The sequence below is a fragment of the Labilibaculum manganireducens genome (genome assembly GCF_002843385.1).
Lineage (GTDB): Bacteria > Bacteroidota > Bacteroidia > Bacteroidales > Marinifilaceae > Labilibaculum > Labilibaculum manganireducens.
In genome coordinates, this window is the sequence record NZ_MVDE01000001.1 from 1 (window position 1) to 57,671 (window position 57,671).

General features: G+C 39.2%; 64 protein-coding genes (1 of these 64 running past the window's edge). 44 read left to right on the forward strand and 20 right to left on the reverse strand.

Annotated elements, in window-relative coordinates:
* Positions 1-1,744: 1,744 nt before the first annotated feature.
* Together BZG01_RS00010 and BZG01_RS00015 are read right to left on the reverse strand one after the other, a co-directional pair.
* The gene (locus BZG01_RS00010; protein WP_101307766.1) at positions 1,745-2,299 is read right to left on the reverse strand and encodes an RNA polymerase sigma-70 factor; all 555 of its coding nucleotides are present in this window, start codon (positions 2,297-2,299) and stop codon (positions 1,745-1,747) included.
* Between the two features lie 763 nt (positions 2,300-3,062).
* Positions 3,063-3,866, reverse strand: coding sequence for a LexA family transcriptional regulator (locus BZG01_RS00015; RefSeq protein ID WP_101307767.1), 804 nt, complete (start codon positions 3,864-3,866; stop codon positions 3,063-3,065).
* A gap of 58 nt (positions 3,867-3,924) precedes the next feature.
* On the opposite strand from BZG01_RS00015, the gene BZG01_RS00020 reads away from it, so the two are divergent.
* The 25 genes from BZG01_RS00020 (at position 3,925) to BZG01_RS00130 (ending at position 16,266) form a co-directional block, all read left to right on the forward strand.
* Positions 3,925-4,137, forward strand: a complete 213-nt coding sequence (locus BZG01_RS00020; protein WP_101307768.1) for a hypothetical protein — start codon at positions 3,925-3,927, stop codon at positions 4,135-4,137.
* 20 nt (positions 4,138-4,157) lie between these two features.
* Entirely contained in the window at positions 4,158-6,176 is a 2,019-nt protein-coding gene (locus BZG01_RS00025) for a hypothetical protein (RefSeq protein ID WP_143470793.1), read from the forward strand.
* Positions 6,177-6,193: 17 nt separating this feature from the next.
* The gene (locus tag BZG01_RS00030; protein ID WP_101307770.1) at positions 6,194-7,096 is read left to right on the forward strand and encodes an AAA family ATPase; all 903 of its coding nucleotides are present in this window, start codon (positions 6,194-6,196) and stop codon (positions 7,094-7,096) included.
* The gene (locus BZG01_RS00035) at positions 7,093-7,341 is read left to right on the forward strand and encodes a hypothetical protein (RefSeq protein ID WP_101307771.1); all 249 of its coding nucleotides are present in this window, start codon (positions 7,093-7,095) and stop codon (positions 7,339-7,341) included. The genes BZG01_RS00030 and BZG01_RS00035 overlap by 4 nt, the downstream gene beginning before the upstream one ends.
* 3 nt (positions 7,342-7,344) lie before the next feature.
* A complete protein-coding gene (locus BZG01_RS00040) occupies positions 7,345-7,980 on the forward strand; it encodes a P-loop NTPase family protein (RefSeq protein ID WP_101307772.1) in 636 nt (211 codons plus the stop codon).
* Positions 7,981-7,991: 11 nt separating this feature from the next.
* Positions 7,992-8,417 (forward strand): hypothetical protein, encoded by a 426-nt coding sequence (locus tag BZG01_RS00045; protein ID WP_143470794.1) that lies wholly within the window; start codon positions 7,992-7,994, stop codon positions 8,415-8,417.
* Positions 8,417-8,878 (forward strand): hypothetical protein, encoded by a 462-nt coding sequence (locus BZG01_RS00050; protein ID WP_101307774.1) that lies wholly within the window; start codon positions 8,417-8,419, stop codon positions 8,876-8,878. The genes BZG01_RS00045 and BZG01_RS00050 overlap by 1 nt, the downstream gene beginning before the upstream one ends.
* A 1-nt stretch (position 8,879) precedes the next feature.
* Positions 8,880-9,119: a hypothetical protein gene (locus BZG01_RS00055; protein WP_101307775.1), complete on the forward strand. Its 240-nt coding sequence runs from the start codon at positions 8,880-8,882 to the stop codon at positions 9,117-9,119.
* Positions 9,120-9,168: 49 nt separating this feature from the next.
* Positions 9,169-9,846, forward strand: a complete 678-nt coding sequence (locus tag BZG01_RS00060; protein ID WP_180327148.1) for a DUF3164 family protein — start codon at positions 9,169-9,171, stop codon at positions 9,844-9,846.
* A complete protein-coding gene (locus BZG01_RS00065) occupies positions 9,815-10,036 on the forward strand; it encodes a helix-turn-helix domain-containing protein (RefSeq protein ID WP_218972967.1) in 222 nt (73 codons plus the stop codon). The genes BZG01_RS00060 and BZG01_RS00065 overlap by 32 nt, the downstream gene beginning before the upstream one ends.
* Positions 10,037-10,447, forward strand: a complete 411-nt coding sequence (locus BZG01_RS00070) for a DUF4406 domain-containing protein (RefSeq protein ID WP_101307778.1) — start codon at positions 10,037-10,039, stop codon at positions 10,445-10,447.
* Positions 10,444-10,920, forward strand: a complete 477-nt coding sequence (locus BZG01_RS00075) for a hypothetical protein (RefSeq protein WP_101307779.1) — start codon at positions 10,444-10,446, stop codon at positions 10,918-10,920. Before BZG01_RS00070 ends, BZG01_RS00075 begins: the two co-directional genes overlap by 4 nt.
* 1 nt (position 10,921) lies before the next feature.
* A complete protein-coding gene (locus BZG01_RS00080) occupies positions 10,922-11,341 on the forward strand; it encodes a hypothetical protein (RefSeq protein ID WP_101307780.1) in 420 nt (139 codons plus the stop codon).
* A gap of 43 nt (positions 11,342-11,384) precedes the next feature.
* The gene (locus tag BZG01_RS00085; RefSeq protein ID WP_143470795.1) at positions 11,385-11,879 is read left to right on the forward strand and encodes a hypothetical protein; all 495 of its coding nucleotides are present in this window, start codon (positions 11,385-11,387) and stop codon (positions 11,877-11,879) included.
* A 19-nt stretch (positions 11,880-11,898) separates the two neighbouring features.
* Positions 11,899-12,555, forward strand: coding sequence for a DNA cytosine methyltransferase (locus BZG01_RS00090; RefSeq protein WP_101307782.1), 657 nt, complete (start codon positions 11,899-11,901; stop codon positions 12,553-12,555).
* Complete coding sequence (locus tag BZG01_RS00095) at positions 12,552-13,433, forward strand: HNH endonuclease (protein WP_101307783.1); 882 nt, start codon at positions 12,552-12,554, stop codon at positions 13,431-13,433. Before BZG01_RS00090 ends, BZG01_RS00095 begins: the two co-directional genes overlap by 4 nt.
* Before the next feature lie 24 nt (positions 13,434-13,457).
* Positions 13,458-13,820: a hypothetical protein gene (locus BZG01_RS00100; RefSeq protein WP_101307784.1), complete on the forward strand. Its 363-nt coding sequence runs from the start codon at positions 13,458-13,460 to the stop codon at positions 13,818-13,820.
* Positions 13,821-13,839: 19 nt separating this feature from the next.
* Entirely contained in the window at positions 13,840-14,142 is a 303-nt protein-coding gene (locus BZG01_RS00105) for a hypothetical protein (protein WP_101307785.1), read from the forward strand.
* Positions 14,143-14,211: 69 nt separating this feature from the next.
* Complete coding sequence (locus BZG01_RS00110) at positions 14,212-14,466, forward strand: hypothetical protein (protein WP_101307786.1); 255 nt, start codon at positions 14,212-14,214, stop codon at positions 14,464-14,466.
* A 168-nt stretch (positions 14,467-14,634) separates the two neighbouring features.
* Positions 14,635-14,814 (forward strand): hypothetical protein, encoded by a 180-nt coding sequence (locus BZG01_RS21360; protein WP_143470796.1) that lies wholly within the window; start codon positions 14,635-14,637, stop codon positions 14,812-14,814.
* Between the two features lie 61 nt (positions 14,815-14,875).
* A complete protein-coding gene (locus tag BZG01_RS00115) occupies positions 14,876-15,085 on the forward strand; it encodes a hypothetical protein (RefSeq protein ID WP_101307787.1) in 210 nt (69 codons plus the stop codon).
* A gap of 12 nt (positions 15,086-15,097) precedes the next feature.
* Complete coding sequence (locus tag BZG01_RS00120; protein ID WP_101307788.1) at positions 15,098-15,667, forward strand: hypothetical protein; 570 nt, start codon at positions 15,098-15,100, stop codon at positions 15,665-15,667.
* Between the two features lies 1 nt (position 15,668).
* Positions 15,669-15,902, forward strand: coding sequence for a hypothetical protein (locus tag BZG01_RS00125; protein WP_101307789.1), 234 nt, complete (start codon positions 15,669-15,671; stop codon positions 15,900-15,902).
* 9 nt (positions 15,903-15,911) lie between these two features.
* Positions 15,912-16,043, forward strand: a complete 132-nt coding sequence (locus tag BZG01_RS21930) for a hypothetical protein (RefSeq protein ID WP_281256405.1) — start codon at positions 15,912-15,914, stop codon at positions 16,041-16,043.
* Positions 16,044-16,056: 13 nt separating this feature from the next.
* Positions 16,057-16,266, forward strand: coding sequence for a hypothetical protein (locus BZG01_RS00130; RefSeq protein WP_101307790.1), 210 nt, complete (start codon positions 16,057-16,059; stop codon positions 16,264-16,266).
* 108 nt (positions 16,267-16,374) lie between these two features.
* Here the strand turns inward: BZG01_RS00130 and BZG01_RS00135 are convergent, their stop codons facing one another.
* From BZG01_RS00135 to BZG01_RS00170, 8 genes are all read right to left on the reverse strand, one after another.
* Positions 16,375-16,800, reverse strand: a complete 426-nt coding sequence (locus BZG01_RS00135; protein WP_101307791.1) for a hypothetical protein — start codon at positions 16,798-16,800, stop codon at positions 16,375-16,377.
* 52 nt (positions 16,801-16,852) lie between these two features.
* A complete protein-coding gene (locus BZG01_RS00140; RefSeq protein ID WP_101307792.1) occupies positions 16,853-17,314 on the reverse strand; it encodes a phage virion morphogenesis family protein in 462 nt (153 codons plus the stop codon).
* 117 nt (positions 17,315-17,431) lie between these two features.
* Complete coding sequence (locus BZG01_RS00145) at positions 17,432-18,184, reverse strand: phage head morphogenesis protein (RefSeq protein WP_101307793.1); 753 nt, start codon at positions 18,182-18,184, stop codon at positions 17,432-17,434.
* Complete coding sequence (locus BZG01_RS00150) at positions 18,172-19,332, reverse strand: phage portal protein family protein (protein ID WP_101307794.1); 1,161 nt, start codon at positions 19,330-19,332, stop codon at positions 18,172-18,174. The genes BZG01_RS00145 and BZG01_RS00150 overlap by 13 nt, the downstream gene beginning before the upstream one ends.
* A 43-nt stretch (positions 19,333-19,375) precedes the next feature.
* Complete coding sequence (locus tag BZG01_RS00155) at positions 19,376-19,747, reverse strand: phage protein Gp36 family protein (protein WP_180327149.1); 372 nt, start codon at positions 19,745-19,747, stop codon at positions 19,376-19,378.
* A 47-nt stretch (positions 19,748-19,794) separates the two neighbouring features.
* Entirely contained in the window at positions 19,795-20,001 is a 207-nt protein-coding gene (locus BZG01_RS00160; protein WP_101307796.1) for a hypothetical protein, read from the reverse strand.
* A gap of 31 nt (positions 20,002-20,032) precedes the next feature.
* Positions 20,033-21,604, reverse strand: coding sequence for a hypothetical protein (locus BZG01_RS00165; protein ID WP_101307797.1), 1,572 nt, complete (start codon positions 21,602-21,604; stop codon positions 20,033-20,035).
* Positions 21,605-21,607: 3 nt separating this feature from the next.
* The gene (locus tag BZG01_RS00170) at positions 21,608-22,084 is read right to left on the reverse strand and encodes a terminase gpP N-terminus-related DNA-binding protein (protein WP_101307798.1); all 477 of its coding nucleotides are present in this window, start codon (positions 22,082-22,084) and stop codon (positions 21,608-21,610) included.
* A 173-nt stretch (positions 22,085-22,257) separates the two neighbouring features.
* Here BZG01_RS00170 and BZG01_RS00175 point away from each other — a divergent pair, with 173 nt between their 5' ends.
* The 15 genes from BZG01_RS00175 to BZG01_RS00245 all read left to right on the forward strand — a co-directional run bounded on the left by BZG01_RS00175 (position 22,258) and on the right by BZG01_RS00245 (position 37,088).
* Positions 22,258-23,331: an ATP-dependent Clp protease proteolytic subunit gene (locus BZG01_RS00175; RefSeq protein ID WP_101307799.1), complete on the forward strand. Its 1,074-nt coding sequence runs from the start codon at positions 22,258-22,260 to the stop codon at positions 23,329-23,331.
* Positions 23,332-23,391: 60 nt separating this feature from the next.
* Entirely contained in the window at positions 23,392-23,736 is a 345-nt protein-coding gene (locus tag BZG01_RS00180; RefSeq protein WP_101307800.1) for a hypothetical protein, read from the forward strand.
* An 18-nt stretch (positions 23,737-23,754) separates the two neighbouring features.
* Positions 23,755-24,696 carry a hypothetical protein gene (locus tag BZG01_RS00185; protein WP_101307801.1) on the forward strand — a complete coding sequence of 314 codons (942 nt, stop codon included), beginning with the start codon at positions 23,755-23,757 and terminating at the stop codon, positions 24,694-24,696.
* Positions 24,697-24,850: 154 nt separating this feature from the next.
* The gene (locus tag BZG01_RS00190) at positions 24,851-25,381 is read left to right on the forward strand and encodes a M15 family metallopeptidase (protein WP_101307802.1); all 531 of its coding nucleotides are present in this window, start codon (positions 24,851-24,853) and stop codon (positions 25,379-25,381) included.
* Complete coding sequence (locus BZG01_RS00195; protein ID WP_101307803.1) at positions 25,378-25,626, forward strand: hypothetical protein; 249 nt, start codon at positions 25,378-25,380, stop codon at positions 25,624-25,626. Before BZG01_RS00190 ends, BZG01_RS00195 begins: the two co-directional genes overlap by 4 nt.
* A gap of 14 nt (positions 25,627-25,640) precedes the next feature.
* On the forward strand, positions 25,641-26,147 hold the full coding sequence (locus tag BZG01_RS00200) for a hypothetical protein (protein ID WP_101307804.1): 507 nt from the start codon (positions 25,641-25,643) through the stop codon (positions 26,145-26,147).
* A gap of 11 nt (positions 26,148-26,158) precedes the next feature.
* Entirely contained in the window at positions 26,159-26,566 is a 408-nt protein-coding gene (locus BZG01_RS00205; RefSeq protein WP_101307805.1) for a hypothetical protein, read from the forward strand.
* A 2-nt stretch (positions 26,567-26,568) separates the two neighbouring features.
* Positions 26,569-26,997, forward strand: a complete 429-nt coding sequence (locus BZG01_RS00210; protein WP_101307806.1) for a phage tail tube protein — start codon at positions 26,569-26,571, stop codon at positions 26,995-26,997.
* A 68-nt stretch (positions 26,998-27,065) separates the two neighbouring features.
* Positions 27,066-27,395, forward strand: coding sequence for a hypothetical protein (locus tag BZG01_RS00215; RefSeq protein WP_101307807.1), 330 nt, complete (start codon positions 27,066-27,068; stop codon positions 27,393-27,395).
* 32 nt (positions 27,396-27,427) lie between these two features.
* Positions 27,428-27,751 carry a hypothetical protein gene (locus tag BZG01_RS00220; RefSeq protein WP_101307808.1) on the forward strand — a complete coding sequence of 108 codons (324 nt, stop codon included), beginning with the start codon at positions 27,428-27,430 and terminating at the stop codon, positions 27,749-27,751.
* Entirely contained in the window at positions 27,741-30,224 is a 2,484-nt protein-coding gene (locus BZG01_RS00225) for a phage tail tape measure protein (RefSeq protein WP_101307809.1), read from the forward strand. Before BZG01_RS00220 ends, BZG01_RS00225 begins: the two co-directional genes overlap by 11 nt.
* Entirely contained in the window at positions 30,224-32,266 is a 2,043-nt protein-coding gene (locus BZG01_RS00230; protein ID WP_101307810.1) for a hypothetical protein, read from the forward strand. The genes BZG01_RS00225 and BZG01_RS00230 overlap by 1 nt, the downstream gene beginning before the upstream one ends.
* Position 32,267: 1 nt before the next feature.
* Complete coding sequence (locus tag BZG01_RS00235; protein WP_101307811.1) at positions 32,268-35,582, forward strand: hypothetical protein; 3,315 nt, start codon at positions 32,268-32,270, stop codon at positions 35,580-35,582.
* A 47-nt stretch (positions 35,583-35,629) separates the two neighbouring features.
* A complete protein-coding gene (locus tag BZG01_RS00240) occupies positions 35,630-36,097 on the forward strand; it encodes a hypothetical protein (protein WP_143470797.1) in 468 nt (155 codons plus the stop codon).
* 169 nt (positions 36,098-36,266) lie between these two features.
* Positions 36,267-37,088: a DNA adenine methylase gene (locus BZG01_RS00245; RefSeq protein WP_101307813.1), complete on the forward strand. Its 822-nt coding sequence runs from the start codon at positions 36,267-36,269 to the stop codon at positions 37,086-37,088.
* 227 nt (positions 37,089-37,315) lie between these two features.
* On the opposite strand, the gene BZG01_RS00250 is transcribed toward BZG01_RS00245, so the two are convergent.
* The 6 genes from BZG01_RS00250 to BZG01_RS00280 form a co-directional block, all read right to left on the reverse strand.
* On the reverse strand, positions 37,316-38,482 hold the full coding sequence (locus BZG01_RS00250) for a TlpA disulfide reductase family protein (protein WP_101307814.1): 1,167 nt from the start codon (positions 38,480-38,482) through the stop codon (positions 37,316-37,318).
* A 326-nt stretch (positions 38,483-38,808) separates the two neighbouring features.
* Complete coding sequence (locus BZG01_RS00255) at positions 38,809-40,239, reverse strand: RagB/SusD family nutrient uptake outer membrane protein (protein ID WP_101307815.1); 1,431 nt, start codon at positions 40,237-40,239, stop codon at positions 38,809-38,811.
* A 19-nt stretch (positions 40,240-40,258) separates the two neighbouring features.
* Entirely contained in the window at positions 40,259-43,804 is a 3,546-nt protein-coding gene (locus BZG01_RS00260) for a SusC/RagA family TonB-linked outer membrane protein (protein ID WP_101307816.1), read from the reverse strand.
* A gap of 114 nt (positions 43,805-43,918) precedes the next feature.
* Positions 43,919-45,118: a FecR family protein gene (locus tag BZG01_RS00265; RefSeq protein ID WP_101307817.1), complete on the reverse strand. Its 1,200-nt coding sequence runs from the start codon at positions 45,116-45,118 to the stop codon at positions 43,919-43,921.
* A gap of 76 nt (positions 45,119-45,194) precedes the next feature.
* Positions 45,195-45,755: an RNA polymerase sigma-70 factor gene (locus BZG01_RS00270; RefSeq protein ID WP_101307818.1), complete on the reverse strand. Its 561-nt coding sequence runs from the start codon at positions 45,753-45,755 to the stop codon at positions 45,195-45,197.
* 338 nt (positions 45,756-46,093) lie between these two features.
* Complete coding sequence (locus tag BZG01_RS00280) at positions 46,094-48,439, reverse strand: TonB-dependent receptor (protein ID WP_101308023.1); 2,346 nt, start codon at positions 48,437-48,439, stop codon at positions 46,094-46,096.
* A gap of 201 nt (positions 48,440-48,640) precedes the next feature.
* On the opposite strand from BZG01_RS00280, the gene BZG01_RS00285 reads away from it, so the two are divergent.
* Positions 48,641-49,393 carry an NYN domain-containing protein gene (locus BZG01_RS00285; protein WP_101307820.1) on the forward strand — a complete coding sequence of 251 codons (753 nt, stop codon included), beginning with the start codon at positions 48,641-48,643 and terminating at the stop codon, positions 49,391-49,393.
* Between the two features lie 129 nt (positions 49,394-49,522).
* On the opposite strand, the gene BZG01_RS00290 is transcribed toward BZG01_RS00285, so the two are convergent.
* Together BZG01_RS00290 and BZG01_RS00295 are read right to left on the reverse strand one after the other, a co-directional pair.
* Positions 49,523-50,809 (reverse strand): alpha/beta hydrolase-fold protein, encoded by a 1,287-nt coding sequence (locus BZG01_RS00290; protein WP_218972968.1) that lies wholly within the window; start codon positions 50,807-50,809, stop codon positions 49,523-49,525.
* Between the two features lie 21 nt (positions 50,810-50,830).
* On the reverse strand, positions 50,831-51,622 hold the full coding sequence (locus BZG01_RS00295; protein WP_101307821.1) for a VOC family protein: 792 nt from the start codon (positions 51,620-51,622) through the stop codon (positions 50,831-50,833).
* Positions 51,623-52,183: 561 nt separating this feature from the next.
* Between BZG01_RS00295 and BZG01_RS00300 the strand changes: the two genes are divergently transcribed.
* The 3 genes from BZG01_RS00300 (at position 52,184) to BZG01_RS00310 (ending at position 55,982) form a co-directional block, all read left to right on the forward strand.
* The gene (locus tag BZG01_RS00300; RefSeq protein ID WP_245870227.1) at positions 52,184-53,719 is read left to right on the forward strand and encodes a bifunctional GNAT family N-acetyltransferase/carbon-nitrogen hydrolase family protein; all 1,536 of its coding nucleotides are present in this window, start codon (positions 52,184-52,186) and stop codon (positions 53,717-53,719) included.
* Between the two features lie 406 nt (positions 53,720-54,125).
* A complete protein-coding gene (nhaA, locus tag BZG01_RS00305; protein ID WP_101307823.1) occupies positions 54,126-55,433 on the forward strand; it encodes a Na+/H+ antiporter NhaA in 1,308 nt (435 codons plus the stop codon).
* A gap of 126 nt (positions 55,434-55,559) precedes the next feature.
* The gene (locus BZG01_RS00310) at positions 55,560-55,982 is read left to right on the forward strand and encodes a hypothetical protein (protein ID WP_101307824.1); all 423 of its coding nucleotides are present in this window, start codon (positions 55,560-55,562) and stop codon (positions 55,980-55,982) included.
* A gap of 173 nt (positions 55,983-56,155) precedes the next feature.
* Here BZG01_RS00310 and BZG01_RS00315 read toward each other — a convergent pair whose 3' ends face one another.
* Positions 56,156-56,740, reverse strand: a complete 585-nt coding sequence (locus tag BZG01_RS00315; protein WP_101307825.1) for an indolepyruvate oxidoreductase subunit beta — start codon at positions 56,738-56,740, stop codon at positions 56,156-56,158.
* 29 nt (positions 56,741-56,769) lie between these two features.
* Positions 56,770-57,671: the 3' portion of a thiamine pyrophosphate-dependent enzyme gene (locus BZG01_RS00320; RefSeq protein ID WP_101307826.1), read on the reverse strand. The gene runs 721 nt beyond the window's last position; the window shows 902 of its 1,623 coding nt (coding positions 722-1,623); its start codon lies beyond the right edge, outside the window; it ends in the stop codon at positions 56,770-56,772.

Below are 57,671 nucleotides of genomic sequence, written 5' to 3' on the forward strand. Positions count from 1 at the left end.
AATCTGCATCTCCGCAATCATCCGTTCTCTAAGACTTTTTTTTCATGACTAAATTTTTAATGAATAAATATTCAATCAAGTTACGAGCTTATTTCTTAACTACCGCCATAGGCGGTTTTTGTTCAACTCCTAAATAAAGCAATGGGCTTTATTTCGTTTATATTTTAAAAAAAAGTGTATTTACCGACCCATATTGGGCAGTAATGTACACATATTATGTTTTTAATCTTAATTTGCCGGTTTTATTCATCTTATCCATCTTTCCGAAAACACAGGCAGTAAGGCCTATTTTAATTGAACTCATTTTTCAATAGTTTGAATAGATGTTTAGGCCTAAGATACATCCTAAATTAGTTTCCAGTAAGAATATGGTTCTTACACCTCCAAACAGCAACACAAGTTTGTAATTATTTATAATTACTAGAAACCGAATGTAGCCATCTTTTTTTAATTGTAACAGACAATCATAAAAAAAAGGTTTACACTATTTTGTATTTTGATGTTTCAGGGAAAAAAATAGTCCATCAGAACCTTCGCAGAAGAGATTCGTTTTGCCGATCAGAAACGATCCATTGCATTTTAATCTGGCTCTCAGGAAACTTTCAAATGACATGTTGGGAGTTTCAAATGACATGTTGGGAGTTTCAAAATGCATGTTGGGATTTTTCTGAGACGAAAACGGGCACAATTTGGCTCATTTGAAACACCAAAAATGCCAAAATTAACTTCTAAAACGTCTTTTGCAAATTGCAACGGGTCATTTGAAACTCCCAACGGGTCATTTGCAAATTGCTGCATGATACAATTTGTTCGGAAAATCACTTACACACCATAATTTTCACAAAAACAAAATTTACAGCAAACAGGCAATAAACACAGGCATTTCAAATCAAACACTACACGCATAATAACTAACAAAACAAATTAAATACAGCAAAACGTCATTTTTTTAGTCTTTTGCTGAAAGCACAGATAACAACCTGTTTATTAAATGGTAACAATTCAAAATAAAAGCGGTTATTTTTGCACTTCGCCCTGTTTAGGCTTTTTTAAAACTTAACCATATATTATTTTGCTTTTTGATTTATAAAAAAACATTCAAAATTCAGTAGCAAACACTCTGTCAATACAATAAATTTTCATCCTGCAAGTCCAGTATTTTGGGGATGTTAAGTAGTCTGCACAAAAAAAATCATAAAAAATATATTTATACAAAAAAATCTTTCCTAGCTTTAGTTCAGGATCCTGAAGAATATGTTTAATCATAAAAAATTAGCAGCATGATACAGATAATCATTTAAAAAAATATAGAATACAATGAGACTGGTTTTGCCAGAAAAAAGAGACAATTTTTTGGCCAAAGTGCCTCAGTTGAGATGAAAAAAACTGTGTTTTAGCAATAAAAACGGGCTTTGCAATTTCAATTCACCTTAAGCCTCTCGCAGCAAGCATTTCACCATTTTTCGCCTCCTCATTTGTTTTTTGTTTCGCGTTCGAATCTTATTTAACTTTAGTTGATCATATTATCAATCAAAAGCAACAGAACCCACACCGAAAGATTTACGGGAGCAATTGGCTTCGCTTTATCCTTAATATGGGAACAGATTGCCGAAAGTGTTTGGGGAGCCGTTAGGCAGATAGGTGCTCTTTTTTAAGCTTACTATTCTAAAAGTTAAAAAACTCAACAATCAAAAAAATAAAATTCGTAATAAATTCAATTTCGATTTGGAATAGCTTATTGAACTTAGGATAATAAAAGCAATAAAAGCCAATGAATACCCTTTAACCGGCCTCGTAAGAATTTATAGCCTCTTTGCTTCAGGGTTTTTACTGTATTCACAGAAACACCTAAATCTGCAGCAATTTCTGGATTGGTCAAGCCATTCATGGTCATAACAATCACTTTTCTTGATTGTGGTGATAAATCTTTAATGGCCTCGTAAATTTGAGAATGAACTTCCTCCTCAATAATAGAATCTTCCAAATACCATTGGGAAGATAAAGCAATAATATCTGCTTCACTTTTATCTTTTACAGATTGGTGGCGCAAATAATTTAAACAAGCATTTCGAACAGAAGAATACAAATAACTTTTTATCGCATTAATGTTGGAAATTTCAGCTCTTTTTTTCCATAGGCAAAAAAAAGATTCCTGCACAATATCATCACAAACATCACTGTCTGTAATAAATTTTCCGGCAAATCCACACAATGGATGATAGTGATTCTCGAATATGCTCTTGAATACCGATCGATTTCCTTCCGCAAATTGCTTTATCAACAGACTGTTATTTCCCATTGAGAATCAAAATTAGAAATAGAAATGGGATTTCCAAAAAAGAAAGAGGATTCACAAAAAACAAGTCTGCCCTTTTCTATTGCGCAGCAAGAATCATAAAAACATAAAAAACAACACCCTTGTTTATTACCTGATATTGTTTCAATAAATACCTATACTAAATATTGGCCATTACACTTTTCTTCATCTCTCATGCTTTTTTACTTGGATTGCTTATATGGGGCTTAAAACGAATTGTGCATAAAGGTTTTTGAATTTTATTTGATTTTCAGAGAGTTACGTGTTTGTGATTTAAAACGAATTGTACGGATTTCTTTAATTGCATTGAATTGAGCTTTAATTATTAAACGACATTTAAGTGAGGTTTAAAGGGCATTACAAGTGCCGTGAACAAATATACTAAGATTTGATTAAACCCCTGTAATATTAGGGTGTTAGAGTGAAAGCAAATACATGATATCACTATGCGACAGCCTTGAATTTGGTTGCCGCATTTTTTGTGCTCTAAAATTGAGACAATTCGATTAAAAAATGATTGGGCATACTAATGGGCATACAAATGGGCATACAAAACACAGTGAAAAACAGACGTTGAAAGCAGTGTAACTTACCGTTTAAACATGTTGAATGCGCTAAATTGACATTTAAAGCCATAGTTAAAACCACAATAATCGACAATTAAAAACATGCAAAAATACCCACACATACCGAAAACAAAAGGGTGTGTGGTATTTACATCTACAACCACATGTGAGCGTGTGTGTTATTTGTCTTTTTTGAATTGATTTGTGATATCGTCGAGGCGATCTTCGAGGCGTTGGAGTCTGGAATAATATTGATCGTGAATGTTTGGCATTTTTGCAGAAAAGTACCATTCGGCATGCCAGATGGTATTCACTTCCTCTACTTGTAAATTAAAGTTTGGGTAAGTTGATTTGTCGGGATTATCCGACATTAATGTGATGAAACCACGCTTAATGCGGTTTTTTACCCGCTTTAAATATGCTTTGCCCTCCTTATCGGAAACTACATAAATGTGTTCATCCCGCATGTGCTCCCACTCGTCGGGTTCCAATAATCGAATTACAATAAAACCACTATCCTGCAATGTTGGTGACATGGAATCACCTTTTACGCGGACGCAAATATGATGCCCGTGAGTGAGCATTTGATCGGGCAACTGGATTGTATCCTCAGTAGTAATGTAGTCGCTGTTGTTGAAACCGTTGTTTCCGGCAGTTACATTGATATCTGTAATTGGAACCAGCTTGCCACTCACACCGTGATATGATTCTTCGGGTTCGTTAACTGCCGGTGTTAACGAGTTGTTTTGATACTCTTTTCGGAGTTGAGACCCCTTGCCTGTTAGTAACCAATCCAAATTTAAATTATTGCATTTTGCAAATATTAATTTGTAGTTAATTGTATCTCTTGATATCCATGATGACACTGTGCTCTGAGCCACGCCCAGAAAGGAAGACAGCTGTAAGTCAGTATCTAAAGAGTAGGCTGATTTGATACGATCAAGAATTGACGGTATCGCAATTTGTAATTTTTCTCCTTGCATTATTGCAAAATGTAATATATATTTGTCTAAGTGTTAGGACAAAAATACGACAAAAAAGATGAACAAAACAGAAATATTATCAAAAAAACGCTACGGGGATGTTGCAATAGTTGCAACAAAACTTGGTGTTAGTGTCGGAAACGCACACAAGATATTGTCAAGAACAAACGCAAAAAAACATGACGAGGCAATGGGGTTACTCGTTAGGATTATCGCAAGTCGCGAAGAAATAATAAATGAGACTTCTGAAGTTTCAGAAATAGAAAAGTAACAATTCAACAATCACAACTCTTGGAATATTACAATAACATATTGTGTGTAGAAGGTGGATGGCTTTATGGCGCTGGCGATGTTATGTCGAAATATAGCTATGATGCAAACATCAGAAGAGGCTGGATAAAGGTTGAGCGACGTGCCTGTAAGGGCACTCCGGCGCTTATTGCCTACGACAGTATTCCTGAGCGGTTTAAGAAAGTGATTGTTGACAAGTTTGGCGATCCTCACAAAACAACGAAACACAATCAGTTTAAAAGTTATATAGTTCCTGATGCGGAGGCTTTGGAATTTTACAGCGCTTACCGCCTGCCTGACGGCAGAGCCTTACCGGAAAAAGCAATACAGGAGTATTGCACCAATGCAAGTTTTTTGAACGCTCTTTTAAAGGTTGAGAGCAATAAAGGTTCCCAGCGCAGAGCACTGGGTGGAAGTGCGAGAGGTATTTGGGAAAAACTGGCGAGCGTGGTTGATCGCCTTAAGGACGAATACCCTCACACACTTCCTGCTAACAGCCGCCGACTAAAGGACAGATTGAAAGCTTACAAAAAAGACGGTTACATGTCGCTGGTGCATAAGAACTACTGCAACGATAACAGCCGTAAGGTTTCTGCAGATTTGGAACATCTTATATTATCTCTTTACACCTTACCTAACAAACCGTTTTCGAGCAGTGTTCACGATATGTATCTGCAATTTTTAGGCGGTGCCATTGATGTAGCCGATAGTGTTACAGGTGAGTTGTTTGACCGCGAGGCATTTATTGACAAGAACGGAATGCCGATTTTGGTTTCTGACTCTACGATTTGGAATTATATCAACAATCCGAAAAACAGAGCGATTGTTGACAACGTAAGAAATGACGGTCATTACTACAATGATATGCACCGACCACACCACCACCGACATGCTCCGGCTTATTCGTTGAGTAAAATATCGATGGATGACAGGGATCTGCCTCGCAAAATGAAAGATGGTAATCGCGCGAAAGCCTACTATGCTTACGATGTTGCAAGCGGTTGTGTTATTGGTGCTAGCTACAGCCGACTGAAAGATAAATCACTGTTTATTGACTGCATACGCGACATGTTCCGAAATATCTACAACTGGGGTTACGGCATGCCAATGGAGGTTGAGGTTGAGCACCATTTGGTGAACAATTATAAAGATGATTTGATGAAAGCAGGTACCATTTTCCCATTTGTGCGCTGGTGTAACCCCGGCAACTCGCAAGAGAAAAGGGCAGAGCACTTTAACCGTGCCAAAAAGTACGGTTACGAAAAGAAATATCAAGATGGTATTGGACGCTTTTACTCGAAACTGGAAGCCAACCGGCCCAAACAGGAAAAGATATTTGATGAGCACAATGACAACTATAAGGAAAAGACCTTCACGTTTGATGAGTTGGTTGCTGACGACCTTTTTATTATTGAAAAATTTAACAACAGATTGCACCCCAAGCAAAAATTATACAAGGGGTTGACCCGCATGGAGGTAATGCAAAGAAATCTGAACCCGAACCTAGCGAACATTGACAAGCCCGTGCTCGCAAAATGTATTGGTGAAAAGGTGAAAACCACTATTCGCAGATCGCAATATGTACGGGTTCAGTATGCCGATTACCAATTGCCATCGCCACAGGTGCTTGAGATGTTAGAGCCAAACAACTACAGTGTTGTTGCTTACTACATCCCCGAAAAGGATCAGACTATTGGTGATGTGTACTTGTACCAAGATGGTGACTTTATCGCAAAATGCGAAAAGATTGAAACCTACAACGAAGCAAAAGCCGAGCAAACTGAAAAGGATGATATCGCTTATCAGAATCAGGCCAAATATGTGGCCGAGTTTGACAAGATGACAAAAACAGGTAAGAAAAAGCTTTCAAAAATACATGTGATTGATAATGCAGAGCGCTTTGAAAGTGTAAAGGCTGAAATGGTGAAGATACCCACACTACCTAATAATAAGGAAGATTTTGAGGAATGTTTTGACGAGGATTTCTATTCGTCGGGCAACGCAATTAATGACTTATAAACCAATACCCATATATAATGATTACAAAAGAAGTTAAAAACAGAATTGTAGAGGCCATGAATGCCTCCCGAAAGAATTACTCATCGAATGCGAGGTTTGCTACTGCAATTGGCATAAATGCCGCACAGTTGAGTCGTGTACTTAACGGTGATTTGGAAAATGTGGTGGCCGACAACAAATGGATTTCAATTGCCAGGCGATTGGATGTTCATATTGGCAACGCAACTGAAATGGTAACCGCCAACACACCCGTTTTCAAGTACATTAACGCACAGTTGGCAACCTGTCAGCAGTTTTCACTTAGTGGTATGCTTTGCGATGATGCTGACATAGGCAAAACCTATGCCGCCAAGCATTTTGTTAAGACTGCTAAAAATGCGGTTTATGTAGATTGCAGTCAGGTGAAAACCAAACAAAAGCTGGTTCGCTTTATTGCTAAGGAACTTGGATTGAACGGTGCCGGAAGGTATCAGGACATATACGAAGATGTTGCTTACTACCTGCGATCTATTTCTTACCCGATCATCATATTGGACGAGGCAGGTGATTTGGATTACGGCGCTTGGTTGGAGCTGAAGGCCCTTTGGAATGCTACCGAACGCGCCTGCGCCTGGTACATGATGGGAGCCGACGGCCTTAAGGATAAGATTGAGCGAAACATGGGGCGCAAAAAGGTGGGTTATGTTGAGATTTTTAGCCGTTACGGTGGCAAGTACGAAAAGGACGGCAGGATTAAGCTGCAAAAGGTGACTCCTGAAGGTGGAGAGGAAAAGAAAGCCTTTACCCGTCAACAAGTTGCTCTTATTGCAAAAGTGAACGGTATTAGTGATGTTCAGAAACTATACGCCCAAACGGGTGGCTCTCTTCGAAGAATTTATACAGAAATTCAGAAACGTAAAGCACAGGAGGCAACATCATGATAAAAGTAACATTTGAAGATAAAGGACAGGATTTCCTTTGGTGGAAAATTACCGATCAGGGCGCTGTTGTTGATTGCGGCCCTTTTCAAAAAGACATTTGGTGTGGGAGTTTTGTGTATTTGGAGACTGTGCAGGTTGGGTTTTGTATCGAGTTTATTGGTAAAAATGGAAACGGCTTATTGACTTTGAATTATAAAACTGAAAAAATAGAGGAAACAACTCACCCACTTAAAGGAAACGACTAACCCATGAGTACTGCCCTAAAAGAAAGAAAAAGAGCCGTTAGTGTATCGGAAATATACACTAAGAAATTTAATGTACTGCCCTTTGATGGTGCTTGGTTGGATAGTTTTGGAAAACCTGAATTGACAGGAACGTGGTTGGTTTGGGGACCGAGTGGAAACGGAAAAACACGATTTGTATTGCAGTTGTGTAAGTACCTGGCAACACTGGGAAGAAAAGTGGCTTACAACTCGCTTGAGGAAGGTGCCTCGCTGAGTATGCGAAACGCATTTATGGATGTAGGGATGGAGGAAGTAAAGCGAAGAATAGTACTGTTGGATGCCGAGCCGATTGATCAGCTGATTGAGCGTTTGCAAAAAAGGAAAAGCCCCGATGTGGTAGCAATAGACTCGGTGCAATATACAGGAATGAATTACAAGGACTACAAACGCCTGCGGGCAATGTTTCCCAACAAAATGTTCATTCTTATCTCTCATGCCGACGGCAAGAACCCGGCCGGACGGGTTGCCGGATCGATAAAATACGATGCCTTTGTTAAGGTTCGGATTGAAGGTTACAAAGCCTTTCCGCTAAGTAGGTACGGCGGTGGTAAACCTTACACAATTTGGGCAGAGGGCGCAGAGGATTACTATATGGATTAATAAACAAGGTTATGACAGCAATTAAAAATAAGTTACTCAGAAGTTTTCATGCAGCATGCCACAAGGCTAATATGACTGCCGACGAAAAAAGCCTATTGGTTTCCTCTTTTAATGTGACAAGCTCGGCAGACTTAAGCTCAGAGCAATTAAAATATATCCTAAGAATTTTGGAAAAAGACGCCAACCCAGAAGGAGACCAATGGCGCAAACGGGTAATTGCATCGGTAGGTGCATGGCTTCGCAATTGCTCTATTGACCATGATATTGATACCATTAAAAGCATTGCCTGCAAGGCATCTGGTTACTCAAGGTTTAATCAGATACCTGTATCGCGCCTGCGCTCTATTTACTACGAATTTTTAAACAAACAAAAAACGACGACCGGCGCACAAGCTGTGAAAGCAGATATTACTAAATACCTAACAACCTGCAACTGATGAAAGCAACAGAACAGAAATTACAGAAGGCTTTGGGCATTAGCTCTGACACATACGCCGAGATGATGTATGAGTATGGATGTGCCTATTTGGAGCAAAGAAAAGAGAATTTAATTACTGATTGTAAATGTAAAGAAGATCAGGCTGAAAAGTTCACGGCCATTTTTCGCAATTCGACCATATGGTGGAACTGGTGGCGCAGGGAGTGGCAAGCGGTTGACCGATTGTTTCTGCGATTAAACGAGCATAGAATGGAGGATTACCGCATAATGCAGGAATGTCACACCAAAATTCCGCCTCTTGACGAGGTTGATTTAATTCTTGACAATCATGTAATTATTAAAGACCTGAGCAAAGCAGCTCTATTATTAACCGAAAAAAAAATGCCATACAATGATGATTCTAAAAGTATTCTTTACACCGGACGAGATAAAAAAGTTTTTCCGAGACAATGGATTTAAGGTGGTAACCCACACTTTCGGACGATTCGAAAGCCGATATCACAACAGGGAAGAGTGGGTAAACTACGACGACGACGCTGTTGAAATTGACGGCCAATTTATAAAGGCTGAAACTCTTTTCGAGAAAGTTGCTGAGGGGAAAATAAAGAAAATGATTGCCCCCGAAAGTCTCGAAACAAAACGAATAATAGAAAGAACCTTTAAACAAATTAAAAAAGGAAGCTATGCAGATCATAATTAGCAAACTAAATAATAACCCTAAAACGAAGTAAAAAATGGAAGAATTAAAAATGTTATCGGAAGAGGACTTACAGGCTGAATTGGATCGCCGACAAGAAGCTAAAAAACGCGAAGCGATTAAGGCGAAAGAGAACTATGAGACAGATCGCGACAAGCTGGTAGGCTCGATGATTAATCAGGCACTTTACATTAACAGTGTGATGGGTGCATTTAAAGGCGAGGCCATTTCGCGGTTGGATGATTTTTATGAGCGAGCGAAAGCTTACGGTGACATCCGCTCGACGAGTAAAGGCGGTTTTTCGCTTCGCACAAGCGATGGAAAGTTTAAGGTGAGCTACGACCGCAACACTATGGTTGAGTACGATGAGCGTGCTGATTTGGCTGAACAGCAACTGCGTGAATTTTTACAGCACATGGTGAAAAAACGTGACGAAAAAGCCTACGAAATTATTACTACTCTTTTGGAGCGTGGAAAATCGGGGCAATTTAACCCGATTGCCATTAATCAGCTGATTAAAATGGAAGACAAATTTAACGATCCGCGCTGGGTGAAAGCAGTGCAATTGTTTAAAGAGTCGCATGCCGTGCATTTAATCTCTTACAGCGTTAGCTTCTATGTGAAAAATGAGGATTCGGGAAAAGATGAATTGGTTCGTCTTAGCCTTCCCAGCATTCCAATAATTAGAGATACCGATGATGGAAAAGATAACGCAATCGGAGCAGATTAAAAAGCATTTGGAGAGTGGCGGCACCATTACCGCCCTCTCGGCTTTGCAAATATTTGGATGCATGCGCTTAGCGGCACGAATATCGGAACTGCGCAAAAAGGATCATTTGCCAATTGCCTCACGCACCGTTACCAATGGTGATAAACGATTTTCAGAATACTATTTACAACACAATTTAAAAACGGTTTAAATGAAAGCAAAATGTTATTTAAGCGGCCCTGTAAGCGGCAGACCATCTGACATGAATGCGGCACAATTTGCCGCAGCTGCAATAATGGCTAAGGACGCCTTTGATGTGGTGAACCCGACGGCAAACATATCTCCCGATGAAGAATGGGCACCTGCAATGATACAATGTTTACAAGATTTGATGGGCTGTGAGGCAATTCTTTTACTACCCGGATGGATAGATAGTGCAGGTGCAAAAATTGAGCGCGATTTTGCCGAGCGTATTGGCATGCGTATTCTTAAATATGAGGATTTGAATCCTTATTTGAACGAGTGCGAGTGCGATGAAACACTTGTTTATTCGGGAGACTATGAGGCTTGTGTCATGTGCGGAAAAGTAAGGAAAATTGAAACATCAAAAAAAGCGGTATGAAAAGGGTATTTCCAAACATATATGTTCCAAACAATGTGAAGCCAACACTTGTGATTCGTATAGTGAGCGACATTTTTGGAATTAGCAAAGCAGGCTTACTGATAAAGGGGGTTCGATCGTGTGTTGATGCAAGGCAGTCAGCCTGCTTGTTACTTCGCAAGTCTGGAAGATCATTGCAGGAAACGGCTGATTTTTTTAGTATTAAATCAGAGGCTGTTTGTTATGCCCAAAGGGTAGTACCGAACAAATATGAAAGCGACAAGCAGTTTGCTTATCGGTTTGATATGGCACTGGCTATGCTGAAAGGCGGCAGTTTAGAGCTGGATATTGAGGAGGCTAAAAAACTTGCTATGAAAACAGATTATGCCTGTTTTGCTAACGAAGAAAAAGGAAATGAAATAAATACGGCCGATGCCGGAGCTTTTTTTCTGGAAGGTTATAATTGTGCTTTAAGGGGTTTAAAATTGGGGTGATATGAAACGACATGAGATTATGGATAAGTTGGAAGGCATAGAAAATCAGTGCTTTAAGCGAAACACGGGAAGTAATGAGGCTGAGCTTGAATTTAAAGAAGAAATAGCCGATTGGATTTATGCACTTGAGCAAAACGCAACAAGAAGCGTAAGAGTCGCAGTAATTGGCAGTGATTGTATTGGCGTTGGTAAATCAAGCCTGACGGAAGCCTTATTGAAAAAACTTGATGTGGTTGGGAAAGTTGAACTTGTTGAAATTAATGAAAATAACACCCTCAGCACAGGGCATACTATGAATGAATTGCGTGTTGATGAAATGATACTAACTAGAAAGGTTGTTGATTTGCCGTTTTCTCCACCTGAAAAAAAGCCACACCACGATAAAAATGTTCGCAGGCACGCTAGAAAAAGCCAATGGTAGGTTAGCTGAAAAAGAATTACACAAACTCAAAAAAAGGTATAAAATGATTTTAAGATTTAAAAAAGGAAGCGAATTGGAAAAAGCCGTTTTGAAGCAAAACGACATTAAGAATAACAGCCGGACTGAGGCTATGGAAATAGTGGAGAAACACACCGGAATTATACCGAGTGGGTTTGGATATCATTGGGGGTTTGGTAGCAATTATATGTGGAGTGCCGACATGGCCAATTTCCCACCTGAGATAAATGAAGTTCCTGGCTTTACTCACGTTAAAAAAAATGAAGAGTGCAACATTTTTAAGCCAAATGGACGCACTAAAATAGGACGCTTAATAAGATCAGAAGTTAGAGAACTTGATAAGGTTTCGTGTAAGGAAATTGAAGCTCTTGGAATTCCTACTCATGTTGGTAACATATGGTCCTATTTTCAACTTGGTAAAGATGCCGATGGTGCTTGGTTATCGTTGCCAACAAAACTACTCGACCACATGCAAAAAACCGATGATATTATTATTGATGTAGTTGAGAAACATTCATAACTAAAAAATAAAATTAGGGATGGAAAAAAAAGTATTAATAGCATGTGAAGAATCTCAGACTATTTGTAAGGCTTTTAGAGAGCTAGGCATTGAGGCTTATTCTTGTGATTTACAAAAGTGTTCTGGGGGGCATCCAGAATGGCATATTCAAGGAGATGCAATAAAAGAAGCATATTCCGGAAAATACATGCTGATGGTCGGACATCCGCCTTGTACATTCATATCATATGCAGGCACTCAAAGTTGGAATTTACCGGGTCGGGCTTTCAAAAGATTAGAAGCGCTTCAATTTTTCGCTAAACTTTGGGAAGCTCCAATTCCTTTTATTTGTTTGGAAAATCCAAAAAGCTGCGCTTCTCCTACAATTGCTAAATACAATCAGGAAATTCAGCCTTACTATTTTGGTGATGCTCACCAAAAAACCACCTGGCTATGGTTAAAAAATTTGCCATTATTAACTTATAATTTAACTGAAAACTTATTTGAGAAACAAACCAGTTGTGGTAAGCCGGAACCATTATCACAAGATAACACAGGTAAAAAAAGGTATTTTTCTGATTCTAAGAATCGAAGTTCAAAATCCAGATCAAAATCATTTACAGGAATAGCAAATGCGATGGCGGAGCAATGGATTCCAATTCTAAATGATTTTAATAATAACAACACAATGAAATGAAAAAATTTGTCTGGTACCCCGATGAGATTCTGTTCTTACAGCAGAATTTTTACAGCATGACCAACGCCGAATTGCTTACTGCTATAAATGGAAAAAGGCCAGCTTCGGAGCAAATTAAGCTTTCGGCAATGCGTCACGAGTGTTTGCGGATGGGTTTGAGCCGCGGCATACAAATACGGTGGAGTCAGGCAGATATTTCCTTTCTGAAAAACAACTACAAAAGCAAGGGAAACGAAGAGCTTGCACAGTTGCTTACCGCCCGAAAAAAGACTTTTAGAATAATTAACGGCAAACGGATTTACCGAACCTTTACCCGTAAGCACGTTGAAAAGAAAATGCTTTTAATGGGCTTTAAGCGCAATGCAGATGAGTATTTATTTATCCGAAAACGAAATATTGAAACGGGTATTTCGAAAGCTCTTAGTTCTGATGATAATTTGTGGACAAACGGCACGCTAAGCGCCAGTAATGAAGGCGACACGAGGGTGTGGCGAATAAACGGCAAGTTAGTAAGGCGAATTAAAATAAACGGCACATTTATTCCTTATTCGCGATGGTTGTACGAGCAGCGCTTTGGTAAAGTGCCTGTCGGGCTTATTGTTTTTCATCTCGATTTTGACAGTCTAAACGACAGTCTCGACAATTTAGAGATTCGTAAAAAACGAAGGATCAGCTACAGCGACAGAAGCAAGGCTGTTGGCGTGCTAAAAATAAGAGTGAGCAAACAGGTACAGCAACTCGGCAAGCTGAAAAGCAAAAGCGAAATACACGATGCTCATAAGGAGTTGCGAAGATTGAGAGGCTTACTGAAAGGTTTGGAGGTGAAAATAGGAGAGGCTAAAAGGAGTCGGATTGTGAATTTGAATGGAGTTTATTAAAAGGATTAATAAAAATTTATACATATGTTACGTAAATTATTTAAATGGATTTTCAAGGATGAGTTACAGCAATTAGAAGCTCAAATAAAAATAGCAAAAGAGGCTGTTCTTAATTATGAATCACAAGAAAAAAGGATTAAAAATGTGCTTCAAAACATTGATGTAAGTGTTGATGTACACGAATATCATAAGTACTCACCATCATGGGCGTGTATCTCTTTGCAAGGCGTAAAGTCAGATTATATAAAGTTTATTGATTTGAAAGATGCTGATATCCATCATATAAGTTCTTTTTTAAGGCGTTATGAGCGTGATCTGAATATAAAGGTAGATGCATCCCCTCATGCTTCTGGGTTTTTGAGGATACAGGGATGTAACCATTTTTAACACACCTAAAAAGAACAATATGAAACTAAAATACTGCACTTTAGAACAATTAGAACAGCAAAAGCAACAACTAATTGAAAGCTCTGATGAAGAGTGGAAGGAAACAATTTTTTATGCAGAGAGGATGACTGAAATTGAACGATGTATTGAGTTAAAAAAAAACGATGATAGTTTAACTCGTTATTATTGCCCGCAATGTGCTGGCAACGATATTAGTACCAGCAGAATTGGAGATGTGATTGGAAGTGCCTTCGTTGGCAAATGCAATGAGTGTAGTTATAATTTTACAATAAGCATAAATGGTGATTTTAATGGGTGCTAACGTGTTACCAACTGGCGGTTTTACTGAACTTGATTAAATGAACAGAAGTAATAATTAAATATTTTTGATATGTACAATAGTAGAACTTGGTTAAACCCAACAAATTCAGACTCAACAGGCTCAGTTGTAGCTTTTGATGGTGAGGTAACAGATTTAGATACTGGAAAAAAATACCCACAAACATTTTTAGAACTTGCCGATTGCAGAAATAAAGTAAGATTACACCTTACCAGCGATGATACGAAAGAATTGTTCATTGAAAAAATGAAACAGTTGAATTATGAAATTAATTTATTTATAAATCATCTTGAAAAAAATATTTAATTATGGACAAGTTACCACATAAGCTGATTAAATGCACTGCCTTTCCTCCGCTTGTTGGTAACAATTGGCTAAGTGTCACTAATTCATAAAATACCAGCAAAATGGCAGAATGCAAGAATATTGCACTAAGCAAAGCACTGTTAACTAATAATAAAAAACATTAAACCTATGGAAACTAAATGCCCGAAATGTAAAGATGAAGATTGTCACGAATTGGTTTCAGTTCAAAATAATCCAAATCTAATAAGCTGTCGCAATTGTGGTCATGTGTATTTTGTTGAGTTGAAGTTGATTTATAGGAAGGCTTACGAAAAAGAACCTGGTTGCTTCTCCATTGATAAGAATTAACACAGAGGCAAAGCACTGTTAAATAACAATAAATTATTACTTTTACAAAAAGGGTAGAGAAATGGCATACAACAGACGAAACCACCTAATTAAAGTTCTGGAAATACAGGAGGTGTATTTAAAAGCTCAGAAGACCGGGGCGACCCAAAAGTGGATTTATGAGCATTTAATTTATCCCAACTGGCGCATTTCATCCCGTACCCTAACAAACTACTTGGGAACCAACGCCCGAAAGGAGTTGAAAGAGATTGATCATGTAGAACAAAATTAAACAACACAACTTATGAAAAAATCACTACTAATTATTGCCTGCTTTATATTCACAATCAGCGCAGGCGCACAGCAAAAAGCTTTTGGCGACCTCTATTTTGGAATGACAAAAAAAGAGGCTAAAACGGCCTATAAAGCAAACAAGGAAAACCACAGAATTGAAATTGGCGGGTGGCAATTTGTGGCATCGCCGTACAGCTGCGAGTTCGATGCAGATGGGCTGTGCGGTGTTTCTCTTTACGCAAAGGAAGTGCCCTTTGAAAAATACCTGAATGCCGGAAATACAGAACTGTTACTAAAGGAAATTAAAGATGTTTTTACGGCTACAGGTTACACATTAATTGATGAGCATGTTTTTTGGCCTAAGCCTAATTTAATGCTCAGCGATTCGTTTTGTTTGATCATGCAAAAGGATGCCGACCAAAAATACATGATCGTAAGAATTCCCGATGCCAATATGATGAGTCAGCAATCGTTTAACGTTTGGATTGATTTAATTCCTTACCGACAAGCCGATAAACTGGCTGAGATGAAAAACAAGGCGGTTGCCGAAAAGGCGGATGAATTAAAAGGGAAATTGTAAGATGGATACACCAAGTAATAAAAACCATTTTCCTACTATGACTGCATCGGAATATACAAAAGCAATTAGGGACTGTTACTCACCATCGAAATTTCATCTTGATCTTGTTGAACAAATACAACAAGAACATGCCAGAAAGCTGGCTGATAAGCACGAAACACTAATCATTGAAGCTCTTGCTAAAGAGGGATACAAATTCGCTAATCAGCAAGAATTGATAAAATTTGCAAAATAAAGATGTGAATTGGTAAAGGAAGATAATAAGCGATGTGCGCTGTTGGTTGATGGAAAAGAAGTGGTAGAATGGTGGGACACCGTAAGAATAGAACAGAATGGAAATACTTTCACTGCAATAATGGGTGAGAAACCTGAATAAAAACGGACACGACATGGAATATGAAAAACTTTTTGCAAAAATGAATCAGTTTACTATCAACAAATTTGAAGATGATGATTTTGAAATGGCTGGCAAAGTATGTGACTGGAGAAATCATGTTCCTGATGCATTGAAAAAAGATTGGAAATTTTTAACTCAAAGAGAAAAAGAGATTATTTTTTTAATGGCAGAGCAGCAAGCATCTGCTGAAAAATGGGATTAACTAAAACCAAAACAGGAAACGACATGTCGTGTCCCTACGGAACAACCGAAAAGAAAAGGCTGCCAAAACGGGCAGCCTTTTTTTACAGCCTTTTTTTACAGCCTTTTTTCACAGCATTTTTTTGCATTCAAAATCTATGAATGTAATCATCCATCCTTGGTAGCGGTGCCAATGCTGCCAACCTCTAAAAATCAGTTTTGAAGTGATTTCCTCGCCATCGAGCGTAGGAATGTGCAAGTCGAGAATGTTGAGTACCTGCAAGGCCATTGCTTCGTGAGCGTCGATATCGGAGTCAGAAATTCCTTCGGTAGTCTGCACATTCTGATTGTACACGTGCACGCGTATTTTAAGAGGGCTGCGGCGCTTCATTTTACTAATGTCGTCGAATTGTAAGGCGTCGGGGAATTCAACAAAGAAACCTGCGTTAAATGCCCAACCTGCTTGTTCGTACTGCACATTGTACCATTGACAATCTTCGGATGTTGCAATGGTATTTAATTGTGCTTTAATGTCTTTGTAAATGTCGTTTAACATGGTTAATTTAATTAGGAATTAATAATTATGAATTACGGCCATTGGAGTGACCCTACATGAATATGTCTTTTTCTAATTTATCGAGCTTGTTTTCGATGCGTTTGTCGAGGGCGGAACTGGGGCCGATCATTTGGCGCTGTGGCATTGTAAATCCGGGTGGTTTGCCTGCTTTTAATCCTTCGTTGTGAACGGCTGCATGTGGAAAAGAACTTGTAAAAGCCACCTGTGTATTGGTGCTGGTGGTTTCGTTATCCCAAGATCGCCTCAGTTTGCCTGATTTAATCAGCATTGCATTTTGCTTGCCTTTGCTTTTGCCTTTGGTGTACTTGCCTAGTGTGGATCGCTTACGGCTTTTCCATTTGTTCCGCTTTCCGGGAGCGACTTCGAAGCCCTTGTTTTTAAAGTTGTCATGGATAAAATCAAGTCCCTCAACTTTGGCAATGCCCGGCAACCGCCTCACCATTTTGGGTATGCGTGTTTGCAGGGATCGTATTTTTTGTTGAAAAGCGTTCATGTTTAATTAGGAATTAAGAATTACGAGTTAGGAATTATGAATTGCACCCCCCTGCCTGTCGGTGGTCACGACATGTCGTGACCCTACGGTTTCAAATATCTGAACAATGTCGTGACCCTACGGTTTTAAATATTTGTCCAGGTACTTGGTGGCCTGATCGGTTACTTTTTTGGCTTCTTTTTTATCAACATCAGCCTGATAGCCGTTGCTGTCGGCAAAGAGTTTTTTGTCCTTACCCGGATTAAAATCGAAACCTTTGTCGGGCTTGTTTTTTTCTGGCACTTCGGTTGGTGCTCTATCAGTTTGTGTAACCGAACATCTGCATTTCCAACCATTTGGCGGATAATTGCTGTTCCAAAATTTGTGATTAATCGGCAGGATTGTTCCGTCTAGTTTGGCATGTTCCGGCCTTGTTTTTTTGTCGCCCACTGCTCTGTATTCCAAGTTTGGATAGATGTCGGCATTCTCTTTAAATCCCTCCCACTTAATTGCCATTTGTGAACTGGCCACCGCCTGATCGTATTCGGTCTCTAACCAAAACTTATTGTATTGCTCGGTTAGCGGTTGAGCAGCCTTTTTAAATTCGCTCCACGAGCGCGGTTTACCTTTGTCATCGGTCAGTAAATCGCGCAAAGCCGATTGCTCGTTGTGGTTCTTAAAGGCTGCAAAGCTCGATGCGTTTACCCGTAACTCCTCGGCTAGTGCAGCGTATTGGTAATCGGTTGTAAATTGCATGCCTGCCTCTTCGATGGATTTCACCAGACTTTCGAAGTTGAGCAACCACATTTCGTAGTCGATGCCATTTGCCCCTGCAAAAAAACGTTTCAACCAAGCCTCCAGCGGATTGCTTTCGGCTTTTATTCTGACCAAGGCAAGCGATTCACCGGGCTTTTTTTTTTAGCATCCTCCTCGTCTGGATCATTCACAATTGCCTGGCTGTTTTCCTTGGCTGTTTTAGGGTCCAATTCCGGGAATCGGATTTTTGCATTATCGTGAATTTGATAACCGTGATATCTGAGAAAATTGTGTAATCTGAAATTGATTAGATTGGTTAACCTTCTCAATCGGCTGGCTGTGTACTGATCTAAAATACGCTCGTGAACCTCTGCGCTGCCCACATAGGCCTGTTCGTCGGACGTTCCTGTTTGTCCGTTAATCAGCTTTGCAATTTCTTTGTTGCACAGCTCTACATTATCCTTATAAATAAGGTGTCCGCTGCCTGCGCTCGAATCTTCGAGGGTTTCAATTTCATCATCGATATCGGCAATCATGTAGCCGTTTCGGGCAAAATTGGCAGCTGCGCGTTCTTTTTTATCCAATTCCGTTTCGTCGTCGGTATCGGTTTTATAAATTACGCGAGGCATCCCCCATTTTTCGGAGTGCTCTGCCCAGTCGCCCCGTGCAAAGGCTTTAAAAATCACCTCTCTACTTATCGACTCCAACAAGCCTAAATCGTCGGTTTCGCCAATTTCGAAAAGAAAAAGCGCTTCGGGTTTGTCGCCGATCGGTATGCCCGATGTGTCGGTACTTTCGATAATGATGTTGCGGTTGAATGGGTAAATATTGGTTCTTGGAAACACCTTACAGCCCAAAAATTCTCCATTCACATCTTGCTGACCAAATTCACAAACGGTATAACCCCACAATTCGGCATCGTAATAAATTTTAATAAAATCGGCAAACCACGGTTTCTTAAACAAATCTGTAAGTTCCTCGTTTTCGATTCCATCCACCTCTACAACAAAGTGCGATGCCTGTAATTCATTCACCGCAGTAGCGTTTTGAGTGATTACCTGTGCATCTTTCACTGCATTTTTGTAAATCAAATGAAGCTTTTCCCATGATGGGTTGCTTTTGTCCTCTGCTTCTTCTAATGCCTGTCGCAGGGTGCTCATTTGCATCACAACACGATCGGGCTGAGGTTTGTTTACCTCCGCACTCATTCGCTTGCCTTTCTTTACAGTTGTTGTCTGCTTTGAGTCGCTGCTTTTGTTTAAAAATCGGTCTAAAATTCCCATTTGTAGCTATTTATAAGAGGGCACGACATGTCGTGCCCCTACATTAAAAAATATGATTGTCGCGTGGGGCATCGCCACCACTTCTGAATTTGCTTTTACTGGTACCATCAGCAGCCGTTAATGCCTTTATGGTGCTGTACATTTTACCTGAAGCAATGGCCCGAATGTCTTTAATTTCTTTGCTGTAGTTGTCGGAAATCCGCTCCGGGATTTCGTCATCAATAACCGTATTGTAGAGATAATATACGGTAATGGCTACCATCATGCGCACCATTTCGGGACTACGCGATGTACCTGCCTGTTTTAGTTCAGAGTCGATATCGAACCGCCCCCTTAGGGTTGCCAGTTCGCTGATTGCCAATTGCTCGGCTTCGTTCAGGTTCACGTCATCAGCACCACGAAGCGATGTAAGCACCTTGGTGGAGATGGAACCCTTTAAGTCTGTGTCTGTTAAAAATTCCATTATCCGTAGTAATAAATGATGTGCATACGATCGGTTGTATTAATCGAAACGATACTGATTTCGTTTTCGTTGACGAACTTGCAAAGATCGTCGGGGCTTTGGAAAGCTTTGTTTTTTAAATCCCGCCTTTTTATTGAAAACTTATTTTCGTTTTCCGGGCTTACAGCCACATTGCTGTTTTCATTTTTTTTACCAAATAGAGCCATAATTAAATATTTATTGATTATTACTAAAATGCTACCATGCGGACCGACTGGATTCACGAGCTGATTTCCCTGTGCGGGTAGATCCGCCTGTGCCTTTTCCCTTGAATCGGTTTAATTTGTAGATTCCTCCCTCTACGGAATCGGGACCATCGTCGTGTTCCGCATCCGGGAAACCGAGAAACTGATTCCGAAGTTCCTGCATGTCGGGGCTGTGTTTTAAATCGATGTTGAAACGAATGATTCCCTGTTCGGTAAAAGGCGTTAAATTTTCGATACGAGCCTCTTTGTTTGGCTTCGTTCGCTTATCGCCACGAATGTGAAGTGTTTTACCGCGTTCGGTACCCAGTCGAAAATACTCATCGAGCATCATGTCTTGAATGAAGTTTGCCTCCATATAATGGCGACAGGCTAATTTGTCGGGTACTTTATCGGCAATGGAATAATGACCACGAACCATTTCGGCGGTGGAGCATTGTCGGCAAAAAACATCGATGATATCGAAATAGCGGCCAATTTTACCAATCAGCACAATACTCTTAAAATCGGATGTTTTGGAGTTGCGATACGATGGATCGTTGTAACTCACCAATTTATCGTAAGCAGAAAGCGACTGCACTTTTATCCAGGGCAAATGTTCCTCCCTAAATATTTTACCCACCACGATGTGCTCGTGGAAAAACTCACGCAAACCGATACGCCAGCCTTGGCGGTTCATTTTAAGAACGATTTGTTCGCGGGTATATCTTTCCTTCCAAGCCGGAGCGCCTTTTTCCGATAAATCCTTTTTGTGAGTTTTCGGGTTTTCGAGGGCAAATACCTTGGAGTGATACAAGTCTTTTCGTTTGGGATCATCGGGTTCCACATCGCCCACTATTTTTGCCACCACACTTGCTTTATGGATACGATTACCCAAACCAATTAATCGGGAACCGGTGTTTGGCATGGCTCCATAGAAATCACCCAGTAACCAATCCAACACTTCATCCACACGAGATTCGTTACGAACCAGTACCGCATCGTCGATATCATCGAAAACACCGTAATTTGGTCTTTTCTCGCTTTTACGGGTACCACGAGGCGACTGCCCGCGACCAAATGCCCAAAAGCCAATGCCATCGGCAGTCACAAAATGCCCATCCTGCCAATTTCCCAAAGAATATTGATCGCCAAAATCGTTTATATAGCGTTTGTTAAACATGAGCTCGGCCTGTATGTCGCCCAAAAGACCTGAAGCCTTGGCATTGTTCGCACTTGACAACATCATGCCCGATAATTCCCCATTTGCTTTTAAGAAAAGAGGCAGCATTAAATCGTAAATGATCGATTTTGCATGCTCACGCGGATACTCCAACATGGCGAAAATATCCTTGTTGTCGATAATCTTTTTAGTATCTCGCTTGTGAAAATAGGCAAAGTCGGAATCCATTAAATGCCCGAAATAGTAGCACGAGAATTTTACGAAATCGCCCAACAGCTTTTTTATCCGCTTTTGTTTTTGCGTTTCGGTTTCGCGATCGGCAGGTGTCGATCGCATAATACTTTCCTTTTCGCGTTGCCAGGCTTCGTATTCTCTTTTTGCCTTTATGTTCCAAATTGCTGTCATGTGCTAAAGAGATTTACGTTTTTCGTTCAGGTACTTGTCAATAGGGTCGATAATGTCTTGAGCGAGATTTAAGTCCTCCTCTTTTAACCATTGACTGAACTCACGCAGAATTTTCACGATTGCCGACCAATCCAGCTCCTTACCCTTTACTGTTGTAAAGAGCTTTTGAACCGCATCAATTTCCCCTTTCGGGATTAAGCATTTGCCCAACTCCTCAACAGTCATGCTGTCGTTTATGTCGGCGCCCAGTTTTTCCGATATCATTCTGATTACGGTAGTTTGATGAGATAGTGCCGAAAGAGCATTTTCTTCGGAGGTGTTGCGTTTGATGGAATGATCGAGGCGCTTTTTACGCAAGCCACCCAAGGTCACATACTTCGAGACAGTTGCCTCGCTCAACTTGAGCATTTTGGCTATCTGCTTTTGCTCATAACCTTCTTTAAATAGTAGCTCTACTGCCGCCTTTTTGGTTAGTTCCATTCTGTTTTTGCCTTAAAATTCGCAAAATGCAATATTAATTGCCAAAATGTCAGTAAGGCTTACCACAAATGGCGCAAGCCTTTCGCAATTAGTTGAAAAAATGAGTAAAACTGCTGAATTTTAAAGTCTCGAAGCAATACGCAATTTGCGATAATCAACAAAATGACCGTGTAATGGAATTGAAATTCTCGAAAATAGTAAGCAAGGAAACCAGAAGCGCAAGCATATCTCTATATGGAGAAATAGGTGACGGCGATAAACAAGTGAATGGTCACCATTGGGCGCACGAATTTAATTACTTGGATAGAAATCACGACAACGTTGATGTTTTGGTGAATGGGTTCGGTGGTAATGTTGTGCATGGGCTGAGTGCCGTAGCCAGTATTATAGCTGGAACATCGCAAATAAGTACTACAAATGTTGGAGTTGCTGCAAGTATGCTTGGCATTATTGCCTTAATGGGTGACAAGCCTAAAATGTATGACTACGCAAAGCTAATGTTACACTCCCCTTACTACGAGGATGAAAATGGCGACAAGACAAACAAACTATCGGCTAAGGATAAGAAGGCGCTAGTTGTTTTAAGAGATATTCTTGTTAGGCTGCTCATGAAAAGAGGCAAGACCGAGGAGGAGGTTAATAAGATTTTAAAAACAGATACCTGGTACAGTGCTGAGGAAGCTCTTGCGGAAGGTCTTATTGATGAAATTATTGTAACAGGAAGAAAAAAAGAGTTAGACTCATTGGAGCCCATGGCGCTGGTGGCAAAACTCAACGATGAATACAAACCAAAAATTGAACGAAAAATGAAAACTGTAATTGCAGCGTTGGGCTTGCCGGAAGAAAGCAACGAGCAGGCCGTATTGGAAGCGGTTAACAAACTGAAAAGTGAGGAGAATGCTCCTGACCTTACGGCTGTTGTTGACAAATTAATTGTTGTGGCGAAAGCGCACGGCACAGTAACGGACAAAAACGAAGCATCTATGCGAAAGTTGGCAACTACCGACTTTGGTTTATTTGTAGATGTTTTGAATCTGGAAGAAGTACCAGCTACTGGCGGTGGTACTGAAAGTACCCGCATTTCGGATGTGATTGCTGAGTTGAACAAAAGCAAAGGCGGCGGAAAATCCGATGAAAAAACATTTGGATGGTTCGAAAAAAACGATCCTGAAGCCCTGGCAAAAATGGAGATCAGCGATCCTGTAAAGTTCAAGGCTCTTGAAGATGCTGATAACGCAGCATACTGATCTGTTTTGTTGCCGGTAACGGTATCAATTAACCTTTGTTAAATCTTAATAATCCATAAAATGGTAGAACAAATTGTAAAATATCCTTTTGGCGAGGCATCCAGCCTTAGCCTTTCGGCTTCGGGAGCTCAGGCACTCGAAATCAACAACTCGATGACTGTTGTTGATGGTGCCAGCATTGCTGCAACTGCCGACAGAACGATCAACTTAACAGTTGACGAAAGCGTTGCTCTTGGCGACAGAATCCTCTTTAAAGTAAAAACTGCTGCTACCGAAAACACTGTTTTTGGAACTGGTATTACCGGAGTCACATTTGCGGGTATTGCGGGTAAAACCAAAACTGTTGAGGCCGTTTTTGACGGCAGTAATTTCGTTGTATCAGGCGCTCCTGTTCAAATTGACTAACCTTTTAAATTTGTAAAAATGTCACAGATTAATCCTGTAAAATATTCAAAAGAACTTCAGAAAGTTCTATTTCCAAACAATTCCTTTTACAAGAAATCGATTGGGGAAACGGGCGTAGCGGATAACGTTACTTCTGTAGAGAGACCCGTGCAGGGCTCTATCGGAAAAGGCAAAAAAGGCGTGCCTAAAACATTGCCTTTGGCAGTTAAAACGGCCTTGGACAGCTCAGACAGCTATGGTGTTGATTTGGTTTATGCAGATCCGTTGTTGATTCAGAATCCAACTGATTACGCGCTAAATTACAACAAGCGTGCAACCAAGCAGGCTCAGCAGGCTTCGGTAATCGAAACCAAATGTGCTGATATTGCTGCCGTTAATTGGGGTCCGAGTGTTGCCGCTCAAATTCTGAAATCGACAGGTTCGGTACGTGCTTCGAATGTAGTAGGCTTAACCGGAAACCGCAAGGCGATTCAGAAAGTAGACATGCTTGCTGTTAAGAATCTGCTGATGCGCATGAACGTTGACGGACAAGGCGGTGAAATGTGCATGTTGGCTACACCGGATGCTTACACCGATTTGTTGGCAATTCCTGAATTCGTTGATTACGAAAAAACAGGAAACAGCTCGAAGCTGGCAGAGGGAATAATCGGGCGTATTTTGGGCATTAATATTTATTACCGAAGTACTGAGGAAGGTCATACTGGCTTGTTATACACCAATGCGGCTACCCCTGTAAAGAAAAGTACCGAGGATGCAATTGCTGCAACTGACCGACCTGCCAACCTGTTTTGGAACTCGAACATGGTTTGCCGTGCAGAGGGAAAACTGAAAGCAATCGTAAATGAAGAAGCCCCTGGTTATATGGGTGGAACTATTATCGAGGCTCAGGTTCGTTTTGGAGCATCTACTGCCCGTCAAGATCAAAAAGGAGTGATCGCCTTGTTAGAAGACAACGCATAAAATATACCCTGAGAGTTGTGATCAGTCGCCGCTCTGTTACTCCGACCCCAAGGGGGAACAATGAGAGGAGTTGAACAGGCGGTGGCTATTACAAAAACGCATGATGTTTCACCCCTAAATCCCCTGAAGGGGACTTTTGAAAAAGCACCAATACATGTCAAGAGACTTACAACTACTGCACCCTGTAACAGCACAAAAAGCCACACTTGTAATTAATATGTGTAAGGCAAAAGGTGTTGATATTCTTGTTTACTGCACTCTTAGAACGCTTGAAGAGCAGGCAAAACTTTACAGACAAGGCCGTTCACGCGAAGTGATTGAAACAAAAATGAAGAATCTGAGAAATGCAGGTTATGATTTTTTGGCAGCTATTATTGAGGCAGTTGGTCCACAAAAGGGAAATAGGAAATTAACCAATGCAGCACCCGGCGAAAGCTGGCACAATTTGGGTTTCGCATTCGATGCTGTGCCGTTAATTGGAAAAGAACCTGCATGGGCTTACGAAGGTAACGAGGAATTGTGGAAGGTGTATGGATCGGTTTGCAAATACAATGGCCTGACATGGGGCGGTGACTGGAAGTTTATTGACTACCCGCATGCTCAGGAGCATACAGAAAGTAATCCGTTACGGGTTTACAATCCTGAAGCTTTAAAACGGCTGTTGAGTGAAAGGGGGCTGTTATGACAATGCAGTGGTTAACTATCGCTGTGATCAGCGGATCAGCGGGAATTATTCTGTACGGATTCAAAATGATGGTGGTAAGATTCGACCGACTGATTCAGGAGGTTCAGGGGTTAAAGGAGGTTACTGTAAGTCAGGATGCTAAAATTGGCGAAAACAAGCGAAGAATAGACGGCAATGACTCCCGGCTTAATGATCATGCAGATAGAATCAGGAAGGTTGAATTAAAGCAAGCATCATTTCATTAAAACACTCTTTAAAGATGGCTAAAAAAGCATTTAAACAAACGAAAGTTGGTCAATGGCTGACTAAAAAAGCACCAGGCATTATCGATACAATCGGCGATGTTTTTCCGCCTGCCAAACTGCTGAGTAATCTGATTGGCTCTGAACCCTCGTTATCGAACGAGGATAAGCTTGAGTTTGAAAAATTATTGACTAACACCTACTTAAAAGAGTTGGAATACCATGAGCGGAATACCAATGGTGCCCGCGACATGTATGCAAGCAGTAAGGAAATGACTGACTGGCTGGCGAAACGGATCATGAACTGGAACCTGCCCATGCTTGTGTTGTTAATCGGGATCAATATTGTTTGTCTGAACTATTTCGAAAGCATTGCGCTGGCATTAATTTCTAACATTATTGGTCACGTTATGCAGCTGTTGATTAATGAGCGCATTACGGTTGCCAATTTTTTTCTGGGAAGCTCGAAAGGGAGTAAAGACAAAACGCAGGAAATGTTATTTAAAAATGAAAATCACCTTTAAAAATTAAAAAAATGAAAAAATTACTCTGTTTTATGATGGTTGCCTTTATGGCATTTGTGATTACTCCAATGATTGCCGTGGCTGAGACTGTGGCGAGTGCCGTGGTTGATAGTCCAACGGGATTAGACTTGGGCATTTACTTTGCAACATTATCTGGTTTGGTAACTGCGGTAATATTGCTTACTCAATTTTTTAAGACTGCAATTGAAACTCACGGTATAAAGACTAATTATTTATCGTGGATTATTGCCCTTGTACTATCTATTGCCGGATACTTTCTACAGCTCGGAATGTTTTATGGCATGCCTTGGTACTGGATTCCCATTTACGCACTATCAGCGGGATTAATAGCCAACGGTATAGCAGGTAAACAGGTTGTTGAAGCTATACTCAGTTTATTCAATTCTAAAAACTTATAATTATGGCCGCAACAGGAATTATTGATGGTGGTGATATCATTGTAGCTGTTGAGAGTGCCGTTCCCGGCACATTCACACCAATTGCTCATTCCACCAGTTGTAAAATTACCACCTCCTCCTCATTCCGAGAGCGGAGAACTAAGGATACAAACGGAAAAGAAAAAGCTTTCGATGAAACTGAAACAACAATTAGTGTTGAAGCTCTTACCATTTACGGCAGTTATTCGTATTTCGATTTGAAAGAAAAACAATTATCAGGAGCAGTATTAAATGTAAAGTACGCTCCTAAAACAGAAGATACAGGCGACAGATACGAAGAAGGGCTGTTCTTTATTGAAAGTTTGGAACGTTCGGACAATGTTGCCGAAGACTCAAAAGTCTCGGTAACTTTTACTCAAAAAGAAAAGCCGGAGGTTAAAACTGTAGCTTAAATTAATAATTATCACTTATCAACAGAAGGCAATGTTCTTGCCTTCTGTTTTGTAAACTTTCAGAAATCATGACAAACCAATCAGGAAAAAAACAAGAGCCAAGAACTACTTTGGTTTACAAAGGGGAAACTTACCCGTTTTACATTACTAACCGCGGAAGATATGACTTTGAAAATTCGGGTCATTCGGATGAGGCATTGCGTGCCGGAAACACCGGCTCTATGCTAGCACAGATTTATCATCAGCTAAGGGACTGTGCCAAGCGAGCCAGCATGCAGTTTGATGACAGTTTTGAAGATTTTATTGATAATTCAGATCGCCACATTTTTGATGTTTTCGAAAAACTACTGGAAGCTAAAAAACAAATGCCTCAAGAGGACATCGAAAAAAAGGTATAGGTACTCCCGCTAAAACACTTAGTCTGACGGAAATGCTTGCCATTGCTGTCGGTGAAATGGGGTTGAGTCTGGAGTCGTTTCTAAGCTTGACCCCATTTGAATTTCAAGAAGCATACATGTGCTTTTTGAAACGACAAATTAACGACAGGGAATGGGAGTACCTTAAATCGATGCGGGTAGCAAGATGGCAGATTTGGCGAACATTATGCCCGCCAAAGTCAAAACAGATATCGTTGATGGATTTGGTTGAATTGCCAGGCGATAAAGAGGCTCTTGAACAATTAAAAGATACAAAAGAAGTAAGTACTCAGGAACGATTTGAAGAATTGAATAAAAAATGGAGCAATGAGCGATAAAACATACAAATACATACTCGATTTCGCTGCAAAAACAGATAAGTTTTCGAAACAGGTTACTGGTGTTGAAGGCTTGTTAAAGAGTGCTGCTGTTGCTGCGGGCGCTCTTTTTGCTGCTGATAAGATTTTTGACGCAGCAGGTGCGGCGGGTGAGTATGCCTCCGAAATATCTACAATTCGACAAAACATAGAGAAGCTTCAAGGTGTTCAGGGTACCGCACTTAACGAAGCAACTGGGGGTGCAAAAGCTTTGGCTGATGCTTACGATGCTGATGTAAATGAGTCAATAATTGCCAGTAATGTATTGATGAAAACATTTCGGGATTCATCAAGCGATGCATTTAATGTGCTGAATAAAGGATTTGCCACAACCGCAAACAGCAACGGTGATTTTTTAAAGCAAGTGTCGGAATATGCTCCTCATTTTAAAGAGGCCGGATTGGCAGCTGCTGAAATGGTTGCGATTATTGCCGAGGGGAACAAGAATGGTATTTTTGACGATAAAGCAGCTGACGCTATAAAAGAAGGATCTATACGACTTCGTGAAATGACCAAATCGACCAAGGATGCAATCGGTCAAATTGGCTTAAGTTCTACGCAAATACAAAAAGACATTTCGACCGGAGCAAAAAGCATGTTCGATGTTATGCAGGATGTCAGCAGGCAGCTGCAAACATTGCCAGCTCAAAGTCCGGCAGTAGGTGCCGCATTAGCAGATATTTTTGGAGGTCCCGGCGAGGACGGAATTGAGTTCATCAGAACATTGGCAGATATAAATGTTAATCTCGATGATGTTGTCAGCCATTCGGGAGCCTCGGCATCTGCACAAAAAGCATGGGCAGATCAGTTAAAGGAATTTCACACCCTAAGTGCAAATGTTTTTAAAGACTGGAACAAATGGATACTTAGTATTAAATCAAAAGCGCTGGGCTTTGCCACTGGCTTTGTTAATAACATGGATGATGTTGTTGATGTTTTAAAAATAGGAGCTTCAGGTTTAGTCGCCTATAAAACAGCTACCGTTTTAGCCAGTGTTGGAACTGCCAACTATTCGCGCATAATGGTTCGTGCAAGAAAGGCACAGCAGGCACTTAACCTGGCTATGAAAAGTAATCCGATTGGCTTGGTTGCTGCCTTATTGGCAACCGCTGCGGCTGCTTATCTAACCTACAGCATTCACATTGATGGTGCAACAGCATCGCAAAAAAAATTCAATGAAGCGCAAGAGGATGGTGCGAAACTTTTGGCAGATGTTAGTTCTGTTGAAAGTACCTACAAGGTGATTAATCACCTGAACAGAAGACAGCTTGAAGACTTTAAAACAAGAGCACAGGAACAACTGACCGCTTGGGAGGACGTTCAGAAACAAGTAACAGAAACAACCTATCAGGAATACAAAAAGCGAAAAGCGGCAATTGTAAAAGAAATGGATGAAACGGTAAAAAAACTGGTTTCGTCGGGCGAGATGGAAGAATCGGAAGCAAAAAGACAAGCTGAAGCAACATCCGCTTATAAATTGAACCAACTAAAAAGATGGTTCAACGATACAGTATCTAAGCAAACAGGAGTTACAAGCACTGAGATTGTTGAAAATCAAAAACGATTAAAAAATTACATCAGCACTGCGGACAAAATGCTGGCTGTTGCTAAAAAAACAAAAAAGGAAATTGCGAAAGCTCCCGAAAAAATGGACATGCCCCGCATGGATTTAAGCGAGGAAGAGGTTGATTATGACCCTTTCGATATGTCGGATGCAGATGGAAGAGCTACTATGTACAGCGCTACTTTGGGAGAGTTGAATGAAAAGATAAGGCAGTCGATAGAGTGGAACAAACTATTTGGTAACAGCCATTTTTCAACTCAGGAGCAAATAAAGCTGACCGAAGACGCAATAAACTCTATGATTGAAAATGGCTTTAATGCGGCTGATCCGGCAGTGCAGGCATTAATTGACAAGCTGGACGTGCTGCAAAAGAAATTTTCGGGGCCACAAAAGGCAATGGCGATGTTTGCCGACAGAATGGATGATATGAAAACCAAAGGTGCTGAAAGCTTTGGCGATTTGGCGAAAGCGGCAGGTAATGCAGCAAGGGAAATTATACGGGCATACATAGCTGAGGGGGTTGCCTCAATTATTAAAGATACTTTGAAATTTTACGGATGGACAGGGCCGGGCGCAATTGCTTTAGCAGCTGGTGCCGGAGCTGGTGCATCTACGCTGTTTAATACATTGATTCCTGCCTTTGCAGGCGGTGCTGTTGTCAGCGGTCCAACCTTGGCATTAACCGGAGAATATCCCGGCGCTATAAACAACCCGGAATGGGTGGGTAAACGATCGGAGATGTTGGGAGATATGAAAACAGCCGTTCGCGAAACAGGTGGCGGAGGTGGTAACTTCTCGTTCCGATTTGAGGATGGTGCCTTGGTTGCCTATTTAAATCATCAAAACAGAAAAGTGGGAGGATTTGCATAATGGCATACGGATTACGACTTAGAGGAGAATGGCAGGATAAATTGGGCGGATTAACGCGTTTCGACATTACAGAACGCGATTACACAGGTAATGCAGAGGTAATGGAAATGCAGGAAGATCCGCTCACCATTGAACGTGCACAGCTAACTAACAAGTTTACGCCTACGATCGGTTCGGGTATTCAGTTAAAGGTTACGGCAACCTACGACGGGCAGTACATTTCCCTATACACAAAAGACAAGCAAAAGTTTAAAGGCAGCTTTTACAAAAACAATCAGCTGATTTGGACGGGTTATTTAAATTCTGAGGTGTACGGCGAGCAATTCGACCGCATGGCTGACTATCCGGTTACGCTCCAATTTAATGATGGTTTTACCGTGTTGGAGCGCATCAAATTTTTGGATGCAAACGGCAATCCTTACACCGATTTGAAAACGGCTTGGGAAGTAATTTGGATTATCCTGGCTAAACTCGGAATTGATTACAAATATGTTTATGTGGCTTGTGATATCTACGAAGAAAACATGAACACGCTGACCAGCCCTTTTCATCAGATGAAGGTGGACTGCAACAACTATTACGACGAAAAGGGTGATGCGATGAATTGTCGTGAAGTTTTGGAAGCAATTGTAAAAGCACAGCGTGCTATTTGCTTTCAGAACGAAGGCTGTTTGAATATTGTTTCCGTACCACTTTTAACAGGATCTTTCGAGCGTAGAAGATATACCAGCGAGGTTTCGGTTCAGGTGTTGCAAACGGTTAATCCTGTTATTACCGTACCTACTCAAGCTGATTGGTACGGCTCCGATCAGGCAATTGATATTCAAAGCGGATACAATAAAGCGACCTTAAAGTATTCGCCTTATTCGGCTGAGGAAGTTGTTGAAACTGGTGATTTTTCAGATATTGATTTGTGGGAAGGCGATCACTCGTGGGAGGATGTTGGCGACTATTTCGAGCTGCAAGGCGTTACTGGCCTAAAGGGTTGGACAATGTTAAACGGTACCAGCTTTTCGGGCACTAAAGAGGAAGAGGTTGACGAGAACGAAGTGTATATAAAATTGCCATTTGCGAACGATTCGGCACAGATTTCTTTACTTGAAAATAATGAAAGCTCGAATTTAGTCACCGGGTCATTAACACAAGGATTTAAAGTAAGCTTTAAAATTTACATCGCTACAAAAGACAATGAATTCGATAATGATGAGGAGTCTAAAAAAGTAGTTCAATTGGCTGGTTACTTTGCTATTGAAGTGGACGGAAAACGACCAGAAGCCTTAAGCGATGACCCTTGGGTGTGGTCGGTAAACAGCTTTTTGAAAAAGTTCGGGGCTGATGGTTCTAATCAGAACATTGCTGATCAGTGGAAAGAAATAAACAGCATTATTCCCGGCAATTGTCCGCACGGTCGGGTTAAAATTCAAATCTTAAAAAAGTTTACCGCATTAAAAGATACATTAACCAATATGCCTGTAGATTCTGGTACAATTAAACACATCCGCATTAAGGATATAGAGGTAGTTCCGATTAATCTTAGTCGATATACAGCGCAAAGCGGACGGATTGGCTTTAATGAAGGGGCTGTAGATTTCTCCGACCTTGAATTTAATGCCGAAATGGATGACGAATGGCTGAACGAGGCCGATGATATTGAAATGATTCACGGTGACAGCAAAGAAAATAACTGTACCGACAAAGGCGGTTTGCATTTACTGGATAACAGCTTTACAAGCGCTTGGAAAACACCTGTTGATGCGGTGTATTACGATATTGCAAAGCTGTATTTACGCTCTTATGTGAGCAATTACCGCGATAGTCTGCGACAACTGAGTGGCACTTTAGAAGCTCCTAACTTCTTTAACGGCGATGGATTAAACATCAACGGAATACTCAGCTTTCATTCTGTACTTACTTATCCGAGTTCCTCATTAGGTGCTCGCAAATTGATGTTTATGGGCGGAACTTACAACGATAAACGACAAACTTTGAACGGTACCTGGTTAGAGGTATTACCCGATGACTTAACGATTAACAGCTTATAATATGACAGCACTTAATATATCGAAAAGGAAGATTTACAAGCGCAGGCGCGATGGTCAGGTGGCTCAGGGTTCTACCGTTTCGTCGGTTATTGCATCTACTGCCAGTAGTGGCGGTGTTGATCCTGTTGCTTTGCAGGATTATGCCAAAAAGGTTGATGTGCATGCACCTTCCCAAAAAGCTTTCTTAGATGCCCTTTCCATCAACTCCAACTACATAAAATACAACGCCCTTGGTGTATCGGTTGAAAATGCCGATCAGCTGGGCGGAGTTGTGGCGGGGAGTTATGCGCGAAAAGATGTTGCCAACACATACGGAGCCGACCAAACCATAAACGCAGACCTTTACATAAACGGCAACATCATTCAAAACGGCTCGGCCTACGTAACACACGCCGAGCAGGTGCAGGTTGAGAGTAACCTAATACAGCTCAACTTAGGCGAACCCGGAAGCCAAATTACAGGAGTAATACCTGGTACAGCGATTGCCTTTTCGGGAATTGAAATTAACAGAGGCACTGCCGACCCCTACTACTTAGGAATAGTCGAGGGAGCAAATCCGCTCATTAAGCTGGGTAAAGCTTCAAGCTTGGTTACGGTTGCGGCGCGGGAGGATAACCCTCTCAATAATGGCGTGATGGTTTGGGATGATGCGAACCACAGAATGAAAGCTTTGGCGGCGGCTCCGGATAGCGATAAGTTGGGTGGAGTTGTTGCAGTAAATTATGCGAGGACTGATCAAGATGAATTTTTCAGCGGAAGTATAACAATAAAAAATGGGAGAGATTTTATATTAAGAGCACTAGCTGGTTCAATTGATTCTGGAGATATTGTTTTTGAAGATGGATCAGGGGTTGAATTACATAGACTTTATAGCGGCTTTGGAACTTTGAATTACAGAGCATTAGCCGGAATAACTTACGGACTTTATCACTCTGGAAATTCTAACCTATCAACAGTAGATTGGAAGGCTAAAAATATACTAGCATCTGGAAATGTAGGCTCTCCCGATTACGTTTCCGGATTAGCTGGTACTGACTGGCGAATCACCAAATCAGGAGATGCTGAATTTGACAATTTAGAAATCAGAAAAGGTTTAACGGTACATGAGATTATTGTAGCTCGCGAAAGGTCTGTGAATGGTGGCATTATTACCTCTGTGGCTAACGGCACAGTTAAGAGCGTTGTAGGTGATGTAATTACCTTAAAGGGGCAATATAACAGCTGGGTAGTTGGCGATCGGGTTAGATTGCAGCAATGGGAAGCCAGCACCCGATACATGGAAGCTGAGGTTGTTGCAGTATCGGGAATGACTATCACACTCGGTAATTATATAAACACCACCAGACCGCAGGCGAATGAGGACTTAGTACAGTGGGGGCATGTTTCAGATGCTTCCCGACAAAATTTTTTATACCAAACCGCCCGCGGAGCTGATGCTGCTTATTTTTCCGTAATGCAAGGCGTAAACAGCTCTGATTTAACAAATAAACAAGTGTTGCGAATCGGCAACCTATCAGGCTACGCAAATGCCGGTTACGGAATAGCTTCTAAATACTCAGGTAAAACCTATTTCGAGCTTTCAAACAATGTAAAGACTATCGCAGGCATTGGTTTCGATGATGAAAAATTCACCGCCGGGAATGTTCAAATTAAAAAAACGGGTGATATCATTAATACAGGATCGGGCACACCTTATGCCTTTTACGGAAATGGGAATTTCTCGTTGGGGAAAGGGCAGATAGGCTATAATGCCGTTACTAATGTTGTAACTTTTGGGGCTAATGTAGCTCTAAATTGGCAGAATTACGCGGATAGTGCGGTTGATGCTGTTCAGGTTGGAGGGAAAAATAATTTTAAAAAAACAACACCAATAACCCAGTTAAGTGGTGGAGCTATTCCTTCGCGAGATGAAATCGAAGCCCCTAACGGATTTAAGATGGTTGGTGTTAGTGGTGTGACAACTGGCAGCGTTCGTGTAGGCTTAGTCATTTCTGATAATGGAGAGCATACTTTTAGCTTTTGGGCTAAAACTAATGGAGTAACAGAAGTTTTGGAATTTGATTTCGGTGATTCGTACGCAGGTGCTAGAACAATCACAGGAACATGGCAATATTTTACAATAACGCGAACAGTACCGAACTACGGGGATGGGTCGGTTTATTGTTTTATCGATATAACTAGCATTGCTTACAGCTGGTATTATTTCAAAGATGTAAAGATAGAAAAAGGAAACAAAGCAACCGACTGGACTCCTGCTCCCGAAGATGTGGATGCCAGTATTGCGACCAAAATAACAGGTGCCGAGGCAACTGTTATTACCAACAACACAATAGCCACCACCAACCTTTTAGCCCAAAATTTACAAGTGCAAATGGCTAATGTGACAGGTACGTTGTCGGCATCGCAAATAGATGCCTTAAGTATCACGGGCGATAAAATTGCGTCGGGAACAATAACAACAACAAAATTAGCAGCCCTAACCATTACGGCTGAAAAAATAGCAAGTGGAACTATCACGGCAGATAAGCTGAACGTAACATCCGTTCAGGCATCTTTAATCACAACCGACTACATCGAAGGTTTAAGTCTTGATTTTGATAGGGGAACCATTGCTGCCTTTAGTATTAATTCTAATTATCTGCGAGGCGGAAGCACAATAGGAGGTGGCTTTGCAGGCGTTGAGTTGAATGCAAATCCTTCGGATGAAGGATATATTAGAATGTATAGAGATGGAAGTAATACCGCATCTAGAGTAGGCATTACCTTCGGTATAGAGTCAAATCATGACGAATCAGCAATTTTTTCATCAGCCGCATACGGCGAATACGCATTAGGTTTAAATTTAGTATCGCAGGAAAATATTGCGATTAAAAGCGGAAATGGTGTAGCTATATCAGCAGTAAATGAGGTCTCTCTGTATGCCGGAAACAATAAGGATATTATACTCACAGGAAACGCCTTATTTAAGAAGCAAATTAAAACACTTGTGCTTCAAAGTGCAGGCAGTACCTCCTCTACATATCCTACAACTCTAAACACATCAGATTCATCGACGTTTATGCTAGGATCGACGTCAAGTAACAGGCATTATTCCCTAACTGGAGGAACGAATGGACAGTTATTAATACTATTCAACCGAAATGATACGAGTAACTGTTATGTTCGTGGATTCATTCAACAGTCTGCCAATCCGAGTGATTATTTTGAAATGGTAGGCGGAGAAGTTTTAGTTGCGCAATATCACGCAAATTCAATGTACAATCCTACCAGAACAGGCTATTGGGTTGTACTTACAAGATATAATAACAGTTGGTAAAATTTCAATCAATAATAATAATAATAATAATAATAAAATTCAAACACATGAAAAAGCAAGATTTATTCAGATTACAACAAGGATTACAACAGGTAGCAAATTTACGAGGCGTAAAATTCGCCTATGCAGTTGCGAAAAACATCCGGAAAGTAAATGCCGAATGCGAAGACATTCAGCAGGGAATTAAAGCGTCTGACGACTGGGAAGAGCTTGAAAAACAGCAGCGCGAAATCAACATGTATCATTGCAAAAAAGACGAATCCGGCAATCCCATTCCTGATAGTAACGGACAGTTCATTATTCCTCAGGAACGTAAGGATGATCACAAAAAGGAAATGGAGACGTTAAAGGAAGCAAATGCAGAAGCATACACTGCCCGCGAAAAGCAAATCATCGACTATAATAAATCGATGTCTGATGAAATTGAATTCAGCCTTCACACAATCAAAGAGGAAGATTTACCCGCCGAAATCACCGCCTCGCAGTTGGATGGTATTTTTGAAATGGTTGAGTAAAAAATTGGGGGCATAAAAGAGCCCCCGCCGCTATCAACCAAAGTTCTCACGCAACGGTTGAAAAGTAAAGGTGCCATAACACCACGACGAGGGCAAGTTCCTTCGACGGTGTTATGGCACCTTTATTTTTGCGTGAGAGTGACAAATATAATAAATAAATTAGAAGTAAATGAAGACACCAATTAGTTATTATGGGGGCAAACAGAACCTTGCGAAGCTAATTTTATCCTTATTCCCCAGGCATAAACTTTACGCTGAGCCTTTTGTGGGGGGCGGTGCAATTTTCTGGACTAAAAACAGCAGTGAGGTTGAAGTAATAAACGATACCAATAAGGAATTAATCAATTTTTATGAGGTTTGTCAGAATGATTTTGTCTCTCTTGAAAAGCTGGTTCGTATTTCGTTGCATTCGCGTTCGCTACACCGAGATGCAACTGTTGTGAATGATAACCCACATATGTTTACGCGTGAGAAAAGAGCCTGGGCTATTTGGGTATTAGCATCCCAAAGTTTTGCCAGCATGTTGGATGGCTCGTGGGGTTACGATAAGGCCAAAGGAGCCACCTCTCGCAAAATAAGCAACAAGCGGGACGATTTTACCGAGAAATATGCTATTCGCTTACAGAATGTTCAAATAGAGTGTACTGATGCCTTACGCATCATTAACAGCCGAGACAACCCCGATGCGTTTTTCTATTGTGATCCACCATATTTCAATAGTGACTGTGGTCATTATAATGGTTATGGCATTGACGACTTTGAGTCGCTGTTGAAAGCATTACAAGTTCTTGAAGGTAAATTCTTGCTCAGCAGTTATCCTTCAGATATTCTGGGCAAGTATGCTGAGGGGAATGGCTGGTACCAAAAGGAAGTTATTCAAACCGTTAGTGTGTCTCACAACTCCGATAAGCCACAAAAGAAGAAAGTCGAGGTACTTACTGCCAATTATGACTTATCGAACCCCACGGACGTTAAAACACTATTTAATTAGTATTGCAATGCCAATTAAAGGGGCTTGAATGCCCCCTTTGTTGTAAGTTGTGTGTGTGGTATTTATTGTACAATTTGATTTATATTTGTGTACAAGTTGTTTTGGCGGTTATACTTAGGGAAACTTATTAACCGGCTAAAATCTATTTCTTTTACTCATAAAAAAGCACCTCCAAAATGGAGGTGCTTTAAACGTATTGCCTACGTATTGGTAAAAAATAAGTCTGCTTACTGAAAAAGTTCTTCCAGTTTCTGATCCAATGCTTCTCCTCTCAGTTTATCATCCATTACTTTTCCGGTTGATGCATCCACTAAAAATATGGCAGGAATTGTTTTCACAAAATAAAGATCATCTACTCCCTTTTCGTTCAATAAATTTGGCCATGCCATTTTTTCTTTGTCTAAAGCTTTTAGCCAGGCAGCTCTGTCTTCGTCTTTGGAAATACTGATAATTTGCAACCCTTTCGATGCATACAATTCATACATGTGCTTTAAGTTTGGTATTTCTCTTCGGCAAGGACCACACCACGATGCCCAAAAATCAATCAAGATGTATTTTTTACCTTCTATTAATTCTGAGGAGTTAAAAATTTTTCCTTCCCGGTTGGCCAAGGTAAACTCCGGAGCTTGTTTATTTACAACTCTTTCTGGATAAAGTTCCTTTTTCACCAATTGCCCGTAGTAAGAATTTTTAGCTTCCTCTGAGAATTGTTCGTACAAAGGGATTTGTTCATCGGTAAAATAACTCATCGATTCCAACATCACCAAAGGTCCCCACCAAGAATCTTTATTTGCCAAAATAGCCTCATTACTAGTTTTCTCTACACTAGTAAAAAAGTCTTTTTCTGCTTGAGCAAAAGCTTTGTAATCATCTGTATTTCTTAACGAATCTGCAATAGCTTTACTTTTAGCATTTCTTACGACGGCTAATATCGCATCATGATCTTTGTAATATTTTTCGTGTAGTGCACCGAATTTACTTTTAAATGCTAATTTCTCCTTGTAAAGATCATTTGCCTTTGAACCACTTACCTGAATATCCGAAAAATTCACATAAGTTCTATTATTACTTTCCTCGAAAACAGCCTTTGCCTTTAAGCTGATTTCCGAATTTTCAAGCATTATTTTAAGAACCCCAGACTGATCAGCAACTTGAAGGTAATATAAACGTGGTTCTTCCGATTTCCCTGAAAATTCGAATTTTCCGTTGGTTACAATTGCACTCGCAATAGGCTCTTCTTCATTATGCGTTGCACCCGGAATCAATTCTAATTTTGTTCCCTCTTTCAGTCCGCTTATTTCACCACTTAAGGTATAGTTTGCATCAGTTTGCGCACAGGCTGTGGTCATTAAAACACACAGAACAACAATTACTCCCAAAATACTTCGTTTCATTTGTTTTTATTTAAATTATTTAAATACTAAAGCTGATCCTTAATTTCAAAACCATTACAAATTATCTATGATTTGTAAGCTTAATCAATCAGCAAATTTAAAACCTATTGTCTTAAGGTTTTAAATTTATTCTTAGTGTTTTTTTGTAGAAAGTCCAATCATACCAGAGGGTGTCCAAAAAGGAATATTTTGTATTGGATTGTCATGTTGAGCGAAGTCGAAACATCTGTTTTTCAAAATGAAAGATTCTTCGTCCCGATTCATCGGGATCAGAATGACATTAAAATTCTGCTTTTAGGACACCCTCAGGTTAGATACTACCTATTTTAACGGGGAGTGTTTTGCACCAATGTTCCATTTCCAGGGTTACTGGTAGCTCCCATCGGGAAAGGCATTATCCACATGTGCGAATCAGGTGACAATTCCAAACTTTGATCGTTGAAAATTTTAGTTAAAGTCTGTGCATAATTGGCGTCCTTATTAAAACGCCTCATGTCCCAAAATGGGATGGCTGTCTGCACGTATTCATTTGCTTTATCTTTGCGGATATAAGCAATTGCCTCAGCTGTTGAGGAAGCTGTTAAATCAGCATATTTATCGTCAAAAATTCTGGTTTTACGAACTGTATTTAAGCTTAGCATGGCTTCATCCAAATTGGCTTGTCCGCCTTTTCGGGCCAAACACTCTGCTTTGATGTAATACATTTCAGGAGTTGTAATTCCCCCGGCATTAAATTTATCGGATCGTATGCCAATGTAAATGCTATCCGGAGCCTGATACTTTTTCTTCCACTTTGAGGCAAAACGGGCATCGCCATCTTCAAATTGGGCTGCTCTCACTATGGTAAGCGCTGCATTTGTTCCCGATTGTCCAGAATTTTTATAGGTACTGGAACCATATCTGAAAATGTAATTCTCAGGACTGTTCATGGTTTTGGAAGGATAACTTGTTGACCAATCGCCTTCTTTTTCAATCTGCTCTTTGTTTTCAGCGTAGTATTCCTTCCAATTAAACAATTGATTGTTTTGATCCAAAGCATTCTGTGCATACTTCAGAGCACTATCATAGTCTCCCATCTGCAAATAAACCCTTGCCAGCATTGCATACCCACAAGCTAAATTCGGGTGCAGCAAAGTTGCACTCTCAATAGGTAGATTGGCAATTGCATCTGTTAAATCGGTCAAAATGAATTCGTACATTTTTGCAATGCTAATCTGCTCCGAAGGTGCTCCCATTTCGGCACTGGTAATTAAGGGAACAGATAATTTTGTTGCAGCCGATGCTTCATCATACTGTTCTGAATAATAATTGGTCAGATGAAAGTAATTCATTGCCCGCAACACCTTAGCCTGAGCAATCAATTCCAGCTTTTCGGCATCGCTTGCCTCGGTTGCATCAGGAACATTATTGATAATTAAATTCCAATATGAAATGGCCTCGTAAGAATAATAGTAAGCAGCTTCATCCGAATTGTTCTGAATAATACGATCCTCATTTCCCAACCAATTGTAATTGATGGAAGTCAAAGAAATGTAACTCAAATCACTTGGCCGCTTGTAGACATCATTCAACAGATTAATGGCTTGTGCCGCATCATTTAAATGATTGTATTCATTACGAATAAATGCCTCATAATCAGCTAAACTTGTGGGTATTTTCTCTCCTTTGGGCAACACGTCCAGGTAATTGTCGCAAGACGAGAACAGCATGGATACTAAAAGGCTGACAATTGCGATGTATGATATTTTAAATTTCATAATTCTCTTGTTTTAACTGTTAAAAACTTAAATACACTCCTCCAACAAATGTGGGTCTTTCCTTAGCACCCAACATATATTCGGCTTTCTTCTCGAAAGCAAAAGTCTTTAGATTTTCTACATTAAACTGAACTCTTGCACTCCCTAATTTTAATTTATTGCACCATTCTGAAGGCAGGTGATAAGCCAATGAGATGTTGTTTATCTTCACATAAGAGGCATCCAACACATGAATATCAGAATAATTGTATAACGACTCGCGATAATAATTATAGTCCGTATGATTGCCTGAAAAAAGCAAACGGGGAACATCGGTACTGTTTTCATCTCCTGCTTGTTTCCATCTGTTGCGAATGTCTTTGCTGGTTACTCCCATTCCATTGTTAATTGTAGGTACATTTGTATTGCGAAGCTTATGTCCTCCAGCGTAAAGTAACAAAACAGAAAGATCAAAATTCTTGTACGAAAAACGATTCATGATGGAACCACTATACTTAGGAACTGTGGTTCCACTGAAATGAATGTTATCCATATTCGTGTAATCCGTAGACGTTTTATTCCCATCAACATCATAAATCTGAGGTTCTCCCTGATCATTCAATCCTGCCCATTTGTAGGCATAAATTCCATTATAAGCAAAATCTACTTTTGGGAAAGCCTGAGGGTAATCCAGTTGCAAAAAATAAACAGGTGCTTCCACATTAATTTTGGTCACCTTGTTTTTATTGTATCCCAAAAGAAAACCTGCATTCCAGCTAAAATCTTTTCCTTGTATGATATCTCCCTGTAAATTTACTTCGAATCCCTTATTCTCCATTGATCCATTGTTAAAGGCAAGTGTACTGTATCCAAAACCTTCGGTAGGTATTCCTTGCTGATTGGCTAACAAATCCACACTCTTCTTTTTATAAACATCAACAGAACCCGATAATCGATTGTTCAACAATGAAAAATCAACCCCGGCATTTATCGTTGTGGTTTTTTCCCATCGCAAATTTGGGTTTGGCGGTGAGGAAATGTTACCATAAACACCCCCAACTAAAGAACTGGTATAATAATTTGCAGTTAGGTAAGGTGCAGCATCTTTTGCAATGTTCCCTCCAATACCATACGAGGTTCTTAGTTTCAGCATGTTTACCCATTCTACATCAAAGAAATCTTCTTTGTTCACGTTCCAATTGGCTCCAACCGACCACAATGGTTTGTTCTGGTACTTGGAGTTGGTTCCCCATAGATTGGAACGGTCCCAACGAATACTACCCGATAAGGTGTATTTATTATTGTAGCTGTAGGCTGCATTCGAATAAAAAGAAACAAAACGATTCACCAATTCTTTCTGGCTTGCAAGATCACTAGAGTTTAAATAAGCCCAAGAATTCATCAAACCGGAAAAGCCACCTGTTAGTAAGGGTTGGTTTAAGTACTGCGCACTTAGCATATCTGAGTCATAACCATAACGGGTTTGATCACTATATTCCAGTTTGCTGTGTCTTGTCTCCGATCCTACAATCCATGTAATTTGATGTTGTTCTTGAAAAGTTTTGTTCAAATTCAATTGTTGTCTGAAATTGTATGAATTTGAGAAATGATTTCGATCGTAGTAAATGTCTCCTTTGGGAAGGTTATAAACAGCGGTTCCATTTGAATTGCTTGCAAATTTATTAATGGTTGTGCGGGTTGAATAGGATTCCAGTTCATTTAAACGATGATAACGACTTACTCCATATTCGTACTGGAACATCGTGCTATAACTTAACCAAGGTGTTAATTTCACATCTAATTTAGCGTAAGTTCTGTTGCTAAATTCTTTTCGTTTTCCAAGATTTCGATCCAATTCATCAAGTGGAGTCAAGTCCAAACTGTATAACCCGTAATTCGCAACATTATCTCGAACGGTTTTATTCACTTGCGAAGTTACTGTTGCAGGATTTCCATTATCGTCAACCAAACGATCATAAGGAGAAGCTGTGAATCCAGCATAATAGGATGAAAATAAATCGTATGTTTGCTCGGTCGCATTTTTGTAATTGATATAAACACCAACATCTGCTTTCAGCCATGAAGTAATTTGTAAAGAATTCATGATGTTTAATCCGAGCTGATCACTTTTGGAATAAATATCCTCTTCTCTGTTCTTTTTATAAGTTGCCGAAAATTTAAAATTATTTAGTTCTGTAGCTTTACCTACACTTAAGTTGTACTGCTGATAGAACATATCGCGTTTAGCGTATTTGGCAACATCGTCGTAGAACTGAAAGCCTCTTGATGCAAGTTCTGATAACTTCGCATTGGCATCACTTTCTGAAATTGCACCTGAATACATATCCAACAGAACATCTACCCCTGCACTTGGCCATTTGTAATTGTTCCGACGATTGTCAGCTTCTGCCTGAGCGCGAGCCAGCCCATTATTTAATTCCGGATTAGAGGCTGCCCATTCTTTTTCCAACTCAATAACATCAGCCGAATTGGTTAAATTTCCAGTATAATAATCGTAAGGTTTCCAAGTAACTGTACTGGAAAAATCAACCTGAACTTTTCCTTTTTGAGCTTTTTTGGTTACAATAACCACCACTCCATTGGCTGCTCTGGCCCCGTAAATAGAAGCAGCAGCGGCATCTTTTAAAATGGTAATGCTCTCAATATCTTCAATATTAAGGTCTGGTGTATTTTCTGTAACATTTCCATAATTATCAATGCTTGTATTCTCAACCGGAAAACCATCAATTACATATAAGGGAGAAGCCATAGCATTCATGGTCGATACACCACGAATAATTCCATCGGAATAACCTGCGATCTGACCTTCCAAAACATCAGCCAGGCTATTCAATCTTCGGGTCTCCAGGCTTTTACTGGTTACTTTCGAAAATGATCCGGTTGACCGCTCTTTGGAAATGGTTTGATAACCTGTTACTACCACTTCTTCCATTTGCTCTGAATCTGCCTTAAGTGTAATATTCAGTAATACTTGTCCATTGTAAGCAAGCTCCTGTGGAAGCATTCCTACAAAAGAATATACCAAAACAACATCCTCATTATCAAAAGAAATTGTATAGTTACCATCAATATCAGTAGCTGCACCAATTGTGGTTCCTTTGATAACAACAGATACTCCGGGTAGAGGAGTGCCATTTTCATCGGTAACAGTACCATGTACCTCCTTCTCCTGCGCAGATTCATCAAGATTGGGTTTTGGAGGTGCCGGCATCAGAAGAATTACTTTATCTTCAATTTTGTAAGTAATTTTCGTTCCTTTCAAACATTCGTTTAGAATTTCTTCTACATGCGATCCGTAAAATTCAGCATTGTTAATTTTAACGCCTTCAATTTCATCATCCGAATAAAGAAAATCAAATTCACTGTTGTTTTTAACTTCCTGCATCATATCATAAATGTCCGCATCTTTAAACTCAACCGTAAAAGTAGTTCGCTGAGAATATACACTTGCAGAAATCTGCAAACTGGCTGTTAAAATTAAAAAACCGGTGATTTTCATAATGCGAATTAATTTCCGAAGCTCTTCCCCGAGAGGAAAAACTTTGTACAAGACTAATTTTTTCATAAATTTGTTTTGGTTAGATTAAACATTGTATTCCAATGGAATACTTTATTTGATTTTAAGACAGGGGATGTTGCCGCACTCCCTGTTTTTTTTTTCATTTCGGGTTTTAAGGGTTTACTTCTTTTTAATTTGAATAATATTATTTTTTATATCAAAGTTAATATTTGTTGTTTGCTGCATTTTCTCCAAAATATCATTGATATTGCCGTATCTGTCAATTCTGGCGCTAAAACGCATATTTTTCAACTCATTACTTTGGAAGAACACTTTAATATCATACCAGCGCTCTAACTTTCTCATAATATCGTTTAAACTCTCTTTTTCGAAAACAAACTTTCCGTTTTTCCAGGCAATAAACCTGTCAACATCTACTTCTCTGGTTTCAACACTTTTTGAAAAGCGATCGTAATCGGCCTGCCGGCCAGGACTCAAACCCACTGATGTGGTTTTTCCAGATAATTCTTTTGCTTTTAGGCTTACAGCACCTTCAACAAGGGTCGTTTGTATGCTTCTCTCGTCAGGATAGGCCATAATATTGAATTGTGTTCCTAAAACTTTTACCTCAACATCGTTTGCATCAACAATAAAAGGTTTTCCTGCATCTTTAGCCACCTTAAAGTACACCTCCCCCGAAATTTTCACTTTTCTGGTATTGCCAATAAACCGAACAGGATAACGAATTTCAGACTTTGCATTCATCCAGACTTTTGTTCCGTCGGACAGGGTTAACTGATATTCACCTCCTACCGGAGTTACTACCACATTTTCAGCAATACTTTCCGGTTCGGTATCAAGAGTATTGGTCTGATAATTTAAACCCAGACTGTCTTTTTCGATTACAGAACCGTCAGTCTCTCTTATTAAGTCCTTCTGCTGCTTCTCTAAATCTACAATTCTTCCATCTGAAAGATACAACTGAGCCTTTGTTTCTCCTGGTTTAATTTCAATAGCTGCCTGCCCCAGTCCATCTGGTTGGGTAACATCAGTTAAATACAACATGTATACTGCAAGAGCTAACGGCAAAGCTAGTATGGCGGCATAACGAAGTATTTTTGTGAAATTTATTTTCTTGCTTTTTTGTCTGAATTGAATCTTCCAGTCTACCTTTTTACGGGCTTCTTCCAAATTAAAAGTCTGATACCTCTCCAAGCGGTTAAAATCAATTCCTTTTTCTCTTACCGATGAAAGGATCTCATTTTTATCTTCCTCTTTTTCGAAAAGTATCAATTGTTTTATTTCAGCATCAGACAATTCACCGACAAATTGTTTTGCAAGTAGTTGAGCTAGTTTAATATGTTCCTGTGTGTTCTTCATTTCTTCTTCTTGTATAAATTAGAACACCCAACTTAAAAAAGAGGGTGAAGAATGATTAAGAAAAAGATACAAAAATTTACATCCACATGATATACATTACGATATCGAAGATATTTTGAAGTTTGGAACGGAGTGTTTTGTAGGCAATACGTTTTTGTGTTTTTACCGAATTTACAGAAATCCCAAGGTCATCAGCAATTTCCTGATTTTTTAAACCCTGCATGCTTAATTGTAATATTTTCTTACACTGCGGAGGAAGCTCATCAATAGAATTGGCAATAATACGACTTGTCTCTTCTTCTACCACCTGCTTCAAAAAATAGGTTTCCGATTCAACTTGATGAACCTGCTCGGCTTCGTACTTTCGTTTTACCTTTTCGTGACGTATGGAATTCAAGCAAGCATTTCTGGTAGCCTGATATAAATATGCTTTAATGGCATTTAAGGAATCAAAATCATCAAATTTAGCCCACAATTTCACAAATACTTCCTGAACCAAATCTTCTCCTTCACTCGAAACTATCAAAAACCGCTCGGAGAACAAACAAAGCCCGGCGTACATTTCATTAAATAATGAATTGTAGCTTAGTGATTCATTATTATCGATAATAATAATTTTATCAGGGGATTGGTTCATTGTGTGGTTATTTTAGCAACAAATTAATATTAATTTTTTAGTCTTTCCAAGTCCCCTTCTTCTTTTCCCATTTGCAAACACCTGTTTATGTTCTGTTTTTATATACATAACACAAACATCACATATCCTAATAATTATATCAAAAATCGAGCTTGTTTACCTGTTTTATACGCAAAGAAAAAGGATCGTCAACTGGGTGGTTTTCGCTGCAATTTAAAATATGATTCAGCTAAAATTATTTACATAAGAGAACTACCTTTCATCCTGATATCCCGGAGTATTATTCATCTCTTTAATTTCAAAATAAATTCGAAAAAGGAGAACAAACTTATCATTCTTTAAAAATCTATAACAAAACCAATGGTGGGAATTGGCCCCCCATCTTTCTTTCCAACCTGAACCAGATGACGAGGCTCTGTTACATTTCCCATATCATTTCTTTGAAGAACGTATTCGGGAGCCTCCGGTGAATTACGCATCAGCAGGTTTTGTATTTCAAAAAACAACTCCAACGAAAGTTCTTTAAAATTCCACTTTTTATCGATTCGTACATCCAGCTGACTGAATACGCCCAATTCTTCTTCCCCCAACCGGTTGTAATCCAAAACAATATCCGGGTAACGGACAGTCGTTTCCTCGATATTTGTTGGAACAATTGGGGTTTCGCCTGCGAATCGATAACGAGCACTTACTTCCCAGTTTTTCCTGAGTTTGTATCCTCCTGTAAAAGAAACCAAATGCCGGCTGTCCCACACCGATGGTAAATACTTACTTCTGTCGAAGCCGGTAAATTCGCTGTAGAAAAAAGTATAGGAGAAAATACCATAAAAACGATGGCTCAACTTCTGCTGAAACAAAAACTCCAGACCATAACTTCTCCCTTTACCAACTGATTTTACCTCTTCGTTTCCCAGCACATTAAAATCGGCTCCTTTATTCGCTAATGAAACCCGATCGCGAACTGAAACGGGATAATCTTCGTAACGTTTGTAAAATCCTTCTACACTAATATTTGAAGAAGGCCCAAAAATTCGCTCGAATCCCAACACATAATGATCGCTTCGGGTATAATCAATATCCTTATTTGAGAATACTTCATTTTGCTTATAGCCTAAAATGGTATAGGGTGGTAACTTGAAATAACGGCCTGCACTTGCCTTGATCTTCCAATCGTCAGCAAATTCGAAGGACAAAGCCAAACGAGGCGAAAATGTGGAAAGCAAATCATTGTCCTGCGTAAAACTATCACCATCGGTTCTAAAGCCAAAGGAGAAGTCCAGTTTCTGATCGAAAAAAGATTTAGTGGCATTGGCAAACAAACCGTACTTCAAAAAATCAATTTTGGAATTGTATTGAAATCCTTCATTACTATCGATGGTCTTATTTTCGTAATCGCTTCTCTGCACATTAAAACCACCACTTAGTCTCCATTCCTTAATATAATAGGTTAAACTGTAACGCAGTTTGGTTTCCATTTCGCGCGAATCATTCTTAAAATACAAATCCTTCTGATTTTCATTGTCCTTGTATCTTGAAAAATCATTGACCAACAAGTTGTTGCTGATGGTAGTTTGCATGAAACCTTTCCTACTCTTAAAGCGATTCTTCCAGCTAATTCCTATTGTATTGGTACGTTGTTCAATGAAAGGTGTTTGGTCTAATGAAGACTGTTCATTTTCATCAATAGTTCCGGAAGCATCAATTGCAAAATCGTCAATAGAGCCCAAGCCAATTAAATTAACTGTATTGTACTGATCTATTTTATGAGTGATTTTGTACTGATAGTCCCAATAATCGGGACGAATAGGAAGACCGATGAGCTTAAATAAAAATTGTAAATACGATCGGCGTGCAGAAATTAGATAACTCGTTTTGCTCTCCTTGTTTTTTCCTTTAAAAAGAGGCCCTTCGTGAGTTAAAGCGGCCTCGCTGGCACTCAGGCGAAAGTTAGTATTGTGTTTTAGGTTGTTTCCCTCCCGTTGTTCAAACTGAAGCACCCCTGAAAGCGGATTATCATATTGACTGCCAAAAGCAGATGTTGCCAAATTTACATTATCAATAAAGGATACATTTAAAATCCCCACCGGACCACCTGAACTACCTTGAGTGCTAAAGTGATTGATATTGGGAATCTCTACTCCATCCAAATAGTAAACTGATTCGTTGGGTGCGCCTCCGCGAATAATTAAATCGTTGCGAAAACCACCTGGTGAGGGTGAAATTCCAGGAAGCGACTGCGCAACACGAACAACATCGTTATTTCCTCCGGGATAAGTTGCAATTTCTACTGCACTAAGCGTTTGAGTAGAAAGCGGTGTTTCGCGGGGTCGTGTTACTTTATTTTTATTGGATACAATTACTTCGGATAAATTTTGACTTTGTTCCAAAAGGGTAAAATTGTACAATTGATTTCCTACCGATTTCACTTCAATATTATAGCGGGTTTGACTATCATAACCCAGATAGCTTACCACCAAATTATAAGTACCCGGTTTTATATTCTCGATTTTATAGTACCCGTTGACATTGGAAGTAGCTCCATTGGTAGTATTTTCGAGATACACCGAAGCTCCAATCAAAGGAAAATCCATTTTGTCTTTTACGTATCCGGTGATTTCAGTTGTAACTTGCGCTTGAACTGAAATGGCCAATAAAACCAGGTAAAGTATAATAAGTTTCTTCATTAAATCATTGTTCGTGACATCATCTGAAATATCAAATAAAAATAACATCCCAAATAAAAAATTAATTTCATCCTTAGAAGATAAGTACTTTTATTGTTTTTCTATATTCGCCTACACCATAAAACCAGATAATGCTAAATATTTAGACGTATAATCACATACAATTCCTTACCTTAGTCATACTATTAATTACAAAAAATTATGAACGAAACTAATGATTTGAACCTTGCGGTTCTGATTGATGCCGATAATATTCCCTATTCGAACATTAAAGGAATGCTTGATGAAATAGCCAAATTAGGCACTCCAAGCATCAAACGCATTTACGGCGATTGGACAAAACCTACTGTTGCGGGCTGGAAACCGGCCTTACTGGAACATGCAATTACTCCTATTCAGCAATACTCCTACACCACCGGAAAAAATGCCACCGATTCGGCAATGATTATTGATGCCATGGACATTTTGCACAATGGCAAAGTAGACGGTTTTTGTCTGGTATCAAGCGATAGTGATTTTACCCGGCTGGCTACAAGGCTCAGAGAATCCAGAATGCTTGTTATTGGCATTGGCGAAAAGAAAACGCCAAATCCTTTTATTGTTGCCTGCGATAAATTCATTTATATCGAAATTATTAGTGGCAAAAAGATTCGAGAGAAGAAAAAAGAAGCCGCTGCAAGTCCTGCCGAAACTCAGAAATTTGATAAAATAGACAAGCAGTTTCTTAACCTTCTGATCAATTCGATTGAAGACATTGCCGACGACGATGGCTGGGCTTTTCTTGCAGAACTTGGTTCTTTAATTAACAAGAAGAAACCTGATTTTGATCCCAGGAACTACGGATTCAACAAACTCACCCCATTGCTTAAATCGATGCAGCAACAGTTCGAAATTGACGAACGGGATAGTGGCAAACGAAATATCAAACACATTTTCGTGCGGATTAGAGAGTAATAATTCTTAAAGAAGATTTGCAGCAAATTGAATCATAAGCTATTCTGAAAACAAAATGAACATTAAAAAAAACTCCTTTGACCAAATCAAAGGAGTTTTTTAATAATATTGTACTAATGGATGTTATCATTAGTCATAGTTACTTTTTCTCATTTTAAGCCCTTCGACTCTTTTCTTATAATAATCACTGCCACTTAATTCAAAAGCTTTGGTTACATATTTTACCGCATTGGTTAAGTCCCCTTTTGTCTCATAATATTCAGCCATAGAATCGAAGGCATTCGCACTTTCAGGATAATATTCTATGGCGAGTTCAAAGTACATTTTTGTTTTTTCGAGCTGTTCCATCTCCATATTCATATAGCCTGACATATTTAAAAGGTCTTCCGGATAAGGAGGTTCAAAATATCCAAAATGGTCTTTGAGCTTCTTTTCCCTGTATTTTATTATGCTGAGAAGCTCTTCTTTTGACGTGTCAAATGAGTTTATTTTATCGGTATTTTCCATTTGGTACCATTCAAAAAGCGAAATCAAACCATCCATAATAGAAGGAAAGGGAATTGTGCCATGCAAATCTCCGGGATAAAATTTCCATTCGAAAGACAGTCCGTTTTTAGCATTTTGCCTTAGCTCGTTTGAAAAGGCAATATTCGAACGGGCAAACAAAGTGAATTCTGTTGTGTCTTGCATTACATTGTCCAAAGTTATCTTTGAATTTTGCATGTGCAATTGTCCCCCTAAAGACATAAATAAAGATTTGTTTTTATATGTCTGAGTGGCAAGTAATCCTTGTGCTTCTTTCAACAGTTTTTGATCGTCCCAATCCAGGCTTGGGTCTATGGCTAAGTAATTGGTAAACAAATTTGGATGATGAATTAGTGCATTAATGGCAAACAAACCTCCATACGAATGACCAATTAATGTTCTAAAATTGGTAACAGGATATTTATTCTCGATAAAAGGAATAAGTTCCTTTTCAAAAAACTCGACAAAATGATCAGCCTCTCCATTTTCATCGTTAAACGGCATTCCATATTTTGTTGATATAGTTGAGGTCGTTAAATCTCTTATCCTGTTTTTAACGTTGGAAATTCCTATTAGTACCATTTCAGGTGTAAAGCCTCCGCTATAATAGTTTTGCACATCACTAAGCGTAGGTAGAAATATTTCTCCGTCTAAAATAAAAACTACGGGATATTTTTGATTTTTCTCAGGATTGTAACTGACTGGTAGTTGTATGTAAATCGTTCTCGACTCGTTTAGTATTTGGGAATAAAGACTATCTACAACACCTACTTGCTGTAAAAACTGATGATTTTGATTTGCCTGAGCTTTTACAAATTGTTGAAAGAAAACAACGAATCCTATTGCCAATCCTATTTTTAATCCACTTATCATTTTGTTGTTCTTAATCATTCCTATTTTTTTTAACTGAGATTAATAGCTGATGTGAATTTTTGCAGCGGACTCTCCAGGCGACTTTTTGTCCGATAGTACCGGAAATATGATGCGGGACTCTGCCCTCCGTAAACCACGATACACGCTATGAAATTTACACATTATTGGCTGTAGTTTTTCATTTCTAAATTCCAAGCAATATTCTTTTCCGTTATTTTCAATAATTGCTTCAAAAGGCTCAGGTTTTATTATTATTGAAGTAGGAAACCAAATTTCTTTTAATTTGTAATTGGGTAATAAGAAAATTCCTTCTTGAGAACCGTTGGTCCCGAATCTCTTTAAATCACCTTTCCAAAATTTTGTTCCTAACTCTGTTTTAAGTTGGTGGTTTATTTCCTGAACATCTTTAGTAGCTACACCTATTTCATTAATTCCTAAAACTTTCGAAATATCAAATTCAGACTCGTCATTATTTTTTAAATCATATCTGACTATAAATTCGGCAACGTTTCCACTTGCATCATAGAAATAGAATGAATCAGCATTCCAACTTTTAAAATTTTCAATTTTTCTACCATCTTCTATATCTATAACCTTAGTTCTTCTTTCCATCCATTCCAGTGCTTGATTCAATTTATTAGCTGGAATTAAGAAACAATAATGATATTTGTGTTCTATTTCAGATTGTTCGAACGATAATTCACTCCAACCAATTTCTAAAGAAAAAAAATTAGAATTTTCGTCTAAAATCTTAAATCCTAAAATCTCCGAATAGAACCTCTTCTCTAATTCAAGTTTATTTGTGTAAAGTTTTAATTTCTTAAATTTCATTTTAATACTTTTTTGGTTTAAATAACGCTAACGGCAGTCTGTCTAATAACCTCAAGCAACTCACTTAGATTCTAATATTTCTTCACTTTTAGAGACAACTACCAAAATAAATGACCGCCTGATATCATCTATTAAACTATTAACACTACTCATAATCGATCACTTAAGCTTTGATGTAAAAATAATTGATCTTAAAACATACCCAATACATCCTCATATTAGTGTATTGGGTAGCTTTTCTCAGAATAGCTCCCCTAATCTACCAAATCTCAATTAAAATTACTTCCTGTAAATAATTTAATATTCAAAAAAACTGTCCGGAATGGAAATGAAAATCCTCGAAAGAGAAAAAGCTATGCAGAAAGTTCTTTTTTATTCACATATCAATATAACAGCACTTTAGGACGGATCAATTCCTAAATTCATCTGCAAATTTAATACTCAGTTACAGCGTTCTAAAACATTTATTTTTTAATTCCAAAGAGAAGCACATATTCTCAATTTTGTTATATTTAATCTTTCTAAACAGAAAGATTTGTGCGCTGTTGCACATACTTCTCTGTGAATAACATTCAAATGCAGGAAATAGAAAACATTGAATTATCCTTCTTAAGTTTAGATGATTATCAGGAACTTAAAAAAGCCATGATTGAGTCGTACACAAGTATGCCCAATTCATATTGGAGAGAACATCAAATCAAAACATTAATTGATAATTTCCCTGACGGTCAGGTTGTGATTAAAGTCAATAATCACATAGCAGGATGCGCTTTATCGATTATTGTTGACTATAGTAAGTTTGACGATAAGCATACCTACAAAGAAATAACGGGAAACTATACTTTCTCGACACACAATACGGATGGAGATGTTTTGTACGGAATCGATGTTTTTATTAAACCGGAGTTTCGTGGCTTACGATTGGGCCGGCGATTGTACGATTACCGAAAAGAATTGAGTGAGCGTTTGAATCTAAAAGGAGTTGCTTTTGGCGGACGAATACCAAACTATCACAAATATGCCGATCAATTATCACCGAAAGAATACATTGAAAAGGTTAGAAGAAAAGAAATTCACGATCCTGTTTTGAATTTTCAGGTTTCGAATGATTTTCATCCGGCCAAAATTCTGAAAAACTATTTGGAAGGTGATGAAGATTCTAACGACTATGCAGTACTTCTTGAATGGGATAATATTTACTATGAGAAAAAGAACAAGAAACCCAGCACTATAAAAAAAGTGGTTCGTCTTGGCCTGATTCAATGGCAAATGCGTTCCTATAATAATTTGGATGAGTTAATGCATCAGGCCGAGTATTTTGTGGATGCTGTTTCGGGTTACCGATCGGATTTTGCCTTGTTTCCGGAATTTTTTAATGCTCCTCTCATGGCCAAAGACAATCATTTATCGGAACCTGAGGCAATCAGAAAATTGGCAGAGCATACCGAAACCATCGTTCAAAAGTTTTCGGAACTGGCAATTTCTTACAACATCAATATTATTAGTGGCAGTCTGCCTGAAATTAAGGATGATCGATTGTATAATGCCGGTTATCTGTGCAAACGTGATGGAAATGTTGAGCGTTATGAGAAACTTCACGTAACACCGGACGAGGCGAAAGTTTGGGGGATGCAAAAAGGATCGGAACTGAAAGTTTTTGATACTGATTGCGGAAAAATTGGAATCCTGATTTGTTACGATGTTGAATTTCCTGAATTGAGCCGTTTGCTTGCCGACGAAGGAATGGATATTTTGTTTGTACCCTTCTTAACGGATACACAAAACGGCTATTCCCGGGTTCGGAATTGTGCTCAGGCCAGAGCCATCGAAAATGAATGCTACGTTGCCATTGCTGGTAGTGTTGGCAACTTGCCTAAGGTACACAACATGGATATTCAGTATGCTCAATCGATGGTATTTACCCCCTGCGACTTTGCTTTTCCGGCCAATGGAATTAAAGCTGAAGCAACGCCAAATACAGAAATGATTCTAATTGCTGATGTAGATATCGACTTACTTCGCGAATTGAATCAGTTTGGCAGCGTACGAAATTTGCGCGACCGCAGAAATGACATATATGAATTAAAAAAGATGTAATTAAATTCGGGAGTCTTACCTGGAGTAAGGCTTCCGAATTAATTTTATTACCTGCCAAAGCCTGGTAAGTACAGCCTTTACTCGAATATCCAATTAACATCAAAGCTTTCCTTGCTATTCAATTTACGGTTCCTATTTTCGTGAATTATCAGACCACTACTGATCCGGTATCCGGACTACTGTTAGTCCAATGTCAGAACCACTACTAGTCCGCAAGCAAGACTAGTAGTAGTCTGATTTCATTCAAAACATTTCCACAATATCTAATAGAAAACATGGCTAATACCGAAAAGGATTTCAGTAAAAAAAATACACTTTTTATTGCATGAAAATTACTCAGAATGGCGAATAAAAGATCATTTTTTCGTAAATTCAGAATCGATTTAAATGAACGAAATAAACTTCCATGATAGATAAACTTCTCATCACCCCATTCCAGAAATTTGTTAAAATAGAAAGCTTTAGCGGAATTCTGCTTTTTATTGCCACCCTGCTTGCACTAATTTGGGTAAACTCTCCTCTGGCTCATTTATACGATTCATTATGGCAATATAAAATTGGGATAACAACATCTGATTTCGAACTGAATAAACCAATAATACTTTGGATTAATGATGGCTTAATGGCTGTTTTCTTTTTCCTGATTGGACTGGAAATTAAACGTGAACTTTTAATAGGCGAACTAAATACAGTTCGAAAAGCAAGTTTTCCATTTTTTGCAGCTTTGGGTGGAATGTTGGTTCCTGTGACGATGTTCTTTTTACTCAATAACAATCAAAGCACATCAAATGCATGGGGAGTTCCTATGGCAACCGATATTGCATTTTCTTTAGCTATTCTTAAACTTCTTGGTAAAAGAATTCCTTTGGGCTTGAAAGTATTCCTAACCGCCTTTGCCATTGTCGATGATTTGATTGCGGTATTGGTAATCGCAATATTTTATAGTGGAAATATCGAGTGGATATTATTAGGATATGCTGCCATTCCTATCCTAATATTAGTCTTTTTATCTTATCGGAAAATCTATTTTCCTTATTTCGTTTTTATTATGGGCGTACTTGTTTGGTATCTGTTTTTAAAATCAGGAATACATCCCACTGTTGCCGGTGTGTTAATGGCATTTACCATTCCAATCAGGCAAAAAATTGATATTAAAACGTATTCTCGCAAATTAATGGGCATTGCTAAGGATATTGAAGAAACATGCGAAAAACCAATCCTCTCCGATCGTCAGATTGAACAAATCGACAATTTGGAAGATTGGACCAGTCAGGTACAATCCCCATTGCAGCATTTAGAACACAAGCTGCACAACTGGGTTGCTTTTTTTATTATGCCGGTATTTGCCCTATCCAATGCAGGAATCAAATTTGGTGCAGATATAAATCTGGAAATGCCTTTGGTCATCAACATTGCACTTTGTTTAATCATTGGAAATAGTGTTGGCGTATCCTTGATATCCTTTATCGGCATTAAACTAAAATTGGCTGAATTGCCGCAAGGAGTGAAAGCCATTCAGGTGGTAGGAATATCATTTCTGGCTGGAATAGGATTTACAATGGCAATATTTATTGCCAATCTGGCTTTTATTACCAATCCTGAATTTATCGATTCGGCTAAAATTGGTATCTTGATTGGCTCGTTTACTTCTGGAATTATTGGCTATTTGGTTCTAAGAATTGGGAGTAAAGCAAATTTAGCGCATCAAAGCTAAGAACTATTCTTTACTTCGAAAGCAATGAAAACCAATCTTAGGAAATCTTTCAAAATCAGCGATTCTTAAGATACAATCTCATATTTTTCGAGTAATTTAGGTGTTCTTATAAATAATTCATCAAACATGGAACCTATACTATTAAAAAATACAATATGCACTGAAGATATCGACCATTTGATTCTGAAAGGTGTACATGATATGGATATCAATCAGGATAAAAGAGATGAAATAGAATCAGAATCTAAAAAACTATCCGACAATTTTGTAAAAATAATAGATTACCATATGCACAATGGTGAAAATCCTGACGCTTCCTATACTTTCCGAATCGCAGTTAATTTCAATAATTTCACAGAGCAATACCGACAGGCATTTGTCGAAAATTACAAAAAGGATGTTTTGATTGGCTTTGGTATAAGTGCAATTTGGATGGGTATTTTAAATGGTCTGGATGCCGAGAGTGGAATTATGCCCAATCATCCGTTAAAAAGAGAAATTGCAGCCTGCCTGCGGACAATTAGTGAAATCTTAGACAATAAAGGGTAAAAACAAGTGTAAAGGTGAAAGTAATGACACTTCTTTAATAGAGAAACTGACTCAAACTTCACAAAATTTACAGTTTAATTATTTTTGATCTCCTTGTCACAAATGATGATAAAAAATCCCCGTTTGGAATTATTTTCAAACGGGGATTTTGATGTATAATAATTGAGTTTTGACTATCTGTTTTCTTGCGAGAACTTACGTCCTGCATGAAGTGCCTTAATATTCATATCTACTACTTCTTCTCCTTTTCTCGCGAAAATTTTACGAATTCCTTCTTCCAAATATTCGAATGGAACATCGATAAAAGGAGATGCCGCCCCCAACATTACAAAGTTAAAAGCACGTGCAGAACCAACTTCTTCCTTTGCGATTCTATCTGCATCAATCAATACATAATTAGGCAAAGCTTTAATGGTTGCTTCCAATTTTTCCTGCTCAGGATAATCAGTAATATTGATAAAAGGAGTTGAATTAGTTACCACATAACCACCTTTTTTTAAGTATGGAAGGTAACGCAATGCTTCCATAGGCTCAACTGATAAAATAATATCAGCACCACCTTTAGGAATTAAATCGGAATAAATTGGCTTATCAGAAATTCTCATAAATGACTGAACATCACCACCTCGCTGACTCATGCCATGAGTTTCAGCTTGTTTCATATATAAATCGTTGTCTAGTGCCGCAGAGCCTAAAGCAGCAGCAATGGATAAAATCCCTTGACCACCAACACCTGCTATAACCATATCTGTTTTCATCTGTTTACTTTTTTCAGGTTAATATTTGATTAAGCTTTAGCTGCTTTTGCCATACTTGCTTTCTTTATTTTTTGATCACGAACATTCTTCTGTACACATACTCTGCGGGGAATAATTACAGAAACTCCTTTGTATTCAAACTCCTTACGGAAGATTTCCTTAATCTCATCATGTTTCTTAGGCACAGGAAGTAATACATGAATGTGCTCCTTCTCTACTCCTAAACCTTCGCAAATTGATTCCAACTTGCCTTTGGCAGATGATTTCTGACCTCCGGTCATTGAGATCGATTCATTATCAGAAATGATTACTGTAATTGGAGTCTTTTCATTAACAGCATCCAATAAACCAGTCATGCCCGAGTGTGTAAAAGTTGAATCCCCAATAACGGCTACCGAAGGAATTAATCCGGCATCAGCAGCACCTTTAGCCATAGTGATTGATGCTCCCATATCCACGCATGAGTTAATTGCATTAAAAGGAGGCAAAGCACCCAAAGTATAACAACCTATATCAGCAAACACACGACCTTCGCCATATTCAGCAATCACCTCATTCAATGCTTTGTACACATCAATATGACTGCACCCAACACACAATGCAGGCGGACGGGCAGCTACAATATCTGGTATTTCAAGACTTTCTTCAATTTTAAATCCAAGAGCTCTGCCAACCATATCCGGAGTTAACTCACCATCACGGGAAAGAGTTCCATCCAAACGGCCAATAACAGCTTCCTTTTCCAAATATCCTTTCAGGATTTCCTCAATCACAGGATAACCTTCTTCCAAAACCAATACTTTACTGCACTCGCCGGTGATTTTTTTAATCATGGTACGGGGAATTGGGTACTGGCTGATCTTAACAACAGGATATGGACAATCTCCATCAGGATAATTTTCCATTAAGTAATTATACCCTAAACCACAAG

Excerpts from the sequence above, each read along its gene's own strand:
- BZG01_RS00075 (WP_101307779.1), top strand. The coding sequence starts at position 10,444 with ATGAAAAGGGTATTTCCAAACATATATGTTCCAAACAATGTGAAGCCA.
- BZG01_RS00105 (WP_101307785.1), top strand. The coding sequence starts at position 13,840 with ATGAAACTAAAATACTGCACTTTAGAACAATTAGAACAGCAAAAGCAA.
- BZG01_RS00295 (WP_101307821.1), bottom strand. The coding sequence starts at position 51,622 with ATGAAATTTAAGAAATTAAAACTTTACACAAATAAACTTGAATTAGAG.
- BZG01_RS00020 (WP_101307768.1), top strand. The coding sequence starts at position 3,925 with ATGAACAAAACAGAAATATTATCAAAAAAACGCTACGGGGATGTTGCA.
- BZG01_RS00015 (WP_101307767.1), bottom strand. The coding sequence starts at position 3,866 with ATGCAAGGAGAAAAATTACAAATTGCGATACCGTCAATTCTTGATCGT.
- BZG01_RS00135 (WP_101307791.1), bottom strand. The coding sequence starts at position 16,800 with ATGTTAAACGACATTTACAAAGACATTAAAGCACAATTAAATACCATT.
- BZG01_RS00115 (WP_101307787.1), top strand. The coding sequence starts at position 14,876 with ATGGCATACAACAGACGAAACCACCTAATTAAAGTTCTGGAAATACAG.
- BZG01_RS00200 (WP_101307804.1), top strand. The coding sequence starts at position 25,641 with ATGGCTAAAAAAGCATTTAAACAAACGAAAGTTGGTCAATGGCTGACT.
- BZG01_RS00035 (WP_101307771.1), top strand. The coding sequence starts at position 7,093 with ATGATAAAAGTAACATTTGAAGATAAAGGACAGGATTTCCTTTGGTGG.
- BZG01_RS00280 (WP_101308023.1), bottom strand. The coding sequence starts at position 48,439 with ATGAAGAAACTTATTATACTTTACCTGGTTTTATTGGCCATTTCAGTT.
- BZG01_RS00165 (WP_101307797.1), bottom strand. The coding sequence starts at position 21,604 with ATGACAGCAATTTGGAACATAAAGGCAAAAAGAGAATACGAAGCCTGG.
- BZG01_RS00010 (WP_101307766.1), bottom strand. The coding sequence starts at position 2,299 with ATGGGAAATAACAGTCTGTTGATAAAGCAATTTGCGGAAGGAAATCGA.
- BZG01_RS00245 (WP_101307813.1), top strand. The coding sequence starts at position 36,267 with ATGAAGACACCAATTAGTTATTATGGGGGCAAACAGAACCTTGCGAAG.
- BZG01_RS00160 (WP_101307796.1), bottom strand. The coding sequence starts at position 20,001 with ATGGCTCTATTTGGTAAAAAAAATGAAAACAGCAATGTGGCTGTAAGC.
- BZG01_RS00110 (WP_101307786.1), top strand. The coding sequence starts at position 14,212 with ATGTACAATAGTAGAACTTGGTTAAACCCAACAAATTCAGACTCAACA.
- BZG01_RS00175 (WP_101307799.1), top strand. The coding sequence starts at position 22,258 with ATGGAATTGAAATTCTCGAAAATAGTAAGCAAGGAAACCAGAAGCGCA.
- BZG01_RS00120 (WP_101307788.1), top strand. The coding sequence starts at position 15,098 with ATGAAAAAATCACTACTAATTATTGCCTGCTTTATATTCACAATCAGC.
- BZG01_RS00210 (WP_101307806.1), top strand. The coding sequence starts at position 26,569 with ATGGCCGCAACAGGAATTATTGATGGTGGTGATATCATTGTAGCTGTT.
- BZG01_RS00090 (WP_101307782.1), top strand. The coding sequence starts at position 11,899 with ATGGAAAAAAAAGTATTAATAGCATGTGAAGAATCTCAGACTATTTGT.
- BZG01_RS00100 (WP_101307784.1), top strand. The coding sequence starts at position 13,458 with ATGTTACGTAAATTATTTAAATGGATTTTCAAGGATGAGTTACAGCAA.
- BZG01_RS00285 (WP_101307820.1), top strand. The coding sequence starts at position 48,641 with ATGAACGAAACTAATGATTTGAACCTTGCGGTTCTGATTGATGCCGAT.
- BZG01_RS00315 (WP_101307825.1), bottom strand. The coding sequence starts at position 56,740 with ATGAAAACAGATATGGTTATAGCAGGTGTTGGTGGTCAAGGGATTTTA.
- BZG01_RS00030 (WP_101307770.1), top strand. The coding sequence starts at position 6,194 with ATGATTACAAAAGAAGTTAAAAACAGAATTGTAGAGGCCATGAATGCC.
- BZG01_RS00250 (WP_101307814.1), bottom strand. The coding sequence starts at position 38,482 with ATGAAACGAAGTATTTTGGGAGTAATTGTTGTTCTGTGTGTTTTAATG.
- BZG01_RS00040 (WP_101307772.1), top strand. The coding sequence starts at position 7,345 with ATGAGTACTGCCCTAAAAGAAAGAAAAAGAGCCGTTAGTGTATCGGAA.
- BZG01_RS00085 (WP_143470795.1), top strand. The coding sequence starts at position 11,385 with ATGATTTTAAGATTTAAAAAAGGAAGCGAATTGGAAAAAGCCGTTTTG.
- BZG01_RS00125 (WP_101307789.1), top strand. The coding sequence starts at position 15,669 with ATGGATACACCAAGTAATAAAAACCATTTTCCTACTATGACTGCATCG.
- BZG01_RS00045 (WP_143470794.1), top strand. The coding sequence starts at position 7,992 with ATGACAGCAATTAAAAATAAGTTACTCAGAAGTTTTCATGCAGCATGC.
- BZG01_RS00185 (WP_101307801.1), top strand. The coding sequence starts at position 23,755 with ATGTCACAGATTAATCCTGTAAAATATTCAAAAGAACTTCAGAAAGTT.
- BZG01_RS00235 (WP_101307811.1), top strand. The coding sequence starts at position 32,268 with ATGACAGCACTTAATATATCGAAAAGGAAGATTTACAAGCGCAGGCGC.
- BZG01_RS00220 (WP_101307808.1), top strand. The coding sequence starts at position 27,428 with ATGCTTGCCATTGCTGTCGGTGAAATGGGGTTGAGTCTGGAGTCGTTT.
- BZG01_RS00225 (WP_101307809.1), top strand. The coding sequence starts at position 27,741 with ATGAGCGATAAAACATACAAATACATACTCGATTTCGCTGCAAAAACA.
- BZG01_RS00140 (WP_101307792.1), bottom strand. The coding sequence starts at position 17,314 with ATGAACGCTTTTCAACAAAAAATACGATCCCTGCAAACACGCATACCC.
- BZG01_RS00310 (WP_101307824.1), top strand. The coding sequence starts at position 55,560 with ATGGAACCTATACTATTAAAAAATACAATATGCACTGAAGATATCGAC.
- BZG01_RS00230 (WP_101307810.1), top strand. The coding sequence starts at position 30,224 with ATGGCATACGGATTACGACTTAGAGGAGAATGGCAGGATAAATTGGGC.
- BZG01_RS00240 (WP_143470797.1), top strand. The coding sequence starts at position 35,630 with ATGAAAAAGCAAGATTTATTCAGATTACAACAAGGATTACAACAGGTA.
- BZG01_RS00150 (WP_101307794.1), bottom strand. The coding sequence starts at position 19,332 with ATGGGAATTTTAGACCGATTTTTAAACAAAAGCAGCGACTCAAAGCAG.
- BZG01_RS00190 (WP_101307802.1), top strand. The coding sequence starts at position 24,851 with ATGTCAAGAGACTTACAACTACTGCACCCTGTAACAGCACAAAAAGCC.
- BZG01_RS00095 (WP_101307783.1), top strand. The coding sequence starts at position 12,552 with ATGAAAAAATTTGTCTGGTACCCCGATGAGATTCTGTTCTTACAGCAG.
- BZG01_RS00170 (WP_101307798.1), bottom strand. The coding sequence starts at position 22,084 with ATGGAACTAACCAAAAAGGCGGCAGTAGAGCTACTATTTAAAGAAGGT.
- BZG01_RS00195 (WP_101307803.1), top strand. The coding sequence starts at position 25,378 with ATGACAATGCAGTGGTTAACTATCGCTGTGATCAGCGGATCAGCGGGA.
- nhaA (WP_101307823.1), top strand. The coding sequence starts at position 54,126 with ATGATAGATAAACTTCTCATCACCCCATTCCAGAAATTTGTTAAAATA.
- BZG01_RS00070 (WP_101307778.1), top strand. The coding sequence starts at position 10,037 with ATGAAAGCAAAATGTTATTTAAGCGGCCCTGTAAGCGGCAGACCATCT.
- BZG01_RS21360 (WP_143470796.1), top strand. The coding sequence starts at position 14,635 with ATGGAAACTAAATGCCCGAAATGTAAAGATGAAGATTGTCACGAATTG.
- BZG01_RS00265 (WP_101307817.1), bottom strand. The coding sequence starts at position 45,118 with ATGAAGAACACACAGGAACATATTAAACTAGCTCAACTACTTGCAAAA.
- BZG01_RS00255 (WP_101307815.1), bottom strand. The coding sequence starts at position 40,239 with ATGAAATTTAAAATATCATACATCGCAATTGTCAGCCTTTTAGTATCC.
- BZG01_RS00180 (WP_101307800.1), top strand. The coding sequence starts at position 23,392 with ATGGTAGAACAAATTGTAAAATATCCTTTTGGCGAGGCATCCAGCCTT.
- BZG01_RS00050 (WP_101307774.1), top strand. The coding sequence starts at position 8,417 with ATGAAAGCAACAGAACAGAAATTACAGAAGGCTTTGGGCATTAGCTCT.
- BZG01_RS00065 (WP_218972967.1), top strand. The coding sequence starts at position 9,815 with ATGGAAAAGATAACGCAATCGGAGCAGATTAAAAAGCATTTGGAGAGT.
- BZG01_RS00205 (WP_101307805.1), top strand. The coding sequence starts at position 26,159 with ATGAAAAAATTACTCTGTTTTATGATGGTTGCCTTTATGGCATTTGTG.
- BZG01_RS00130 (WP_101307790.1), top strand. The coding sequence starts at position 16,057 with ATGGAATATGAAAAACTTTTTGCAAAAATGAATCAGTTTACTATCAAC.
- BZG01_RS00080 (WP_101307780.1), top strand. The coding sequence starts at position 10,922 with ATGAAACGACATGAGATTATGGATAAGTTGGAAGGCATAGAAAATCAG.
- BZG01_RS00215 (WP_101307807.1), top strand. The coding sequence starts at position 27,066 with ATGACAAACCAATCAGGAAAAAAACAAGAGCCAAGAACTACTTTGGTT.
- BZG01_RS00260 (WP_101307816.1), bottom strand. The coding sequence starts at position 43,804 with ATGAAAAAATTAGTCTTGTACAAAGTTTTTCCTCTCGGGGAAGAGCTT.
- BZG01_RS00270 (WP_101307818.1), bottom strand. The coding sequence starts at position 45,755 with ATGAACCAATCCCCTGATAAAATTATTATTATCGATAATAATGAATCA.
- BZG01_RS00060 (WP_180327148.1), top strand. The coding sequence starts at position 9,169 with ATGTTATCGGAAGAGGACTTACAGGCTGAATTGGATCGCCGACAAGAA.
- BZG01_RS00290 (WP_218972968.1), bottom strand. The coding sequence starts at position 50,809 with ATGATTAAGAACAACAAAATGATAAGTGGATTAAAAATAGGATTGGCA.